We start from the raw sequence: 57,040 nt of genomic DNA on the forward strand, positions 1-57,040 counted from the left end.
GCCATTATTGGAGAGCTGTCCGAGTGGTCGAAGGAGCACGATTGGAAATCGTGTAGGCGGTCAACTCCGTCTCAAGGGTTCGAATCCCTTGCTCTCCGCCACTGATACTTATACATAATTACAATTGAAAGTCTGGGCCCGTTGGTCAAGCGGTTAAGACACCGCCCTTTCACGGCGGTAACACGGGTTCGAATCCCGTACGGGTCATTATATGATGGAGGATTAGCTCAGCTGGGAGAGCATCTGCCTTACAAGCAGAGGGTCGGCGGTTCGAGCCCGTCATCCTCCACCATTATATCATCGCGGGGTGGAGCAGTTCGGTAGCTCGTCGGGCTCATAACCCGAAGGTCGCAGGTTCAAATCCTGCCCCCGCAACCAAATTTCAAAATGGTCCGGTAGTTCAGTTGGTTAGAATGCCTGCCTGTCACGCAGGAGGTCGCGGGTTCGAGTCCCGTCCGGACCGCCATTTAAATACTTAGGCTCGGTAGCTCAGTTGGTAGAGCAACGGACTGAAAATCCGTGTGTCGGCGGTTCGATTCCGTCCCGAGCCACCACCTATGCCGGTGTAGCTCAATTGGTAGAGCAACTGACTTGTAATCAGTAGGTTGGGGGTTCAAGTCCTCTTGCCGGCACTGTTTTTTCAAAATTTAATGTGGAGGGGTAGCGAAGTGGCTAAACGCGGCGGACTGTAAATCCGCTCCCTCAGGGTTCGGCAGTTCGAATCTGCCCCCCTCCACCATTTATAGGGGCATAGTTTAACGGTAGAACAGAGGTCTCCAAAACCTCCGGTGTGGGTTCGATTCCTACTGCCCCTGCCAAATTTATGACATCTTGAGATTATGGCGGTTGTGGCGAAGTGGTTAACGCACCAGATTGTGGCTCTGGCACTCGTGGGTTCGATTCCCATCAATCGCCCCATATTATCATTGGGCTATAGCCAAGCGGTAAGGCAACGGACTTTGACTCCGTCATGCGTTGGTTCGAATCCAGCTAGCCCAGTCTCACTTTTTATATCAACTGCATATAATGTATTAAGTCCAGTAAAAATGCGGAAGTAGTTCAGTGGTAGAACACCACCTTGCCAAGGTGGGGGTCGCGGGTTCGAATCCCGTCTTCCGCTCCAATTACGGCGGCATAGCCAAGTGGTAAGGCAGAGGTCTGCAAAACCTTTATCCCCGGTTCGAATCCGGGTGTCGCCTTCTTATTGCCGGGGTGGTGGAATTGGCAGACACACAGGACTTAAAATCCTGCGGTAGGTGACTACCGTGCCGGTTCAAGTCCGGCCCTCGGCACCAATTTCACTTACATGGTAAGTTGAATTGGTGTTTGTGTTTTATTATTATAACTAATCATATTAATGATCTACATAAGTAGATCATTTTTTTAATGCTTTGATTTATCATAACAAGTTAAGTTCCGAGGCCTATTATAAAGCGGCTGTATAGCTAGTCTTTCAACACTTTTATTTTATATTTCCATAAAAACTTTTTTGAAATACGTTGACACTTTATGAGATCCATGATATATTTATATTCGTCGGTTAGATACGACGTAAAACTTGCCGGTGTGGCGGAATTGGCAGACGCGCACGACTCAAAATCGTGTTCCTTCTGGAGTGTCGGTTCGACCCCGACCACCGGTATACTGAAAAACCCGTTTCTTAACAGGAACGGGTTTTTATTTTTTATACTTACTCAGCGTATTGGTCTAGGATCTCTTCTAGCACCTCTTCTAGCTCTTCGGTATCTTCAAGCTCTGATTGGCTGAAACGGACGCGTACAAGCTGTTCTCCGTCATTATACATCTCTTCCAGCCACCCTCGGAGTCCTCTTGCTCTGCGGTCGACTTCGAAAATGATTTCCAAACCGTCTTCGTCTAAAAGGAAAATGAGCTCTAATTCATCAAGCATCTGACGATAATATCCGGAAGTCGGAACGAATTCGAATTCTTGAACGAACGGAAGACGACGCTGGAAGTAGGGCGCTTGTTCGCAGTCTGCTTCGTTAAGACGGAAGCCCAGGTTTTCGATTGCTTCAAGCACATTTTCAATCCAAGGGTGCGCTTCAACAAAAATGCGGTCATGATCGGATTTATCGATACCGCCTTGAATGTCAAGGTCTGTCACCACGGCAACCTCTACTTTCCCTACAGTGATCGGCGTATCTAGAGGCAGAGTGAATGTGAACGGAAATTGATGCTCTTCACCAGGCTGTATGGTAAATGAACCAGTGACCCGGAAAGAATGAATTGTAGCGTATTTCCGGTGCTCTTCATCGTCTTTTACAATGACATACCGTGTGCTAAGCTGTAAATCGATATAACGGATGTCCTGAGCGATTTTTCCGCCTTTGACATGTACCGTTCCCTGTACTTCTTCTCCTGGAAAATATGCGTCTTTTTCTAAAATTGTATCTACTTTTGCAGCTCCAATTCCGGCACTTGCCGCAAGCTTCTTAAAAAATGACATGTTAGATCTTCCCCTTTTTCTTTTTTCTCAACAGATATACGTAAGAAGGAGGAAAAAAGATTCGTTTGATTCATACTTTTTTCCTATTATTCGTCTCGGCCTAGGGACAGACTAAGAATAATATTGAAAATAAAGGAGTGGATGGAAGTGAATAAAGAAAGTTTGGTTGCAGATGAATTACACAGAATGTTTTTGGCCGGTGAGCTGCAAATCACAGTAGAGGAGGATATAAACAATATTTCCGAAAGGCTGAGAAACGGCGATCTCAGTTTAGACCGATTAAGCGGTGAAGACGCGTTTATAAAAGAAACGGTAAATGAGGCTTTAAGAAGAGTGGAGCAATAAAAAAGAGACGGCATCTCATCTTTGAGATCCCGTCTCTTTTTGTGGTCTTTACTGCAAGATAAAAGCGTAATTGCTCACCCGAGCCACCCCTTTTCTAACAGAAGATCTGACAGTTCATCATGGAGATAAACAGTTGTATCTAATTGATCATGCAATGCTCTTCTGATGTGGGGATTTTCGGCTTCTGTTATTGCGACAGTGTATTTGTTAATGCTGGTTTTTATTGTTGTTAACAAATCAAGAATATCTTTGGGACAAAGACTTTGTTCAATGGGAAACCACCTCCTTTGTTTTTTTAGCAGCTCCTGATAAGAAAGTATTTGGCTTTGTTTCTTGCTTCTATACAAAATGCTATAATAAGCAACAAATTTTGTTGGGGGGTGTGATGATGAAGCAGATTATTGCGATGGGGGGCGGGGGTTTTTCGATGGATCCGGATAATTTGTCCCTCGATCAATATATCCTCAATCAATCAAAACGAGAGCAGCCTCGTATTTGTTTTTTGCCGACGGCGAGCGGAGATTCCCAAAACTATATTCAGCGGTTTTATCATGCATTTAAAACACTGGATTGCGTGCCGTCTCACTTATCTTTGTTTAAGCCGCCATCAACAGATTTAGATTCTTTTGTTATGGAAATGGACGTGATTTATGTTGGCGGTGGAAATACGCGGAATTTACTTGTGTTATGGAAAGAGTGGGGGCTGGATCATATTCTCAGGGAAGCATGGAAGAACGGTGTGGTTGTAGCTGGATTAAGTGCCGGTGCGATCTGCTGGTTTGAAGAAGGGGTGACAGATTCAGCCGGACCGCTGACAAGTTTGAAAAGTTTAGGTTTTTTGCAAGGGAGCTTTTGTCCCCATTATGACGGGGAAAAGGATCGGAGACCGGCATACCACCGGCTGATATCTAACAAGTTCTTATGCAGTGGCTATGCAGCGGATGATGGGGCTGCTCTCCATTTCATAAATGATCAGCTGTTTCAGACTGTGAGTTCAAGGTCGGGTGCAAAGGCATATCGGGTGATGATGGCTGAACATGAAATAGCTGAAATCCCGTTGCCGGTCAAATATTTAGGGTGAAATTGGCTGAATATTATCTATATTCCTCTTTTTTTCAGATTGATTTTATGATAAGATGAGTGCGAAATCAATAGTTACTGGGGGTGCCCGCTTTCGGGCTGAGAGAGAAGGTAAGCTTCTTAACCCTTTGGACCTGATCTGGTTCGTACCAGCGTGGGGAAGTAGAGGAATTGTTTTTGTTATTGTCGTGCTGGGCAATAATATGTTTCTTTCTGACTGTAACCGGGTTCATTTATATGAATCCGGTTTTTTGTGCTGGTTATGGGCTTGATTTTGTCCTTTCAAACGTAGAAAGGGGAAGGAAAAGTAATGCAAAACAATTCAGTGCAGCAAGCCAACATTTCCATTATGTCAAGTTTTTCAGGCAGCAAGAAGGTATACGTGGAGGGTTCTTCTTCGGACATCCAAGTGCCGATGAGGGAGATTCTATTGAGTCCGACGACGGGATCGTTCGGCGAAGAGGAAAACGCGCCTGTGCGTGTCTATGATACAAGCGGACCGTATACGGACCCTGAAGTAACCATTAATATTCAAGAAGGATTAAAGCCGCTCCGCCAAAAATGGATCACAGAGCGCGGTGACGTGGAAGAGTATGAAGGTCGGGCTATAAAACCAGAAGATAACGGTTATAAAAAAGCAAAACCAAACGTAAGCTATCCAGGATTAAAGCGGAAACCGCTGAGGGCGAAGGCAGGTCAAAATGTCACACAAATGCACTATGCAAAAAAGGGGATCATTACACCTGAGATGGAATTTATCGCCATTCGTGAGCATGTGTCTCCTGAATTCGTCAGAGACGAGGTAGCCAGCGGCCGGGCGATTATTCCTTCAAACATTAATCACCCTGAAAGTGAGCCAATGATTATCGGCCGGAATTTTCATGTGAAGATTAATGCAAATATCGGGAATTCAGCGGTTACGTCATCCATTGAAGAAGAAGTGGAAAAAATGACGTGGGCCATCCGCTGGGGAGCGGATACGATGATGGATCTCTCTACCGGAAAAGATATTCATACGACGCGTGAATGGATTATCCGCAATTGCCCCGTGCCTGTGGGAACTGTTCCGATTTATCAGGCGCTTGAAAAAGTAAACGGCGTAGCTGAGGATTTAACGTGGGAGATTTATCGTGATACGCTAATCGAGCAGGCAGAGCAGGGAGTGGATTATTTTACGATTCACGCGGGTGTTTTGCTTAGGTATGTACCGCTGACTGCCAAACGGACAACTGGTATCGTGTCACGCGGGGGAGCGATTATGGCGCAGTGGTGTCTGGCTCATCATCAAGAAAGCTTTTTATACACACATTTTGAAGAAATATGTGAGATTATGAAAATGTATGATATTGCTTTCTCTCTTGGGGATGGTTTGCGTCCCGGATCAATTGCTGATGCCAATGACGAAGCGCAGTTTGCTGAATTAGAGACGCTTGGAGAGCTGACGCAAATTGCCTGGAAGCATGATGTTCAGGTGATGATTGAGGGTCCTGGCCATGTTCCGATGCATAAAATCAAAGAGAATGTCGATAAACAAATGGACATTTGTAAAGAAGCGCCTTTTTACACATTGGGGCCGTTGACAACGGATATTGCTCCGGGATATGACCATATTACTTCAGCGATCGGAGCGGCGATGATCGGTTGGTACGGGACAGCAATGCTTTGTTATGTAACGCCGAAGGAGCATTTGGGGCTGCCAAATCGTGATGATGTTCGTGAAGGAGTCATTACATATAAGATCGCTGCGCACGCTGCGGATCTTGCAAAAGGGCATCCCGGAGCACAAACCCGGGATGATGCGTTATCGAAAGCCCGTTTTGAATTCCGCTGGCGGGATCAGTTTAATTTATCTCTTGATCCGGAGAGAGCCCTTGAATACCATGATGAAACTCTGCCTGCTGAAGGAGCAAAAACCGCTCACTTTTGTTCCATGTGCGGTCCGAAATTTTGCAGCATGAGAATTTCACAGGATATTCGGGATTATGCGAAGAAAAACGATCTCAGTGAAGCAGAAGCCATAAATAAAGGATTAAAAGAAAAAGCAAAAGAGTTTGTCGATACGGGAAGCAATTTATATCAATAAAAAAGATGAAGATGGAGAATGCTCCATCTTCATCTTTTTAGAAAAACAGAGAACGTCGAAGCGGCGGAATGCTCTGTTCAAAACGGAATACATTTTCGGGATCATATTTCGTTTTGACACGGCGGAGTCGTTCAACGTTTTCGCCGTAATATGTTCTTGGCCAGTTTCTGATTTCAATATCTGGCCAATTTACGTAGTCTCCCATCGTTTCTCTCGAAAGGGACGTTCTCAGCCCCTCAATCCAGCGGACGTTTTGTCTTTTTTCTCCAGGGGATGTCCAGTTTGTTAAGTATTCCTGGGCAATGATTGCGTCACGATAATAAAATGCCGTTTGGTCGGGAGGGATCCGTCCGGCTGCCCCGCCGAGTGCTTGCTGCCAGACACTGGCGTTTTGATTCGGAGCGTGCTCTAAAAAGTGTTTAATCGTTGAGATCGCACGTTCTGATAATGGCTTTTCAATGAAAGAGCCGGAGCGTTTCATTTTTTGAGGCTGATTGCCTCCCGGGCTGTTAAAAAAGGTTACCGCTTCAATGAATGGCGTTGTTTTTACCATTCCGCTTATTGGGCTTCCTGCTTTCAATAAAGGCTTTAACAGTTTTTTTAACTCTGTTTTTGGACCGACAAATTGGCCGAGGGCTTCTATGCGGTTTACTTCTTTAGGCCAAAACTCTATTGATGATGTAAGCCGGTCATCTGTATACGGGGCCCAGTGCTGCCACGTGTTAAATACTTCCTCAAAATCATCCCATCCCCATGTAATAGAAAAAATCGACACTTGAGAGATGGGCACTGCTTTAAATGTCATGGAGGTGACTATGCCGAAATTGCCTCCTCCGCCTCCCTGAGACGCCCAAAATAAGTCTGGATGATTTGAACAGCTGACTGTAATCAGATCAGCGCCCTCTTTTTCGTCTGCTACGATCATCTCAAGCTGCACGAGGCTGTCGCAAGTAAGGCCGGCAGCCCTTGTTAAAAGTCCAATTCCCCCTCCGAGAGTTAAACCTGTGAGCCCTACATTGGCAATGGTGCCTGCGGGAAGCGTCAGGCCGTATTGCCAGAGTGTCCGATAGACTTCTCCCAATTCAGCCCCCGCTTCAATATAGGCCAGCTTTTTATCCTGATTCACAGTTATTTTTTTCATTTCGCTTAAATCAATAACAAGACCGTTATTTAAAAGGGAAAAGTTCTCATAGCTGTGTCTGCCGCCTCTAATACGGAAAGGCACACGGTTTTCACGCGCCCATTTCAGCGCATTGAGTGCATCCTGTTTGTTTTGGCAAAACACAATGATGTCAGGATACCTTTCTAAGCTTAGGTTAATATTGGTTCTTGCTTCGTTATAGTCCGGATCATCCCGTGTCACGATACGTCCGGTCAATTTTGTCTTTTCCACACTCCCACATCTCTTTCTCTCGTATTCTAGTTTCTCTAGCTTATGCGTCAAGGGAAAAGAGTGTATAAGGAAAAAGCGGGGATGCAATCTGATACAGTGTCAACTCCCTTAAAAAATAGTTGACAGGTCGGTATTGTATGAATTAACATGGTCAGTACAAATTTTTCAAATTTATCGCGCTGATCGGAACACCGAAGGCTCTTATCGTTTAGATAAGGGCCTTTTTTGTATGAAAAAGGGGGGATTATTGATGGGAGTCAAAAAAGAAAAGGGGAGAAAACGATTCAGGAAGCGAAAAACCTACGGGAATCAGATTTTGCCGCTTGAGCTGCTGATTGAAAAAAACAAACGAGAGATTATAAACAGCGCGGAACTCATGGAAGAAATTTATATGAAGATTGATGAGAAGCATACGCAATGTGTAACTAAATATAAAAAAACCCGCTGACTACAACGGGTTTTTGCATTTCTCCATTAAGAATCTTTTTTAATCGGCAATCCAAGGCCTTCTGCCACGCGTTTTCCGTATTCAGGATCCGCTTTGTAGAAGTGCTCGATTTGGCGCAGCTTGATTTCTTCTTTTTCTACCGGCTTCATGGCATTAACGATATTTTCAACAAGGCGGGTACGTTCATCTTCACTCATTAAACGATACAGATCGCCGGCTTGAGTGTAGTGATCGTAGTGATCGTAGCTTACGCTGTCAGCGATACCTTGTACCGGATATGCTGCTTGCTTATCCTCAGGTGACTCTTTTGGACCGCCGAAGCTGTTAGGCTCGTAATACACAGATCCGCCGCCGTTATCATCAAAACGCATTTGCCCATCACGCTGATAATTGTTTACTTTGTTGCGTGCGCGGTTGATTGGCAGCGCTTGATGGTTTGCACCGACACGGTAGCGGTGTGCATCATGATAAGCAAAAAGTCGACCTTGAAGCATTTTATCCGGTGAAACATCAATACCAGGCACGAGGGTTCCAGGTGAAAATGTCGCTTGTTCTACCTCTGCAAAGTAGTTTTCCGGATTTCTGTCTAGAACCATGCGTCCGACCTCGATTAACGGGTAGTCTTTTTGAGACCAAACTTTTGTGACATCAAACGGATCGAAACGGTACGTATTTGCATCTTCTAAAGGCATGATTTGCACATATAGTTTCCATGCAGGATAATCACCGTTTTCGATTGCGTTGAAAAGGTCTTCTGTATGGTAATCAGGGTTTTCACCGGCAATTTTTGCTGCCGTATTGACATCAAGGTTTTTCACGCCTTGTTCTGTTTTAAAGTGATATTTAATCCATACGCCTTCGCCTTCGGCATTTGTCCATTTGAATGTATGGCTTCCGAAGCCGTGCATGTGGCGAAGTGTCGCAGGAATTCCGCGGTCAGACATCAGGATTGTCACTTGGTGCAGTGACTCTGGTGAAAGTGACCAGAAATCCCATACAGCCGTAGGGTTTTTCAGGTGTGTTTTTGGATCTCTTTTTTGTGTATGGATGAAATCAGGGAACTTAATCGCATCGCGGATAAAGAATACAGGCGTATTGTTGCCGACGATGTCGTAGTTTCCTTCTTCAGTATAAAATTTAACAGCAAATCCGCGCGGGTCGCGAACTGTGTCAGCAGAGCCAAGTTCACCGGCAACTGTTGAGAAACGGATGAACAACGGTGTGCGTTTGCCGACTTCAGAAAGGAAAGCGGCTTTCGTGTATTTTGTTACGTCGTTTGTCACTTCAAAATATCCGTGTGCGCCTGCTCCTTTGGCGTGAACAACACGTTCAGGAACACGTTCTCGGTTGAAATGGGCCAATTTTTCGAGTAAATGTACATCTTGAATTAAAGTTGGTCCGCGAGAACCGGCAGTCATTGAGTTTTGATTATCTCCAACCGGAGCGCCCCAGCTAGTTGTCAGTTTATTTGAACTCATGTTATCACCTCTTGGAATTTATAAGAACATAATATCATCTCTAAGTAAAAAGTCAATATTATTTTATAATTATTATAAAATAGTTATCTCTATTAATCGATATATAGTATCGAAATTGTTGAAAAACCTTGTTGTAACAGCTTTTTATGACACTTAATAATTTTTGGAGAAATAATTTTTCCTTCTCTATTTGCGAAACAAGCAGAGTAAGTGATAAACAAGGATATCAAAAATCGTATTTAAAAAAGAGTTGACATATCGGAATAATTTGAATTAACATGTTATTCAAACAAAAAAACAATTGGGCAGCTGATCGGACCGCCGAAGGCTCTCATCTCTACAAGAACAGAGATGGGGGCCTTTTTGTTTTTTTTGAAGGCGGGGTTGGCAGAAAGAGAGGGATAAAAGTGGCTGTGACCATCAGCATCAAAGAAAAGGCATTTGTTCAAGAAGGCCGCAAAAACACGGTCTTAGAAAACATAGAATTATCAATCGCACCAGGCGAATTTCTAACGCTTATCGGACCGAGCGGGTGCGGAAAAAGCACCCTGTTAAAGATTATTGCAGGGCTTGATTCTGAATATGACGGGAGTGTGGAAATTAACGGCCGTAGCGTAACAGCTCCGGGTATTCAGCAAGGATTTATTTTTCAGGAACACCGCCTCTTTCCTTGGCTGACTGTTGAGCAGAATATTGCAGCCGACTTGAATTTGAAGGACCCAAAAGTCAAACAAAAGGTGGATGAACTGATCGAGATTGTCAGATTGAAAGGATCGGAAAAAGCATATCCGCGCGAGCTGTCAGGCGGCATGTCACAAAGAGTAGCCATCGCCCGGGCCCTGCTGCGGGAGCCTGAGGTGCTGCTTTTAGATGAACCGTTTGGTGCACTCGACGCTTTTACAAGAAAACACCTGCAGGACGTGCTGCTGGATATATGGAGGAAGAAAAAAACAACGATGATTCTCGTGACTCATGATATAGATGAATCTGTTTATTTAGGAAATGAGCTTGCGATCCTTAAGGCCAAACCGGGGAAAATCCATAAGCTGATGCCCATTCACCTGGCGTATCCGCGAAACCGGACGACTCCGGATTTCCAAGCGATCAGACAGAGAGTGCTGTCGGAATTCGAGAAAACAGAAGATTTGGAGTACGCAGAAGGATCAGGGATATAGAAAGGGCGGAAGCGGAAATGAAAAAAGGACTCATTGTATTGGTTGCCGTTATTTTTCTGCTCGCAGGCTGTGGAGCAAATGGAGCCAGCGGTGACCACAAACAATTGAAGGAAATTCGTATTGGTATTCAGCAAAGCTTAAGCCCCCTTTTGATTGCAAAAGAAAAAGGCTGGTTCGAAGATGCATTTGAAAAAGAAGGCATCAAAGTGAAATGGGTGGAGTTTCAAAGCGGTCCGCCCCAATTTGAAGGCCTTGCGGCAGACAAACTTGATTTTTCTCAAGTCGGTAATTCGCCTGTGATCGCTGGACAGGCGGCAGGCATTGACTTTAAAGAAATCGGTTTGTCTCAGGACGGCTTGAAAGCAAACGGCATCCTTGTCAATCAAAACAGCGGCATTCAAGACGTTAAGGGCTTAAAGGGGAAGAAAATTGCAGTCGCCAAAGGCAGCAGCGGGTTTGATTTTTTGTATAAAGCGCTTGATCAAGTGGGGTTGTCAGCTAACGATGTGACAATTATTCAGCTTCAGCCTGATGAAGCAGCTTCCGCATTTGAAAACGGATCTGTTGATGCCTGGTCCATTTGGGAGCCGTACTTGTCCTTAGAAACAATGAAACACGGAGCAAAAATCCTTGTGAACGGAGAAAGCACAGATTTATATTCACCGGGTTTTACTTTAGTAAGAACAAAGTTTTCAGAAGAGCATCCAGACGAAGTGGTCCGTTTTCTGAAGGTGTTTAATAAAGCCGTTGTATGGCAAAAGGAACATCTGGATGAAGCAGCGGACTTATATTCTGACATTAAAGATCTCGATAAAAAGGTCGTCGAAAATGTGCTGAAAAATACTGAGCCACTTAATGAGATCATCAGTGACGACATTGTGAAAGCACAGCAGGAAACAGCAGATTTTCAATTTCGAACAAAGGCGATAGATAAGAAGATTGATGTGAAGGATGTTGTCGATAACACTTTTATCAAAAAAGCATTAGAGGAGCATTCCTCAGGAGGTGATCAATGATGAAAGCAGAGGCTGCGGGCTCGCTGCCCAAAACGAATGCGGAAGCGGTGCGAAAAAAGCCCGGAAGGAAGAGATACGGCTGGATGAAGGGGCTTTTACTACCCGCTGTCATCATTGCCATCTGGCAGGTCATCGGCGGGCTGGGGGTTGTGTCCGCTACAGTGCTGCCTACACCTGTTACGATTGTTCTGACCTTTAAGGAGCTTATTTTGTCCGGCGAACTGTTCGGCCATCTGCAAATCAGCATTTATCGGGCGGCACTTGGTTTTTTGCTTGGCGCGGGGCTTGGATTGATGATCGGGATTTTGGCCGGATTTTCCAAACGGACGGAGCTGTATCTTGATCCGTCGTTGCAAATGCTTAGAACCGTACCTCATCTGGCCGTCACGCCGCTGTTTATTTTATGGTTCGGATTTGACGAAGTATCTAAAATTTTGCTGATTGCGCTCGGTGCCTTCTTTCCTGTCTATATCAATACGTTTAACGGCATCCGCGGGGTTGACGCGAAGCTGTTTGAAGTCGCCCGGGTGCTTGAATTTAAATGGCATCAGCAGATATCCAAAGTGATATTGCCGGCAGCCCTGCCCAATATATTGCTAGGCATTCGCTTATCGCTCGGCATTGCATGGCTCGGGCTCGTTGTGGCAGAGCTGATGGGCTCAAGCTCGGGAGTCGGCTATATGATCATGGATGCGAGACAGTTTTCACAAACGAATAAAGTCTTTGCAGGGATTATCATTTTTGCAGTGGTTGGAAAGCTGACGGATTCCTTCGTCAGGCTGCTTGAACGAAAGCTGTTAAAGTGGAGAAACAGCTACGAAGGATAAAAGATATAAAGGGGAGATGAATATGGAAATTCTTTGGTTTATACCGACTCATGGAGACGCGAGATATTTAGGATCTGAAAGTGATGGACGGACTGCGGATCATCTTTACTTTAAACAAGTCGCGCAGGCGGCAGACAGGCTGGGATATACAGGAGTTCTTCTGCCAACGGGAAGATCGTGCGAGGACCCGTGGCTTACAGCGTCGGCACTGGCAGGAGAAACAAAGGACTTAAAGTTTTTAGTCGCGGTAAGACCTGGTTTAATGCAGCCTTCTCTGGCAGCCAGAATGACATCCACCCTAGACCGCATTTCAGACGGCCGGCTGCTGATCAACGTTGTGGCAGGGGGCGATCCGTATGAGCTGGCAGGCGATGGCCTGTTTATCAGCCATGATGAGCGCTACGAGGCAACAGACGAATTTTTAACCGTTTGGCGGAGACTTTTGCAGGGAGAAACGGTTTCCTATGAAGGAAAGCATATAAAAGTGGAAAACAGCAATCTGCTTTTCCCGCCGCAGCAAGAGCCGCATCCGCCCATCTATTTCGGTGGTTCGTCACAGGCTGGAATTGAAGCTGCCGCAAAGCATACAGACGTGTACTTGACATGGGGTGAGCCGCCTGAACAAGTAAAAGAAAAGATAGAAAGAGTCAAAAAGCAAGCGGCAAAAGAAGGGAGATCCGTTCGATTTGGCATTAGGCTGCATGTCATTGCCCGTGAAACTGAACAAGAGGCATGGGAAGCGGCAGAGCGCTTGATCAGCCACTTGGATGATGACACCATTGCCAAAGCGCAGGCAGCTTTGAGCCGTTACGACTCTTCAGGCCAGCAGCGGATGGCCGTCCTTCATCAAGGCGATCGGACGAAGCTTGAAATCAGCCCGAATCTGTGGGCGGGGATCGGCCTGGTCAGAGGAGGGGCAGGAACAGCTCTTGTCGGTGATCCGCAGACGATTGCCGACCGGATAGCGGAGTACCAGGCACTCGGCATAGAATCGTTTATATTCTCCGGCTATCCGCATTTAGAAGAAGCGTATTATTTTGCAGAGCTTGTATTTCCGCTTTTGCCGTTTGAAAATGATCGGACGAGAAAGCTTCAGAACAAAAGGGGAGAAGCGGTAGGAAACACTTATTTTGTCAAAGAGAAAAATGCATGAGTTTAACTAAAATACAGCCCCCCGAACATGGTATGATATTCAAAAAAAGGGGGCTTTTTTTCTGAAAACATTGAGAAGCGCGGCAGTCATTTGCCTCATAGCTATGCTGTCAGCATGCGGACATTCAAAACAGATGGAAATCAAAGCGGCGGACATATCAGATCTTGAAAAAAACAGAATGGATGTCGCAGCTTCACAGGCATTCACTGCCGAAGCCGTCAATATCGGTGAAGGTATTTCTTCAGCTGACATGTACATCGAACATTATCAAAAGGGAAAGCTTGTTGAGAGGTTTGGACCGGTTCGTGCAGATTATTCAGAGGAAAAAACTGATACCATACAATTTGTTTATTTTGAGAATGAAGAGGGGGAAGGAAAGAATAAACATACCACCATTCATTTTGGCATTGTGGATAAACAGGGAACTATAGCGGCTGATTCATCGGTGAAACGCGACGATAGCACAACACAGGAAATGACTCAGAATATTTCATCGCCGGAACCGATTACTTTCGAGAAGCCTGCTTTGATCGGCAGCAGTATTAGAGGGACTGACGAGACAATGCACACCTCTGAACATAAAAAAGAGCTCATTAAGCATCAAGATGCGTTACTGTATTATGTGGAATTGCATCATTAGAATGGGCGGCTTCAGGCCGTCTGTTTTACAAAGCGGTATGCTTGCTTTTTTGAATGGTGAATGATACATTTTAAATCGTAACAATTTCGATTTAAAGGGAGGCTATGTGACTTGGCTAAAAAATCAAAAGTGGCAAAAGAGTTAAAACGCCAACAGCTTGTTGAGCAATACGCTGGTATTAGACGCGAGTTGAAGGAAAAAGGAGATTACGAGGCACTCAGCAAGCTGCCAAGAGATTCAGCACCGGGAAGGCTTCACAACCGCTGCATGGTAACGGGGCGCCCGAGAGCATATATGAGGAAGTTTAAAATGTCCAGAATCGCTTTCAGGGAGCTGGCCCATAAAGGCCAGATTCCCGGTGTGAAAAAAGCAAGCTGGTAAGAAAAAACTCCGGCCGATTACAGCGCGCCGGAGTTTTTTTCGTTTTTCTTGAAAGAGATGACGTAGGAAAGGTGCTGGATGATCATGATGATAAACACAATAATAATAGGGAAAAACGGAATGCGCGATTGAAATAGCGGATAAAAAATGAGAAGAACCGCTGCGGCAGGCAGCGAGAAGTAGACAGCGATATATGACGCGCGACATGCTTTTGCCGTCATCATCTGCTCTCTTTCATCCTGCTCTTCAAACTCATCAGGCAGAAGTAGCTGCTTTCTGGCAGGGCGGCTTTTTTTCTGTAAGTACAAATAAACCGCAGACGCCGCAACAAACAGAATAAAGGGAGTGAGGTTTAAATCAAATACCATCCCGCCGCTCTTTGTGCCGAAAAAAGATGCTATGCCTTCTGAGGCTTCAAAGTATGAAATCAGCGCCCAGCATGCAAGGCCAAATAAAACAAGGTGAAAAGCTGCTTTTGTTTTCATGCTCATCTTAGTTTTCCTCCTCTAACCAAAAGACATCCTCCATTTTCATGGAGAAGGCTTTGCAGATTTTCAGTGCTAACAGCAGTGAGGGAACATAATCGCCTTTTTCAATCGCTGCCACAGTCTGTCTTGTGACGCCGACCGTTTCTCCGAGTTTTTCCTGAGAATAGCCGAAGCGTGCCCTCAGCTCTTTTACTTTATTTTTCATCATGACGTCTGTCCCCTTCACAATCTCGATTGATTATATTGTATAGTATACTTAACATTATGTAAATGGAACTTAACAACTTTACAAAAAGATAACTTTTTTTCGACAAAATTTTTATATTCCCTTGACGAAAAATAAATAAACATGTAATATAAAAAAAGTCAGAGCGGTACTGTTGCTGACAATCACAAATGCGGGTGTAGTTTAGTGGTAAAACCTCAGCCTTCCAAGCTGATGTCGTGAGTTCGATTCTCATCACCCGCTCCATACATACGTTATTAACGCAGTGTTTCGTTTCTCAGATAAACGAAGTATTGCGTTTTTTTATGTGAAAAAGAACACGGTATTCGTGTTCTTTTACGTAAGCCAATGTACTGTATGGGTGCCGCCGTGAATTTGTTCAAACATTTTCGTTAATGATGATAAGAGGTTAACAGCGCTGCTTTTCTCAATCGATGGCGGGAAAAAAATGATTTGCAGCATATTCTTAGTCTCGTTTGAAACGGGATAGTGGTTGACGCTGTTTTTGAAATCGCCAAAAATGCCGTTTTCATCAGAGAAAAGCAGTATGTTTTCTTTTTCTCCCAATGAGATCCGGACCGGCTCATGAAGCTTTCCGGCATCATAAATCATAATAGGCAGAGAATATTTTAATGCGAAAAAATCGATTGTGTCATGGGCCGAGTCTTTACTTTCCATGAATTGTTCCTTGGATATCGGGACCAGCATGTCCTCCATTGGGGTTGTTTCTCCCTCAAATGAAGGGTTAAGCTGTTTAAAGAGTTTCTGCCATTCCTTGACGAAGGATTCATCGGATATACCGCCGTCCGCATAGTCGAAAAACAAGGATTCTTGAAACAGGCGGAGTCTGCCTTTCAGCATTTGCGGTGAGGAGCCGACTTCGATATTCTCATAAATGACAGCAGCTGCATGTAAGCCGGCCGCACGTTCAGTAATAACAGAATCAAGTTTGATATTCACTAGCATTCACTCCAGTTACGTGATATCAACCTATTATAAACGCTGTATCGTTTTATCACAAAGAAAGGAGGCTGTGCAAAACATGAACGTTTATCAGCTCAAAGAAGAATTAATTGAATACGCGAAAAGCATTGGCGTGGACAAGATTGGTTTTACGACCGCTGATACTTTTGACAGTTTAAAAGACCGTTTGATTCTTCAAGAATCACTCGGCTATCTCTCCGGCTTTGAAGAGCCGGATATCGAAAAAAGGGTGACGCCGAAGCTTCTTTTGCCGAAAGCGAAATCAATAGTGGCAATTGCTCTCGCATATCCTTCCAGAATGAAGGATGCGCCGAGAAGCACGAGAACTGAGCGCAGGGGCATTTTTTGCAGAGCCTCCTGGGGAAAAGACTATCATGATGTGCTGAGGGAAAAGCTTGATCTACTGGAGGATTTTCTAAAAAGCAAGCATGAGGATATCAGAACGAAGTCAATGGTTGATACAGGTGAATTGTCTGATCGCGCCGTTGCGGAACGTGCCGGAATTGGATTCAGTGCGAAAAACTGTATGATCACAACACCCGAGTATGGCTCTTATGTGTATTTGGCGGAAATGATCACAAATATCCCTTTTGAGCCTGATGTGCCGATTGAAGATATGTGCGGGTCCTGCACGAAATGCTTGGACGCCTGTCCGACGGGAGCACTGGTTAATCCCGGGCAGCTTAATGCGCAGCGCTGCATCTCTTTTCTGACCCAGACAAAAGGATTTTTACCTGATGAATTCCGGACAAAAATCGGAAACCGCCTGTACGGGTGCGATACGTGCCAAACGGTATGCCCTCTCAATAAAGGGAAGGATTTTCATCTTCATCCGGAAATGGAGCCTGATCCTGAGATTGCCAAACCGTTATTGAAGCCGCTTTTGACCATCAGCAATCGGGAATTTAAGGAGAAATTCGGGCATGTCTCAGGTTCTTGGCGCGGAAAAAAACCGATTCAGCGAAACGCCATTCTCGCGCTTGCGCATTTTAAGGATGCTTCCGCACTGCCTGAATTGACGGAACTGATGCACAAGGATCCGCGTCCTGTCATCAGGGGGACAGCCGCATGGGCAATCGGAAAAATCGGAGACCCCGCATACGCGGAAGAGCTTGAAAAAGCGCTGGAAAAAGAGAAGGATGAAGAGGCAAAGCTGGAAATTGAAAAAGGAATTGATTTGCTAAAAGCTTCAGGCATGACTAAACGAGGCTTGTCCTGACATACGTATAGAGCAGAAGGAAAAAACACTTGAGATCATCCAAGTGTTTTTTCTCTATAAAAAAGTATGGCGGGTGGGGTGAGCTTGAAGCACATTTTAGAACAATTAGCGGAGGAGCGGCTGGGCTTTCTGGTTAACGGGCATGCTATGAGACAGGAGTCTCAAGTCGGAGACCTTAAAGTCATGGAGCGTAAGAAAAAGCTTCTGGAAAAACGTAAAGTTGACATCATAAAAGCGAAAGCAAAGGCCGTGATTAATCATGTGCGGGTTGAGGATGACGGAACGACCTGCCTTTCGTATACCATTCATTACGAATACGTGTGTAAGGAACAAGATGACAGCTTGTATATAGAAGAGCACATAGAGGAGCGAATGGCTTTCCTGTATGATCACATTTTGATTAGTGATCAGGAAATTGCGAAAAAGCCGGCTGGATTTCATGAAGAGACCAGTATTATTGACTATTCTGAAGCTGAAGAGGAAAGAGAAGCGTTTGGCAGGGCTTTTCAATACGATCGTCTCGGCGCTGTCCAATATGCCGAGAAATTTTGGAACAAGCGCAATCCTGCTTATAAAAATTTCAGCGATAACTGTACAAATTTTATTTCTCAGTGTCTTCATGCAGGAGGCGCGCCGATGCGCGGTCATCCGAACAGGGGATCAGGCTGGTGGATGAAACAAAGCTCATGGAGCTACAGCTGGACGGTGGCGCACTCTATGAAAATGTATTTGTCGAATTCAAAGGCCGGACTGCGTGCGGTGCGGGTGAAATCAGCGGAAGAACTGATGCCGGGCGATGTGATTTGCTATGACTTCGAAGGAGACGGCCGGTTTAATCATACAACGATTGTCGTGGCAAAGGACAAAGGCAATATGCCGCTTGTCAACGCCCAGACTTATGACAGCAGGATGAGGTATTGGTCATATGAGGATTCTACGGCATACACGCCGTCAATACGATATGCCTTTTTTCATATCGTTGATGATACGACAAAAGAGTAATTAATGTTATAATGATGGGCGGATAAGAAAAACAGAGGTGAACATTGTGGCATTACATGTCGTTTTATATCAACCAGAAATTCCCGCTAACACAGGGAATATTGCACGTACTTGTGCAGCAACCAATACAACGCTACACCTGATTCGTCCGCTCGGCTTTTCAACTGATGATAAAATGCTGAAGCGTGCCGGACTAGATTATTGGGAGTTTGTTAACGTTGTGTATCATGATTCGTTAGAAGAATTGTTTGAGGCATATAAAAAAGGCAAGTTTTTCTTTATTACAAAATTTGGCCAGCAGCCTCATACATCATTTGATTACACTGATCTTGACGAGGATTATTTCTTCGTGTTCGGAAGAGAAACAAGCGGTTTGCCAAAGGATTTAATTCAAAATAATATGGACCGCTGCCTGCGTCTTCCGATGACAGAGCATGTCAGATCGTTAAATCTGTCCAATACTGCCGCGATTCTTGTTTATGAAGCGCTGCGCCAGCAAAATTACCGTGATTTAAAATAGTGAAAAACCCGCTCATCGATGATGGGCGGGTTTTTTTGCGGATGTTGAAATGCTTTGTTTCGTTTTTGGGCTTAACAACGTAACAGTGTTATGTTACAATGTACCCATCAAAGGAGCTGGACTTATGGAAGAACAATTAATCTCTAAAAAAGAATTACTTGAAAGAACATCGATTTCATACGGTCAGCTGTATCGATGGAAGCGGAAAAACTTAATACCTGAGGAATGGTTTATTCGTAAATCCACATTTACAGGGCAAGAGACGTTTTTTCCGAGAGAGGAGATTTTAAAACGTATATCAATGATTCAAAAGATGAAAGAAAATTTGTCTTTGGATGAAATGAGGGAAATGCTGTCGCCGAAAATGAAGGATGTCAGCATGACCGCTGATGAATTGCTTCATAAAGGTTTGGTTTCAAGGCCTGCTCTTGAAGCCTATTCAGAAGACGGAGGAAGTCCGGTTTTTTCATCCAGCGATTTGCTTTCGCTGTTTGTGCTTGAGGGCCTGCTGCAGTCTGGAAATGTCAGCCTTGCAGAAGCAAAAATGGCTGCAGAGGTATTAAAGAAGCATGATACTGAAGAGATTGAAAAACAGACGGAGCTGATTGTGCTCCGCAAGCTCGGTGTCACAACTTGTTTTATAGCGGCTGCGGCGGACAGCATTTTGTTTGAATCATCCGTAAAGGTTGTGGAACGGGTAGATTTATTAAAAGCTTCAGAGGAATTAAAAACAACATTTATGCAGGAGGGCCATCAATGGATGTAGTGGAAAAGCTGGTGATAAATGGATCAGGAAGTTCTAAGGGAGGAACATTTCAATCAGTTGAGATTAATGGCAGCGGGACAGTGGCCGGGGACGTGGAGTGTGACACTTTTTCTTTTAATGGAAACGGAAAAGCGGACGGCAGCGTCAAAGCGAAAGCGGTAACTATCAGCGGTTCAGGAAAGATACATGGAGACGTTGAAGCAGAATCTATCCGGATGAATGGCACTGGTTTTATTCAAGGAGAGGTATCTGCAAAACAATTGAAAATCGCTGGATCATCAACATTTGGCGGCACTGTCAAGGCTGATGGAATTGACATTAGCGGAAAAGCTGTCATGGAAGCAGATTGTGAAACAGAAACCTTTCAATCAGAAGGGAAATGCAAAATCAGCGGGCTTTTAAATGCAGACCAGGTGATCATTAAGCTTTCTGCAGGGGAAAGCTATGCGCGGGAGATCGGCTGCCGCCATCTTCAAGTGACCTGCAGAAAAGGAATGCTGAATTTGCTCAGATTGATGCCGCAGCCTGTTCTAACAGCAGAGCTGATCGAAGGTGACGTGATTGAATTGACAAATACAAAGGCGAAAACCGTGCGCGGTAATAAAGTGATCATCGGCCCGGATTGCCAGATTGAAACTGTCGAATACAGCGGGGACTATACCTGTGATCCAAGCGCGTCAGTTAAAACATCCACAAAGTTGTAAGGAGGATCGTAATGGAGACAACAAAACTGGGAAATTTAAAATTATATGGCGCTGGGCATGCCGCAGGAGGCGCGTATCACAATGTCAGCATCAAAGGAGAAGGTATAGTTGGAGAAGGGCTGTCTGCTGTAGGCTGCCGCATATACGGAACGGGCCTTTTTCTCGGAAAAGCAGAGACTGAGCGGCTGCGTGTGCTCGGAGAAAGTGAATGTAAAGGCGATCTGACAGCCGGCAAAATCAATATATATGGGATAATGAAAGTCAGCGGCTCACTTCAATTTGATCGATTCAATCTGAAAGGCCAGACTGAAATTGGCGGGAATATGACTGGAGAATCCTGCGATGTGAAAGGGAAGCTTAGCGTAAAAGGTGATTGTGAAACAGAAATGTTCCATGTCACAGGCTGTGTTGATGTATCGGGGTTATTAAATTCGGGTGAGATCAAGCTGGGATTGAGCCATGATATAAGCCATGTGCAGGAAATCGGCGGAACAACAATTACAGTGAAAAGACGCGCGAGTTTTTTTAACCGGAAGAAAGTGAAGCTGATCGCCGATGTCATAGAAGGCGATCGGGTTTATTTGGAGAATACCGAAGCGGCAGTCGTCAGGGGAAAAGAAGTGATCATCGGGCCGGGATGCAGTATCGGAACAATTGAGTACGAAAACAAATATGAATGCGATCCGCATTCACAGATTAAAGAAAAAACAAAACTGTAAAACATTGTTCTGTTATACAAAAAGGGTGCTCTTTCAGGAGCACCCTTTTTTATTCTTTTCCAGGCTTGCTTTCGTATCCTGCGGTAAAAATTGATACTAAAAAAGTGACAATGACACCCATCATGATGATTGTTTTCACCGTCTCTCCCCCTCTTCAATTTTTCCGTGCTGTCCGAGTCTGGATGATTCTGTATTTTTCTTTATTATGAACGGTCGCAGTCTGCCTTGTCAACGATGTATGAGTATCTTTATTTTTAAGAAACCAAAGCATGTATCACGAGATGGCGGCATAGATTGTATCAAAGTACCTTATTTGCATAGTGTATCAAACATGATAGAGGAGGTCCTTATGGATATATTAAAGAAAATTGAAAAGTACAGAGAGGAAGAGCAGCGGCTGAAATGGGAAGGAACTTTCGCCGATTATTTGGAGATTATTAAAGAAAATCCGATGGTCGCGCAATCTGCTCATTCTCGAGTTTTTAATATGATAAAAGACAGCGGGATAGAGGAGATTGACGGACGCAAGAAGTACAGTTTTTTTGACCGCGAGCTGTTCGGGCTTGAAGAATCTCTGGAGCGTCTTGTGGAAGAGTATTTTCATCCGGCTGCCAAACGTCTAGATGTCAGAAAGCGGATTCTATTGCTGATGGGGCCTGTGAGCGGCGGTAAATCCACGCTGGTCACAATGCTTAAAAAAGGTCTCGAAGCGTACACGCTGACAGATAATGGCGCTGTATATGCGATTAAAGGCTGCCCGATGCACGAGGACCCTCTACATTTAATCCCCCATCATTTACGCGATGACTTTTACAGAGAATACGGCATTAGAATAGAAGGAAGTCTTTCTCCTTTAAATGTCATGAGGCTGGAGGAAGAGTACGGAGGAAGAATTGAGGATGTGAAGGTGGAGCGCATCTTCTTTTCAGAAGATAAGCGTACGGGAATTGGAACATTCAGTCCCTCTGATCCGAAATCTCAGGATATTGCCGATTTGACGGGGAGTATTGATTTCTCAACAATCGCCGAGTACGGTTCAGAATCAGATCCGCGCGCTTATCGATTTGACGGAGAGCTGAATAAAGCGAACCGCGGGATGATGGAGTTTCAGGAGATGCTGAAATGTGATGAGAAATTTCTCTGGCATTTGCTTTCCTTGACACAGGAAGGGAATTTTAAAGCTGGGCGGTTTGCGTTAATTTCTGCTGATGAGCTGATCGTGGCTCACACGAATGAAACGGAGTATCGCTCATTTATTTCTAATAAGAAGAATGAAGCCCTGCACTCAAGAATCATCGTGATGCCGGTTCCTTATAATTTAAAAGTGTCTGAGGAAGAGAGAATTTATGAAAAAATGATTGCAGAAAGCGATGTGGCGGATGTTCATATTGCCCCGCATACGTTGAAGGTCGCCGCGATGTTCTCAATCCTTACCCGGTTAAAAGAGCCGAAGCGGTCGGATATTGATCTGGTCAAGAAAATGAGACTGTATGATGGGGAAAGTGTGGAAGGATATAACTCTGTCGACGTTGAGGATATGAAAAAAGAATATAATGATGAAGGCATGAGCGGAATTGATCCGCGGTACGTGATCAACCGGATTTCTTCAACGATTATCAGAAAAAATATGGAATCGATTAATTCTCTCGATGTCCTTCGCTCCTTAAAAGAAGGTCTTGATCAGCACCCATCAATTTCAAGCGAGGACAGGGAGCGGTATTTGAATTTTATTTCTGCCGCCCGCAAGGAATATGACGATATTGCGAAAAAGGAAGTTCAAAAAGCGTTTGTGTATTCATATGAAGAATCAGCAAAAACACTTATGGACAATTACCTCGATAACGTAGAGGCCTATTGCAATAAAAACAAGCTTCGTGATCCTTTGACAGGAGAGGAAATGAACCCTGACGAAAAGCTGATGAGATCCATCGAAGAGCAGATCGGCATTTCGGAAAACGCCAAAAAAGCGTTCCGCGAAGAAATTTTAATCCGCATCTCAGCCTATGCGAGAAAAGGCAAGCGGTTTGATTACAATTCCCATGAAAGACTGCGTGAAGCTATTCAGAAAAAGCTGTTTGCTGATCTGAAGGATGTCGTTAAAATTACGACCTCAACAAAAACGCCGGATGAGCAGCAGCTGAAAAAGGTAAATGAAGTCGTGGCCCGTTTAATTGATGAGCACGGCTACAACTCGACGAGCGCCAATGAGCTGCTGAAATATGTCGGCAGCCTGCTGAACCGATAAGCAACGTGACCCGTCCGAATAGGGCGGGTTATTTTGTCCCATTTTCTAAATAGTTTGTCAATTAAACATGCATATGTGCATATGATGAATATAAATCTTTTCGAAAGACTTGTTTCATAATCTGGCACAAGCCGGAATACGTATGTATCACGACCACAAATGGTTAAGGAGGGGAATTCATGTCCCAAAATGACAGCGGCCATTTTTTGATTTCTGAGGAAAACTGGTCCCTCCATCGCAAAGGCTTCGATGACCAGCAGCGCCACCAGAAAAAAGTGCAGGAAGCGATCAAAAACAATCTTCCGGACCTCGTAACTGAGGAAAGCATTATTATGTCTAATGGAAAAGATGTAGTGAAGATCCCAATCCGTTCACTTGATGAGTATAAAATCCGTTATAACTATGATAAAAATAAACATGTAGGGCAAGGAGACGGCGAGAGCCAGGTTGGAGATGTTGTGGCCCGGGATGGATCAGACAAAAAACAAGGGCCTGGAAAAGGGCAGGGTGCCGGTGATCAGGCAGGCGAGGATTATTATGAAGCGGAAGTTTCATTAATGGATTTAGAAGAAGCGCTTTTTAAAGAATTAGAGCTTCCAAATCTCCAGCAAAAAGAGCGGGACAATATCATTCATACAGATATCGAGTTTAATGATATCCGTAAAACAGGATTAACCGGTAATATTGATAAGAAAAGAACGATGATGTCAGCCTTTAAACGAAACGCAATGTCAGGAAAACCGTCGTTCTACCCAATTTATCCGGAGGACCTGAAATATAAGACGTGGAATGACATCACAAAGCCCGAATCAAAAGCCGTCGTTTTAGCCATGATGGATACAAGCGGCAGTATGGGGGTTTGGGAAAAATACATGGCCAGAAGCTTCTTTTTCTGGATGACCCGTTTTTTGCGGACAAAATACGAGACTGTGGAAATTGAATTTATTGCCCATCATACAGAAGCAAGAGTGGTCTCGGAGGAGGATTTTTTCTCAAAGGGAGAAAGCGGCGGAACCATTTGTTCTTCCGTATATCGGAAGTCGCTTGAGCTTATTGATGAAAAGTACAATCCCGCCCGCTATAACATTTACCCGTTTCATTTTTCTGACGGTGACAACCTGACATCTGATAACGCGCGCTGTGTGAAACTGGTCAATGATATTATGAAGAAGGCCAATCTATTCTGCTACGGCGAGGTCAATCAGTACAACAGGCATTCAACGTTAATGTCTGCATATAAAAATGTAAAAGATGAGAAATTTAAGTACTATATTTTAAAACAGAAATCTGATGTTTTTCAGGCTCTAAAGAACTTTTTCAGAAATGAAGAGTCTGGTGTAAGCCATCAATTTTCGTAATGAAAAGCCCATTTCAGGGCTTTTTTTTATTTAATAAAAGCAAGAAAACGCTTGCGAAAAAAATACGGGAGAAAAAGAAATTTTTCCTTTGACAAATCTTCTTTCATTTATTAATATTTTATCTTGTGAACTATTATTGAGGAATGAGGTGAAAAGGAGTTGACTGAATCAGAACGTGCTTTGCTCACTTTTGAACAGCTCTTCGATACGTCTCGGGCGATATATAAAAAACAGAAGAAGATATTGGAGATTGTGCTTGAGCCTTTTGATATTACAGTCCTTCAATATTTGCTGATGTTTAAAATTCATCAAAGCGGAAGCACCCCGCTAAGCAAGCTGGCAATGTCGCTTGATCTTAAGCCTGCTTCTGTGACGCGGATGACAGATATTCTGTATAAGCGCCAATTGATGAATCGATATGACAGTCCGGATGACCGCCGTATCGTCATGATTCAGTTAACCGAAGAGGGGGAAGAACTGATAGAAAAAGCCGCTGTGCAATATGCAAAAATGGGTGCTGGCTTGTACCAAAAGCTTGATACCTCCCAGCTGCAGTATTTGCGCAAACTAGCCGGAAGCTTAACGAAGCTTGCTGAAGGCTGTTCAGAAAAAAGCGGTAATTAAAAACTTCTCACATATTTTCACCAGCTTTCCGCAAAATGATAGAGGATGAAACGAAAGGAGAAAACAAAATGAACAGAGGACGTTTAATTCTGACCAACATTATCGGTTTGATTGTTGTTCTTGCAATTATAGCTGGAGGTGCTTACTACTATTATCAAAGCACAAACTACGTAAAAACAGATGAAGCAAAAGTAGCGGGCGATATGGCTGCTATTACTGCTCCAGCAGCAGGTAAAGTATCTGACTGGGATCTGGACGAAGGAAAAACAGTGAAAAAAGGCGACACAGTTGCAAAAATCAAAGGTGAACAAACTGTTGACGTAAAATCCATTATGGATGGCACAATTGTGAAAAACGAAGTGAAAAACGGACAAACCGTACAAGCTGGTACAACAATTGCACAAACGATTGACATGGACAACCTATACATCACAGCAAATATTAAAGAAACAGATATTGCGGATATTGAAGTAGGAAATAGTGTAGACGTAGTAGTTGACGGAGACCCTGATACAACATTTGACGGTACTGTAGAAGAAATTGGCTATGCGACTAACTCAACTTTTGATATGCTTCCATCTACAAATTCAAGCGGAAACTACACAAAAGTAACACAAAAAATTCCTGTGAAAATTTCAATCAAAAACCCATCTGATAAGGTGCTTCCTGGAATGAATGCATCTGTTAAAATTTCTGAGTAAAACAGATCAGTCATCAAACCATGAAAGGAGGTTGTCTTAGATGGCTACAGGCAAAGAAAAAAATGCAAAAAACCCTATGTCATTGCTGATTGTGCTAATGGCGGGTTTATTTTTGGCAATCCTAAACCAAACACTGCTTAATGTTGCAATGCCGCACTTAATGACTGAATTTGGCGTAAGTGCAACGACGATTCAGTGGCTGACAACAGGTTACATGCTTGTTAACGGTGTATTGATTCCGTTATCTGCTTTCCTGATTACACGATTTGGCCAGCGGAGTCTCTTTCTCGTCGCGATGTTTTGTTTTACGCTCGGTACGTTAGTCTGCGGTATCGCACCTAACTTCTCTACAATGCTGATCGGCCGTTTGATTCAGGCCGTGGGCGGAGGTATCTTGCAGCCGCTCGTTATGACAACCATTCTGTTAATTTTCCCGCCTGAAAGCAGGGGGAAAGGAATGGGGATTTTCGGGCTAGCGATGATGTTTGCTCCAGCGGTCGGCCCGACTCTTTCCGGGTGGATTATTGAGCATTATACATGGCGCATTATGTTTTACGGACTTGTGCCGATCGGCGCAATTGTTATCATTGTGGCTTTCTTCATCTTTAAAAATATGGTGGAGCCGCAAAAAATCAAACTCGATACTCTTGGCGCAATCCTCTCGATTGTCGGATTCGCTTCCTTATTATACGGAGTCAGTGAAGCCGGATCTGACGGCTGGACCGACCCGATTGTATTGTCTACAGTTATTATCGGAGCCATTGCAATTGTTGCTTTTGTGGTTCAGCAATTGCGTCATGATGATCCGATGCTTGATTTCAGAGTGTTTAAATATGACATTTTCTCACTCTCGAGTGTCATTAATATCATTATTACAGTGGCACTTTACACTGGTATGTTCCTTTTACCGATTTATCTGCAAAACCTGGTCGGCTTTACGGCGCTTCAATCCGGTCTGCTTCTGCTTCCGGGTGCGATCGTTATGCTGATTATGTCACCGATCTCAGGTATTTTGTTCGATAAATTCGGACCGAGACCGCTTGCGATTATCGGGCTTCTCGTGACAGTGGTAACAACGTATCAATACACGCAATTGACAATTGATACACCATATACACACATCATGCTGATCTATTCAATTCGTGCATTTGGTATGTCTCTCTTAATGATGCCAGTCATGACAGCCGGGATGAACCAGCTTCCTGCCCGTCTGAACAGCCACGGAACGGCGATGAGCAACACGCTTCGCCAAATCAGCGGATCAATCGGAACAAGTTTAATTACGACGATTTATACAAACCGGACGACATTCCATTATTCACAAATTGCAGATAAAACAAGCACGGCGGACCCGAACTTCCTCCATGCGTTCCAAAATGCAGTTTCGAATTTAATGGTGAATATGAATGTGTCTTATGATACGGCGAAAACATATGTGTACTCACATATTTATAAACACGCATCACTCGATTCCAATGTCATGGGGATAAATGATGCCTTTATGTGGGCAACCTTATTCTGTGTAGCAGGTTTGATTTTAAGTATCTTCCTGCGTGACGTCAGAAAAGATAAATTGCGTAAGAAGAAAAAAGAGGAGCTTTCATTACTTCCTGCTCCAAAAGAAGCTAAGGAATCTTAATCTGTAAAGGGAGGTTTCCTGAATGAAAATTTATGTAGTGTATGATAGTGAAGGCGAACATACTAAAGTGCTTGCAGAAGCGATTGCTGAAGGCGCGAGAGAAAACGACACGGCTGAAGTGTTCATCGACCATGTAGATCAGGCTGATATCCGCAAGCTTAAAGATATGGATGCGATTATTTGGGGATGCCCAGGGCATTTCGGAACAATCAGCTCCGGTCTTAAAACTTGGATCGACAGACTTGGCTACTTGTGGGCTGAAGGCGAGCTGATCAACAAAGTCGGTGCTGTCTTCTGCACAACGGCAACGACACACGGCGGCTTGGAAATGACAATGCACAATTTAATCACGCCGATGTTCCACCAAGGCATGATCGTTGTCGGACTGCCTGGCAACGTGCCTGAAAACGCACTTTATGGCTCTTATTACGGAGCAGGTGTCACTTGTCCGGTAGACAGTGATGAGTTAATGTCTGAGGAAGGTATTCAGCTTGGACGCGCGTTGGGAAGACGTGTCAGCCAAGTCACAGGAAACCTAACAGCAGGACAGTAAGGAGAGGTTGAAATGGCCATTATTATAGCAATAATTGCTGCTGTCATTGTCATTGCGGCCCTTATTACATTTAACGTCCGCAACGCCTCACCTGGACCTGAGAAGCAAGAAGCAACCGATAGAATCGCACCTCCAGAAGAGGAAAAAAACGAAGCGCATTACCCTGCTGAAGCAAGGGCTGCCGAGCATACGCCATCCGTTGTCAAAAACGATTCTCCAAAAGAGAAGCGTGACACAATGGGTGATGATATTTACAGGCAGGCGCTGCAAAAGTTTAAGCATTCTGATGAAGTTCATGCAGAAGAAGAGGTCACTGAGGAAAGTGACAAAATGCAGGACCGCAGCTATCGTGATGCGCTGCTCTCTATGAAAAATAAGAAAAAGTAATGAAAAAGGCAAATCCGTTTACTCATGCGGGTTTGCCTTTTTTGCTGTTTCCATCAATTATGTTTTTATCAAATAAATCCATGGAATATGTTGTATTCCACCTTGATCTAGTGTACTATGTTACTCATACACCGAGGATTTTTTCCGGGAGGTAAAGACATGAATTCTTTTTTAGGTTTATTAAAGAAAGATATCAAGCTTTCAAGAATGTGGCTGCTAGTATGGATATGCGGAATCATTTTCTTATTGGGAACAGGCCATATTATAGCTTCTCGCACGAAAGAACCTCTAGTCATTTTTGGTTTTTTTGTTGCAGTTGCTTTTTTTCTGCTTTTCTTATCTCCTGTTTTTGTGTTTTATCACCTTCGCAAGGAAGGGAAATCACAGCTTTGGCTGTACAATCCAAATGGCGGCTTATGGCTGTTTTCTTCTAAATTGGCAGCATCTTTGCTCTATCAATTTGTGATTCAGTTGGCATTAACAGCCTATGGCATATGGATGTATCATATGCTCTCTGTAAAAAATCTGCTGGAGCATCAAGTTGATATAACGAGTACAGTGGCTTTGCTGAATATGTATGGGCTTATTTCTTCGTTAGATATGTCAGTAACAGTCATTGTGTTTTGGACTGTTTTTCACTCTCTCAGAAATTGGCGCGGAATGCGGTGGGCTGCGATGGTTCTGTTGGTTGCAGTGTGGTTATTCTTCGATGAATACATCATAAGCCCTTTGGTTGAATCTCAAAAGCATTTCTGGCCTGTAACAGTCTATTGCAATTTTGATTTCCACTTCCACAATGTTTGGAGATTGGAACTAAAACCTATCCATCTGTCTGTGCTAGGGTTGCCTATTACTTTAGTCATCACATTCTTGCTGCTTATCATGGCTTCAAAACTGCTTGATCGTAAAGTAGAGGTGTAAATATGGACAATCAATTCCAATCCTCGAAACCGATTTATCTGCAGATCGCTGATCAGATCTTTTATAGGCTGGTCAGGAAGGAGCTGCTCCCAGGAGACAAGCTTCCTTCAGTAAGAGAAATGGCGATTCAAACTAAGGTAAATCCCAATACAATTCAAAGAACTTACAGTGAGATGGAAAGGCTGGGTATTGTGGAGACAAGAAGAGGTCAAGGGACGTTTATTGCGGAAAAAGCAGAAATCGTAGACGAGCTGAAAGACAAGCTGACACGAGAGGTGCTGGAAGGATTTGTCAAGCAAATGAAAGAGCTGGGGCTAACGAAAGAGGAAATGTTAGAAGGGATTAAAACATTCACAGAGGGAGGCTAAAATGGAAATCAAGCTAGAACATGTATCAAAAAAATACGGCCGCCATACGGCCGTCAATGATGTGTCAATCACCCTATCATCCGGACGGATTTATGGCCTGATCGGACCGAACGGCAGCGGCAAGTCAACGACCCTGAAAATGATGGCTGGCCTTCTGTTTCCGACTTCAGGATTTGTAAAAGTTGATGAAGAGCAGGTTACGAGAGAAATGGTGCGTCAAACGGCTTATCTTACTGAGCTTGATATGTTTTATCCGCATTTCACTGTTAAAGATATGGTGAATTTTTATCAGTCGCAGTTTCCTGATTTTCATACAGAACAGGTTTATAAGCTATTGAATGAGATGCAGCTGAATCCGGAAAAAAAGATCAAAAAGCTATCAAAAGGAAATCGGGGCAGGCTGAAAATCGTTCTTGCTTTAGCGAGACGGGCAGACGTCATCTTGCTTGATGAACCTTTTTCCGGGCTTGATCCGATGGTCAGGGATTCCATCGTAAACAGCCTTGTGTCGTACATTGATTTTGAGCAGCAGATTGTCGTGATCGCGACACATGAAATTGATGAAATTGAGACTTTGTTAGATGAAGTAATCATCCTCGCCAATGGAGAAAAAGTTGCGCAGCGTGAAGTAGAAGATATTCGTGAACAGGAAGGCATGTCTGTTTTGCAATGGTTTAAATCAAAAATGGAAGTTTGCTAGAAAGAGGAGGAATATGATGAAAACAGTGTTGGAATTGAAAAACGTGACTAAAAACATCAGAGGCCGAACGATCATTGATGATCTCAGTTTTACGATTCGTGAAGGCGAGGTATTCGGTTTTTTAGGACCAAACGGAGCGGGGAAAACGACAACCATCCGGATGATGGTGGGGTTAATGAAGCTGTCGAAAGGTGATGTCCTCATTTGCGGCCAATCAATTACGAAAGAATATGCCAAGGCGATTAAGCATATCGGAGCGATCGTTGAGAATCCCGAGCTGTATAAATTTTTGAGCGGATATAAAAATCTCCAGCAATACGCAAGGATGGTCAAGGGTGTCACGAAGGAAAAAATTGATGAAGTTGTTGAACTGGTCGGTTTAACAGACAGAATCCACGACAAGGTGAAAACATATTCTCTGGGGATGAGACAGCGTCTTGGCTTGGCACAATGCCTTTTGCATGATCCGAAAGTGCTAATTCTGGATGAACCGACAAACGGCCTTGATCCGGCGGGGATCAGAGAAATCAGAGATCATTTAAAGAAGCTGACCCGAGAAAGAGGAATGGCTGTCATCGTTTCAAGCCACCTGCTGTCAGAAATGGAACTGATGTGTGATCGAATTGCGATTCTGCAAAAAGGAAAGCTGATCGATATTCAAAATGTAAAAGATGAAAACATTGATGAGAATGATACATATTTCTTCCAGGTTGAGCAGCCGAGTGAAGCCGCTACTGTTTTAAATCAGTACGATTTGCTGAGTAAGACAAATGGTGTAGAAATCAAACTGGCTAAAGAGGAAGTCCCTGCGGTTATTGAATTGCTGGTGATGCAGCAAATCCGTATTTATGAGGTCAAGGTCATAACAAAATCATTAGAGGACCGTTTCTTAGAAATGACAGGTGAAACAAAAGAGGAGGTTCAGCATGCTTAATTTGATTTATAATGAGTGGCTCAAAATTTTCAGCCGTGCCGGAACATGGGTGATGATCGGAATTCTGGGGCTGACAATGGTTGGATTTGCATTTTTGGCGAATCATTTTTCTGCTAGTGAATCAAATTCCCATTGGAAACAAGAGCTTCAAGCACAAAACGCCGAATTAAAGAAAGAAATCAAAGAAGATCCTTCACTGAAAGATGGGTATAAAGAAACAATCACACTCAACGACTATCGCATCGAGCATAATATCCCTAGTGACACGGGCTATACGGCATGGTCTTATGTAACGGATTCGGCAAACTTTACCATCCTTACCGGTCTGTTTACTATTATCATCGCGGCCGGAATTGTCGCTAACGAATTTAATTGGGGAACGATTAAGCTATTAATGATTCGGCCGCTCAGCCGTTTTCAAATTTTGATGTCCAAATATATTACAGTTCTCCTGTTTGGGCTCCTGTTGCTGTTGATTTTATTTATCGGTTCTACTTTATTAGGGTTGATCTTCTTCGGGACGGGTGGTGAAACCGCCGCGAACATTCATTTAATCTATAAGGATGGCCATGTCATTGAGCAAAACATGATGGGGCATTTGGCCACAACGTATCTTTCTGAATCCGTCTCGGCTTTAATGGTGGCGACGATGGCGTTTATGCTGTCTGCGGTATTCAGAAACAGCTCTCTTGCGGTTGGTTTTTCCATCTTCTTGTTGGTTGCCGGTACGACTGCAACTGCATTTATTGCAGCGAAATTTGACTGGGCAAAATATATATTATTTGCTAATGTCGACTTGACTCAGTATGTGGATGGCACACCGTTAATAAAAGGGATGACTATGACGTTTTCTCTCGTCATGCTAGCGATCTACTTTATCATCTTCCTGTTGCTTGCTTTCGGAATCTTCATGAAGCGGGATATTGCAAACTAATAAAGAAAGCTGTTTTGCTTATGCAAAACAGCTTTTTTGTCAAAATAAAAACTGCAGGTTTGCACCTGCAGTTTTTCATATCAATTTATGCTTACGCTTCTTTAGTAACGTTAGCAGCTTGTGGTCCGCGGTTTCCTTCAACGATTTCAAAAGAAACAGCTTGGCCTTCTTCTAAAGTTTTGAAGCCTTCGCCTTGAATAGCAGAGAAATGAACGAATACATCGTCTTGACCTTCTACTTCGATGAATCCGAAACCTTTTTCAGAGTTGAACCATTTTACTTTACCTTCTAACATGAAATTTCCTCCTAAAGCGATCATAACGCTTAAATTCACTATTCTTGCTCTTAACAAACTTTCAAGACGAAAACTCTTACAAAACTTTCTTCTTAAAGATAGTTCGAACAAAAATAATTACCTTTACTCTACCAGTAATCTTCAGAAAAAACAACTGCTTATTGAAATTTTTTTCGGAAAATACCATATTTATTTTTCAATTTGATATTTATTTACGGAAATTCATCTGTTTTCTCGATATGTGATCATACGTTTGCCTTAGTATTCCTTCATTTTGGGAAGATAAGTAATAGGAATTGACAACCTTATTGGATATGAGTAAGGTAAAAGTTAATCAATATTACAAATGACAACGTTTATCAACTAAGAGAGCGTATGTTTTTTATGTCTGATATTGCTTGCATGCTCTAATACATAGATAGGAGTATGGTCACAATGAAAAAGTGGCTTATATGCAGTTTCGTCCTTGTTCTTCTCGTTTCATTTACTGCATGTTCACCGTCTGCAGAACATGAATCGATAAAAATCGGGATTGCTGAGTCTGACGGGGCAATATGGAACTATATTGCTCAAAAGGCTGAAGAGGCAGGGCTGGATATTCAGCTGATCCCTTTTTCTGATTATGCGGAGTCTGATATCGCACTTGCTAACAAAGAAATTGATGCCAACGCCTTTCAAACCATTTCATATTTTCAGTCGTTCACTGAAAAATACAAACTTAATTTGGCACCGCTCGGGACGACATACATAACGCCCATGGGCATTTATTCAAAACGATATGAACGAATCCGAGATATATCGCGGGGAGCTGTCGTTTCTGTTCCGGATAAAGCGTTCGATTTTGGCAGGGCGCTTACGGTGCTCCAGGAAGCGGGTTTGCTAACGCTGAAAAACGGATTTAACGGAACAGGTTCAGTTGATATGATTAAAGATAATCCGAGACACCTGAAATTAAAAGCTGTCCGGCAACAGGATGCAGTGAGCGGTGCCGACGTGTTTGTCATGAAACCATCAGAAGCAAAAAAAGCGGGCCTGAACCCGAAAAAGCATACGCTAAAGAGCGGCGGACCCATGTCTGAGGAAGAGATGAATTTGATTGTTGTCAGAGCGGAGGATCAAGATCGGGAAGCGCTGCAAACCATTCTTGAGCTTTATCAAGCTGATGATACAGCGGCATTTATAGAAAAAGAATACCAGGGAGATCTTGTCCCGGCTTTCCTGCCTTTGAAACGTCTTTCAGATTGGAAGAATGAATTCGAACATTGAATTCATTCTTTTTTTTCTGAAAAACACACTCTGTTCCGTCCCGTTTCTTTCGCTTTGTAAAGCATTTGATCGGCAAGAATGGGCAAGGATCCTGGCTGTTCCGTATTATTGGGGTAATGAGCGGCCCCTAGTGATATCGTAACTGAAAGCTCTTCGCCGTTTGTTAATACAATCGGTGCATCACTTACAGTTCTCCTGATCCGTTCAGCGATCCGGGCTGCTTTATCAAGAGAACAGTTCGGCAGGAGCACGGCAAATTCTTCACCGCCGATCCGAGCGGCAGGATCAGTATTTCGGATGCTCTGCTTCAGACGTAACCCCAGCTCTTTGAGCACCTGATCTCCTTCATGATGGCCATATTGGTCATTGATGGTCTTAAAATGATCGATATCCATATAAATCAGTGCAAATTGAAAATGCGGGGTATCGGCCGCCTGCTGATACAGAGCTTTCGTGGTTTCTTCAAACTTTCTTCGGTTATACACGCCTGTTAAAAAGTCAAAGTGCGCCTGAAACTTATATTGTTTAAAAAGAAGATGTGCATTTGTTTCATGATCAATAATATATAAACTGAGCATGCCGCCCGCTATTGATATGATCCAAAAATACAAATGAAGTTCGTATGAATGTAAATCTATAAGAAAATAAAAGGAAAAGGAGATCAAGCTATTTGTGATTATTAAAAGATAGAAAGCATGTTTTAGTTGAACTTTTTTTCTTCTAGAAACAATGAGTGACGGAATGGCAGCGATACAAATGATAATAACCGAGTATAGTGCAGATGTGTTCATCGTAATCAGCAAGCGGCCTGCAGTGATCATGGCCAGGGCCGTTGCCGTTGAAACCCAGCCTCCATAAAGAGCGGCAATCATAATAGGGATATTTCGAAGATCAATAATTGAATGCTGATAGGTAAATCCAAAAACCATCAGAATAACCCCGAGCAAACCGCAGGCCAGTCCTTTAACAGCTTGAAAGGATATGCTGTCTTTTTTATGTACTATCCTTTCTTTAAACAGGTGGGTGAAGAGATAATTAAATGTGATTAAAATGGTCAAATTTACAAACAGTTCTTTCAGCAAATATTATCACCCTTATATAAGGTACTAAAGATGGAAGGGAAAGAAAAGAACAAAAAAGGCATTATATAAGGTTTTTTTACTTGAATTGATAAGTTAAAATAATTCGCACTTGACCCATAGGAATTAGTGTAATATAGTAAATGAGAAAATTTGAAGGGAGAGTTTACCTGCTTTGGAGACTTTACTGGTTGTATTACATGTATTTATTTTATTTTTACTTATCTTAGGGCTCTTTGTTATGCAGAAAAAACATGTTTCCTTCTCTAAACGTGTATTTACTGCGCTGGGGCTGGGGATTGTATTCGGATTTGCGCTTCAGCTGATTTACGGCCCGACTTCAAATATAGTCATTCAAACAGCCGACTGGTTTAATATTGCCGGGGGCGGATATGTCAAATTGCTTCAAATGGTTGTCATGCCGCTCGTCTTTATTTCGATTCTCGGTGCATTTACAAAGCTGAAGCTGACAAAAAATCTTGGAAAAATCAGCGGTTTGATTATCGGGATTTTAGTAGCAACAACAGCAGTTGCTGCAGCTGTCGGTATCGCGTCCGCGCTTTCATTTGATCTGCAGGCGATTCAGGTTGACCAAGGAAGTACAGAGCTTTCACGGGGGCAGGAGCTTCAGCAGAAATCAGAGGATATGACAGCGAAAACGCTGCCGCAACAGATTGTTGAACTGCTGCCTGGAAACCCGTTTTTAGATTTTACGGGAGCTAGACCGACTTCAACGATCGCTGTCGTTATTTTTGCCGCTTTTCTTGGAGTGGCATTCCTCGGCGTAAAAAACAAACAGCCGGAACAGGCAGAAACATTTAAAAAACTGGTTGATGCCGTTTATGCCATTGTCATGCGTGTTGTCACACTCATTTTGAGACTGACGCCTTATGGTGTGCTGGCCATCATGACAAAAACGATTGCCACGAGTGATCTTGACAGCATTCTAAAACTGGGCATGTTCGTGATTGCTTCATATGCCGCGTTAATCACTATGTTTATCATTCATTTGCTGCTGCTGACGTTCAGCGGCTTGAATCCGGTGATTTATTTGAAAAAAGCGGTGCCTGTACTTGTATTTGCATTTACGTCAAGGTCTAGCGCGGGTGCTTTACCGCTGAATATTAAAACACAGAGAAGTATGGGTGTACCGGAAGGAATCGCAAACTTTGCCGGTTCGTTCGGCCTTTCGATCGGCCAAAATGGATGTGCCGGCATTTATCCTGCAATGCTGGCGATGATGATTGCTCCGACTGTCGGCCAAAATCCATTTGACCCGGTGTTTATTATCACTGTTATCGCAGTTGTTGCTATCAGCTCCTTCGGTGTTGCCGGAGTCGGCGGCGGAGCGACATTCGCGGCGCTTCTTGTTTTATCATCATTAAACATGCCTGTCGCGCTCGCTGGTTTGTTAATCTCAATTGAACCGTTAATCGACATGGGGCGTACTGCTTTGAATGTCAGCGGAAGCATGACATCCGGTCTTATTACAAGTAAGGTCACAAAGGAAATTGATCAAGGGGCATTTCATGATCAATCCAGAGTGATTGAAGCTGAAGAAGCGTAACGTATGAAAACGTGTAATCCAACAGGATTACACGTTTTTTTAACGGCCGGGTTCTAAGTCCTCTAGCATTTCCATCATCGTGTTGTCGTCCATGACATTCATTGCGCTTTGTTCAAAATGAATGGGTTCAGCATAATGCGGCTGTCTTTTTTTCGCGGCTGACTCAGTTTGCCTAGTTTGAGACTGTGTATGCTGATGCTGTGGTTGCTGCTGTCCGGCGTGCTGGTGCTGACGGCCATTTTGCCGCTGGCTTTGATGTTGCGAACGGTCTTGGTTATCCCCGCTGCCTCCGCCAAATGCTTGTTTGACTATGTTTCCTACATTAGAAGCATCAAATGTGTTATTTTCTGAAATTCTTCTGTTCATTTGTCCTGTGATAAACCCGCTGATTCTTTGGCGGATCTGAGGTGATAATGCAGCAATAAGCATAGTTGATCCTATGATCAATGCTGCGGGGCTGATTCCTCTTCGCTGGTTGAACAACATGATCCCTCCTTTGCAGTGTATTCATATTTTCCCCCTCGTTAGACAAATTAACCGTTATATTTCCCGGGAAAGCATTTCCTCCAGATTTGCATGCATAATTAAACCCAGTTAGAAAAACCTATAAGTAAAGTGATAAAGGAGGAATTCACATGTTTGGAAAAAAACAAGTCCTTGCGTCTGTGCTTCTTATCCCTTTGCTTATGACTGGCTGCGGTGTGGCCGACCAAGGTGAGGGCAGACGTGATAATAATGATGTAAGAAACGTAAATTATCGAAATCCGGCCAATGACGATATGCGGAATGTAAACAATCGGGATAACGTTGACAATAATGTTAATGATAATGTCAATAACAATCGTGTAAATGACGATAATAACAACGACCGAAAACTTGAGGTTGCTGATGAAGCAGCTGATAAAGTAACAGACCTAAAAGAAGTAAAGCATGCCGATATCATTGTGGCTGGAAATCAAGCCTACGTTGCAGTCGTTTTAACCAATGGAAATAAAGGTGCAGTAGAAAACAATCTGAAGAAAAAAATAGCCAAAAAGGTAAGATCTACTGACAAAAACATTGATAATGTTTACGTTTCAGCTAACCCTGATTTTGTAGAGCGTATGCAAGGATATGGAAAACGTATTCAAAATGGTGACCCAATCGCCGGATTATTTGATGAATTTACACAAACTGTACAGCGCGTATTCCCTAACGCTGAATAAATAAAAAAAGCCGCACAATTTGTGCGGCTTTTTCTTTGCGTTAATGACACACTGCGAACTCAGGCTGCATAGAGTAAAAATAAAAAGGTACAAGACGGACCGGCTCAGGGAGGGAGACGTTTGCGGGATGGCATAGGAAAGCGTGCGGCATCCGCTCTATTCCTGTGCGGAGTCCTTGTGATGCTGGCTGTAAGCTCAGCCATCGTATCAAGCGCGATGTATATCCTGTCTTTTCCAGGTCAGGCATCTGGAATAACAAAAGAACAAGTGACGAAGCACATGAAGAAAGAGTCATTCAAACAGGCCGATATTTATTACACTTCTAAGGAAAAGTCCTTACTGCCATTGACGAAAGAAACGCTTGAATATGCGGTCAGTATTAATCAGATTATGATTGGATATTCGAATCAAAAGCCTATTGACATTATTTTTTTTCCTAATGAAAAACAGATGGAGGCTTACTCCGGTTTATTGGATGTAGTTGGTTTTTATTCTGAACGGGAGCAGCTGATCGGATTGTTGCCTGAAGAGAAAAAGAAACTGTTAGAAGGGGACGAGGTAGCGGTTTATTTGTACCAGAGATTGTTGATTCATGAATACTCGCACCATGCGTTTCACCAGAAATTGAAGGAGCTTGAGACGGATCCCGATGAGTTTCCGTTATGGTTTCATGAAGGGTTAAGCGAGTGGATTGCGAACTATGAATTGCTCATAGATCCGATCACGTTTTCTGTCGTGCCCTTTGACCGTTTGCAGACTGATCGAGACTGGCAGGAAGCCAGAGCCGAATATGATACTGATGTCTATTTGCAAAGCTTTTATATGATCGATGAGCTGACGGACAAATATGGGAAAGACATTATTTCAGAAATGATTAAGGAAACAGCAAAAAAAGGGGACTTTGAAAAAGGGTTTAAATCAGCAACAAAGGAAAGTCTTGATCAATTTGAAAAAGATTTTAAGAAAAAATTCGAAAAAAACAGTGCGGCATTGGATAGTTTCTATCCAATGCCTTTGTTATTAGTGAAGTCCTTGCTGACCCATTCCGCCTTGTGTCGGAGGCATTTGTCCTTGGGCAGGGGCGAATGAATTTCTCAGCTGTTCCATATCCTGCGCATCAAGCTGAGGAACCTGGTAATAGCCGTGTTTGTTTTGGTATAGGAAAATTTCAAATGCCATTTCAACATACTCCTGAATTTGCGCAGACAGTACGCGTCTTACGGCCGGATTTGTCATTTCCAGAGAAGCCATCGTCAGCATAGAAGCTTGTGCTTTAATCGCGCAAAGCATTTGTCGGCTGATGATGCTGTCATCAATATCATTCATGGATTGAACAGGTTTTTTAGGCTGTGACGGCTGCATGCCGTAAACAGCCTGGTTGTCCTCCTTCATCATATAAGTTGCTGTTTTTTGTGAAGGTTCGCTGCCTGTTTTGAAGCATTCTGCAGTTATATTGTATTGAGATGTAATGAATTGATGTTGACGATCAAGGATGTTTAATAATTCTTGATCCTTACAGAATTGTCTCAGCATCATAAACTGATCTAGCACAGTAAGTGTTCCGGAAAGCACCTCATGCATATCAAACATTTCATGTCCGCCGTGGTTTTTATGCGGTTTGCCAGGAATACCTTTGTTCATTTGGGATTGCTGCTGCTGATTGAACTGATCCAAACCGAATTCCTCCTTTTTTTTCAGATCAGCTGTATTTTGTGTCAGTCTGCCGTGTATTATGCAGAAGCCTGAAAGGAATTATATGCTGTCTGTCGAAATGATAAGCAGACAAAATCGTTGTCATTATGTGTATATTAAGGGAGGAAATATGATGAGGCGTATTCTGCATATTGTGTTGATCACGGCATTGATGTTCTTAAATGTAATGTACACGTGCGAAGCTGTAAAGGCAGCTGCAGCTGAACCGCAACAGCCTATATCGATTGAGAAGGCAATACAGCAAAAAGAAGGACAGGCGCTTGTCGAAGGATATGCAGTCGGCCAGGCTGTTTCCCCGCAGCATTATAAGCTGACAAGCCCTTTTTCAAATGATTATAATGTTGCGCTGGCAGACCGTAAAAACGAGACATCGCCCGAACACATCCTTCCTGTGCAAATCCCCTCCGCCTTCAGAAGCCAATTTGGGCTGCAAACTAATCCGCTTCTTCTTGGGAAAAAGATAACGGTTCAAGGAAAGCTTGAAAATTACTTTAACACGACAGGACTTAAAAACGTTCAGTCGATGAACGTAACCGATGACACGAAAACTCCGCCGGCTGAACAGCCAGTGACCATAAATGAAGCACGGGGAAGGCTGAATGAAGAAGTAACGATAAAAGGGATCATTACAGCTGATCAAAACGCAATCGGAGGCGGGAAACTGTCGACCTTTTTGCAAGATGAAACAGGAGGCATTAACATTTATTCGCCATCCCCTGAACAATTTCCCGAATTAAAAGAGGGTATGGATGTCACGGTGACAGGGAAAATCACGTCTTACCAGGGGCTGAAAGAAATCGTTCCAAGCTCATCAGGCATCAAAATCAACCAGTCAAATCAATCCCTCCCAGCCCCCAAACACTTAACAATCAATGAACTTATTAACGGCAGCCTAGGTGATAAGTATGAAGGACGCCTTGTGAAACTAACCGCTTTTGTTTCCTCAATTCCAAGTTCTCCTGCCGGCGGCGGTTACAATGTAACAATGATTGATGACGACCATCATGCAATGACGCTCCGGGTTATGAATGAAACAGGGGTGATAGACGAGCTTGATGAGGGCCAATGGTATGAATTTACCGGTGTGTTAAGCAGATACCAAACCTTTCAGCTGCTTCCGCGAAAATCGGCTGACCTGAAGCTGCTTGAAGAGCAGCCTGCACCTCCGTCTGCGGAGGGAGAATATGAAGGGATTGTTGACCGGGTAGTTGACGGCGATACCATTCATCTCAAATCTCCGGTGCTTGGAACGACAAAAATCCGGTTTGTAAATGTAGATACACCCGAAACATATCACACACCAAAAAATGACGCAGATGAAAATCAATTAAGATTTGGCAAAAAAGCATCTGACTATCTAAAAACGGTTCTGTCCCCGGGTGATAAAATTACTGTCAAGGTCGGGAGTGAAGCCAAGGACAGCTATGGCAGATTGCTTGGACAAGTCATAACCGAATCAGGTTCCAACGTAAACTTAGAGCTTGTAAAAAATGGCTATGCTCCGACGTATTTTATTTGGCCGGTTGACAATGAAGAGGATTATCAGCAGTTTCAGGCCGCAGTAGCCGCTGCAAAAAAAGACCAAAAAGGAATTTGGAATGAAAACGATCCGCTCATGGAAATGCCGTTTGAATTCAGAGCCAGAGAGCAAGGGAAAGGCTTAACAAGATATGTGGGGGACTCGTCGAATAAAACATATGTGCAGCCAGCTGACTGGAAGAAGGTAGCTGTGGAAAACAGAATTTTCTTCGCTTCAGCAAGTGAAGCGGAGAGCGCGGGATATAAAAAAAGGCAAACGGCACCTCAAGAACATGTGCCGCTTAGAATTCTCAGCATGAATGATTTGCATGGCAAAATCGATCAGCAATATGAGCTTGATCTTGATGAAAATGGAATTGCAGACGGCACGTTTGGACGCATGGATTATGCCGCCGCATATTTAAAAGAAAAAAAGGCTGAAAAGAAAAACTCGCTGATTGTGCACGCGGGAGATATGATCGGCGGAAGCTCTCCAGTTTCCTCTCTTCTTCAAGATGAACCGACTGTAGAATTAATGGAGGACATCGGATTTGATATCGGAACCGTGGGAAACCATGAATTTGATGAAGGCACGGATGAACTGCTGAGGATCTTAAATGGCGGTGATCATCCGAAAGGCACAAGCGGATATGATGGACAGAACTTTCCCCTTGTATGTGCCAATTGTAAAATGAAATCAACTGGAGAGCCCTTTTTGCCGGCTTATGACATCATAAATGTGGAGGGCGTACCCGTTGCTTTTATCGGGGTTGTCACACAGTCGGCAGCTGGCATGGTTATGCCTGAAGGAATAAAAAATATCGAGTTTACAGATGAAGTGACAGCGGTGAATAAGGCGGCCGAAGAGCTCAAGAAAAAAGGCGTGAAGGCCATCGCGGTTCTCGCACATATGTCAGCTGGACAAAACGGCAACGCCATTACCGGTGAGTCTGCTGATCTTGCAAACAAAACAGATTCTGAAATTGACATGATTTTTGCCGCGCATAATCATCAGGTTGTTAACGGTGAAGTGAATGGAAAACTGATTGTTCAAGCGTTTGAATATGGAAAAGCGATAGGTGTCGTTGATGTAGAGATCGATAAAACGACAAAAGACATTGTCAAAAAGTCCGCGGAAATCGTATATGTTGATCAAAGTAAAATCGAACCGGATGTCAGCGCGTCAGCCATTTTAAAGAAATACGAAACAATTGCGGAACCGATTATCAGTGAGGTAGTCGGCGAAGCCGCTGTTGATATGGAAGGGGGGTATTCAAATGACGGCGATACACCTCTTGGAAACCTGATTGCGGATGGTATGAGAGCTGCCATGAAAACGGATTTTGCTCTTATGAATGGAGGCGGCATACGTGAAGCGTTGAAGAAGGGCCCGATTACGTGGGGAGATCTTTACAACATTCAGCCGTTTGGAAATGTGTTAACGAAGCTTGAGATTAAAGGAAAAGATTTAAGAGAGATTATCAATGCTCAAATCTCGCCGGTTTTTGGGCCTGACTACAGCATCAGCGGGTTTACGTATACGTGGGATAAAGAAACCGGAAAAGCAGTTGATATGAAAATGGCAGATGGCACCGAGATCCAGCCCGATGCCACATATACATTGACCGTCAACAACTTTATGGCGACTGCGACAGGAACCAAATATCAGCCAATCGGACTGCTGGGAAAAAATCCGGTGACTGGGCCAGAGGATTTGGAAGCGGCAGTTGAGTACGTGAAGAGTTTTGATGAGCCAATTGCGTATACAAAAGAGGGAAGAATTAAGCTCGCTGCAGCCAGTGATATTGAAGACCCTGTAACAGAAGACCCGATTACGGAAGAGCCTGGAGATGATCCGGGGACGGAGGATCCGATTAAAGAGGATCCAAGGCCAGATGAAGATTTGCATGATATAAAAGAAACTCCGGGAACAGCACCGGTTCATCAGCTTCCGCCTTCAGCCATTTCGAGATTCAATGAAATACCAATCAACAACACAAAAACCGCTGATACTGCTAATAGCATCAGCACATTGCCGTTACAAACCGAGACTGCGGAAAGCGGGTCTGATCATCAGCTTCCGGATACGTCAGCGGGCTACTATAACTTTATGGTGATCGGTGCGGCGGTGACATTGTCCGGAACTTATCTATATGTCAGAAGAAAAAGGAGCGCCTCCAGAACGTGAAAAAAGTTATTCCACTATTTATCATTGCTGCCGGCCTAGTGATCACAGGCTATGGAGGCTTTAAATTGATCGATACGAATATGAAAACGGAACAGACATTAAAAGAAGCAAAACTGGCGGCTAAAAAGCCGCAGGAACCTTTGGGGACAAAAAATAGCGCAGATCAAGCAAAGAACAAAGCATCATTTAAGCCTGAGACCGGCCAAGCGAGCGGCATTTTAGAAATACCGAAAATCAATGCAGAGCTTCCGATCGTGGAGGGCACCGATGCTAATGATTTAGAAAAAGGTGTCGGGCATTACAAGGACAGCTATTATCCTGATGAAAACGGACAAATTGTGCTGTCGGGGCATCGGGATACCGTGTTTCGCCGGACGGGAGAGCTGGAAAAGGGGGATCAGCTCCGCATTCTCCTGTCATATGGAGAATTCAGATATGAAATTGTAAAAACAAAAATTGTCGATAAGGATGACACATCTATTATCACCCTCCAGCATGAAAAGGAAGAGCTGATTCTGACGACCTGCTATCCGTTTTCATACGTCGGAAATGCCCCGAAACGCTATATTATATATGGAAAACGAGTGACTTAAAAAGCCGAGGCAGTGCCTGCGGCTTTTCTTCATGAAAAATATGTGCGGCAAAGGTTTTTCATATCAGCCGGGAAAGGGGCTTCAGCAACTATGAGCTCGTCTGTTATCGGGTGAACCGCTTGTACTTTATTGGCGTGCAGTGCCTGCCTGTTTACCAGCTTGCTCCCGCCTCCGTAAAGCGAGTCTCCTGTCAACGGATGTCCGATGCTCGCCATATGAACACGGATTTGGTGTGTTCTGCCTGTTTCCAGCTCTAATTCAACGAGCGACAGCCGTTCTTTCACATTGCTGGCCATTACCTTGAAATGAGTGACGGCTGTTTGCCCGCCTGGTGAAACCCGGCGTCTTGTCGGGTGTGACCGGTCTCTGCCGATTGGTGAATTAATTGTCCCTTTTTTCGTTCGTAGCTTACCTTCAGCGATGGCGGTATACGTACGCTTCAGCGTCTTTTTCTCTAACTGCTGGTCTAAGATGGCGTGTGCCAAACGATGCTTGGCAAAAACGATAGCGCCAGATGTATCCTGATCAAGACGATGGACGTGGCGCACCTTACATGTTTCGCCATTTATCTGATAATGATAAGCGATCAAATTAGCCAGTGTGCCGGTTTGCCCATCCTCATTCGGATGCGTCGCAATGCCAGCGGGTTTATTGACGATGAGCATATGATTGTCCTCATATAAAATATCAAGCTCGCCATACTCCGGAATGACCGAAGATGCTTCACTTTCCTGAAGATCAATGAAGACGCGGTCTCCCTTTTTTACAATCATATTGTTTAAGACCGATTCGTGATTGACCTTTATCTGTTGATGGGACATCCAGTCTTGTATCACTGGTTTAGAAGCTTTGAGCGCTGTTTTGAGTACGGAAAACAGCCATTGGCCGTCCTGTTTTTCATTGATGAGGATCTCAAGCCCTCTGCCTTTTTGGTTCATGTTAAATGGCTCCTTTTCGAAGCGGAAGGCTGCTGTTTCTCATAGGAAACACTTACCTTAGCTTTCGCGTTTTTTTCTGTGCTATTCTTGAGTAAGACTTAGGATATTCGATGGCAAGAAAGGTGATTGACGTGAGAATTGTGAACGCAGCAACTGCAGAACAGGAGAGCTTTATCAAGGAGCTGTCTATGGAGCTGATCCATGATGTATTTCCTCTTTATTTCTCCGAACTGGACATTCAGCGCTTTAAAAAGAAAGGCGTTCTGTCTTTAAATAACCATTATTACCAAGGAACATTAAAAGAAGCATTTCAAATTATGGCTTGTCTGCAAATGATACATATTATCCTGACCAAGCCTTCGCCGCACTCTGATTTGAGTGATCAGGCGATTTTTGAAAAAAACAGCAAGATGCTGAATGATTTTGGGATTTATTTTCCGTTTGCTTTTTCTGACTTTCAAAAGAAGACTAACAAAGCCTTTTTCGGTCAAAGAAGGCTGATATAATCATGCGGCAAGGGCTTTTCTATTTTTAGAAAAGCTCTTTTTGTATCAGAGAAATCATATCATAAAACCTTTCCTCTAACTCCCTTTTTAAACGGCTCGTGTCTGAACATACTAATGATTGAAAGGGGTGCTGACAATGAGTTCAGTTAAAGATACAATGACAACGCAGGTGGCAACCGTTTCTCCGAATCAAACGATTCAGGAAGCGGCTTCTCTAATGAAACAGCATAACGTCGGGGCGATCCCCGTTGTAGACCAAGGTGTTTTAAAAGGAATGCTGACTGACCGTGACATTGCATTAAGAACTACAGCTCAGGGCCGTGATGGCCAGACACCCGTTTCAGAAGTGATGTCAACAGAACTCGTATCAGGAAACCCTAATATGAGTCTGGAAGACGCGTCGCAGCTGATGGCCCAGCACCAAATCCGCCGCCTTCCTATTGTAGATCAAAACAATCTAGTCGGGATCGTTGCGCTTGGAGACCTGGCAGTCAATCAGATGTCGAACGAGTCTGCGGGATTAGCGCTGACAAACATTTCTCACCAAAACATTCATTAATAAGAAAGAGCTTGCAGTGTGCAGGCTCTTTCTTCACATAAAACCTTACTTTTTGAAAGCAGACTTGTTTCGGGGTATAGTTGAGTGTATACATATGTCTCAATTTGTACTAAAGGAGTTGTATCCAGTGATTAAAGCGTTAATTTTTGATTTTGACGGGCTTATTCTAGATACAGAAACACACGAATATGAGGTTCTTCAGGAAATATTTGAAGAGCACGGCTCAGTGCTGCCGCTATCTGTCTGGGGAAAGGTCATCGGAACTGCTGCGGGTTTCCGGCCTTTTGACTATTTAGAAGAGCAGATCGGGAAAAAGCTGAACCATGAAGAGCTCACACAATTGAGAAGAGAGCGGTTTGCTAAACGCATGGAATCAGAAAAAGCGAGACCTGGTGTCGAAGCGTATTTGAATGCGGCAAAGGATTTAGGCTTAAAAATAGGCCTTGCTTCCAGCTCTGATTATAAATGGGTGTCCGGCCATTTGAAGCAAATCGGCCTGTTTGATGATTTTGAAGTTATTCAAACGGCTGATGATGTGGAAGAGGTGAAGCCGAATCCTGAGCTCTATTTATTGGCGGCAAAGAACCTGGGGGTATCGCCAGCGGAATGTCTCGCGTTTGAGGATTCTGTCAATGGTTCGATTGCTGCGAAACGCGCAGGAATGAAGTGTGTCATTGTCCCGAATAAAGTAACGGGCACCTTGATGTTTGAAGACTATGATCACAGGCTTGAATCAATGGCGGAAATGGAGCTCGCCCTATTGCTTGATCATCTGAACTCACAAAACTAGAAAGGAGCGAGTAGGTTGTCTGAGAAATTAGATTTGACCCGTTTTGAAAAGAAAATGGTTATCCGCAATATCGAAGAGAAAGACATCGACAAGATTATCGATCTTCAAAAGGACTGCTTTCCAGGAATGGAGCCTTGGAAGCGGGAGCATTTAATCAGCCATTTGGAGCATTTTCCAGAAGGACAGTTTTGTGCAGAATTCGAGGGTGAAATTATCGGTTCGTGCTCAAGTCTCCTGATTAACTTTGATGAATATGATGACCGCCATACGTGGCAGGACATTACAGATGACGGTTATATCACCAACCATAATCCTGACGGCTTGAATATGTACGGAATTGAAGTCATGGTGCACCCGAAATACAGACGAATGAAGATCGGCCACCGTTTGTACGAGGCGAGAAAGGACTTAGCCAGACGCTTAAACCTGAAAAGCATCATCATAGGCGGACGGATTCCAAACTATCACAAATATGCAGAGGAAATGACAGCGAGAGAGTATGTTGAACAGGTGACACGCCACCAAATTTACGATCCGGTTCTTTCTTTTCAGCTGATGAACGGCTTTACCCTTATGCGAATTAACCCGAACTATCTCCCGGATGATACAGCTTCGATCAAGTATGCGACGCTGATGGAATGGAATAATGTGGATTATCTACCGCAGCAGACAAAACGCTATTATAAATCGGCGTTCCCTGTTAGAATTTGTGTGATTCAATACGAAATGAAGAAAATTTATTCCTTTGAGGAATTTGCGAATCAAGTAGAATACTATGTCGATGTTGCTTCCGACGCAAGATCTGATTTTGCGGTGTTCCCGGAAATTTTCACAACCCAGCTGATGTCCTTCCTTGAGGAACGGTCACCGAGCTTGGCGGTGCAGAGAATTACCGAGTATACAGAAGATTACATCAGCCTGTTTACTGACTTGGCTGTGAAGTATAACGTCAACATTATCGGCGGATCTCATTTCGTCGAAGAGGAAGGCAAGATCTATAATATCGCTTACCTGTTCAGACGGGACGGAACAATCGAAAAGCAATACAAACTCCATATTACGCCGAATGAACGCAAATGGTGGGGGATCAGCGCAGGTGACCAGGTTCGCGTGTTTGATACGGACTGCGGAAAAATCGCGATCCAGATCTGTTATGACATTGAATTTCCTGAGCTTGCCCGGATTGCGGCTGATAAAGGAGCCAAAATCATCTTTACGCCATTTTGTACAGAAGACCGTCAAGGCTATCTGCGTGTCAGATACTGTTCGCAGGCAAGAGCGGTTGAAAATCAAATTTATACGGTTATCTCGGGAACGGTTGGAAACCTTCCGCAAACGGAAAACATGGATATCCAATACGCCCAGTCAGGCATCTTTGCCCCGTCTGATTTTGAATTCGCCCGAGACGGCATTGTTGGCGAAACAAACCCGAATATTGAAATGGTCGTCATCGGCGATGTTGACCTGGAAATTCTCAGAAGACAGCGCCAAAACGGTACAGTGCGCCAGCTAAAAGACAGACGGCGTGATATTTATCATATTCAATATAAAAAATAATTCCCAAAAAACCCGCCTGAATTGGCGGGTTTTTTAAAACAAAAGCGGAATTGTTTAGGTGCTTTCTTTAAAAAAAGTAAATTGTATAGTGGAGGAGCCTTATGGAGTTTCTGTATTTTCGCCATTTCCTATATCATACAGAAATCGGCTAGGCTTCCATTGCTATTGCAATGGCTGTCCAAGTTGTTTCGAGTGCGACCTTTATCAGTACGATGCTGAGCATTGTCACTTTGCCTGTTTTGCTTTGGAAGCTGCATCCTCTTTCTTCTTGAGAAAGGGGATGTTTTATTATTTACGCGGTTTATTGACTCTGACCTGGTCTGGCTTTATATTGAAGGCAGGGGAATCATCACCAAGACATCACATAAAGAGAAGGTCTGTTTCAATTGAATTGGCATTATAGGGAACGCTAATGAAATGGAGATGATGGGGATGGAAAACATTCAGCAAAATCAGGGATTAAAGCAAAAAGATGAGCAATTCGTGTGGCATGCCATGAAGGGAGCGCATCAGGCGGACAGCCTGATAGCCCAGAAGGCCGAGGGGGCCTGGGTAACCGACATAGACGGACGCCGCTATTTGGATGCGATGTCCGGTTTGTGGTGCGTCAACATTGGTTACGGCAGAAAGGAGCTTGCGGAGGCTGCCTATGAGCAACTAAAGGAGCTGCCTTACTACCCGTTAACGCAAAGTCACGCACCCGCAATTCAACTGGCGGAAAAGCTGAATGAATGGCTTGGCGGCGATTATGTTATCTTTTTTTCCAACAGCGGATCGGAAGCAAACGAAACTGCTTTTAAAATTGCCCGCCAGTACCATCTGCAAAACGGCGACCACAGCCGTTATAAATTCATCTCAAGATATCGGGCATACCACGGCAATACATTGGGAGCGCTCTCAGCTACCGGACAGGCGCAGCGGAAATATAAATACGAGCCTTTGAGCCAAGGGTTCCTGCATGCAGCTCCGCCAGATATATACCGGAATCCTGATGATGCAGACACGCTTGAAAGCGCAAATGAAATCGACCGCATCATGACATGGGAATTAAGCGAAACGATTGCCGGGGTCATTATGGAGCCCATCATTACAGGCGGAGGCATATTAATGCCGCCGGACGGATATATGAAAAAGGTGGAGGACATTTGCCGGCGCCACGGAGCCCTTTTGATTTGCGATGAAGTGATCTGCGGGTTTGGACGGACAGGTGAGCCGTTCGGGTTTATGCACTACGGTGTGAAGCCTGATATCATTACGATGGCAAAGGGAATCACAAGCGCGTATCTGCCATTGTCAGCGACTGCTGTGAAACGGGACATTTTCGAAGCGTATCAGGGGGAAGCTCCTTATGACCGTTTCCGCCACGTGAACACGTTCGGCGGAAGCCCGGCTGCCTGTGCCTTGGCGTTGAAAAACCTGCAAATTATGGAGGACGAACAGCTGATTCAGCGATCCCGCGATCTTGGAGCAAAGCTTTTAGGTGAGCTTCAACCTCTGAGAGAACATCAGGCAGTCGGAGATGTTAGAGGAAAAGGGCTGCTGATTGGAATCGAACTCGTCAAAGATAAATTGACTAAAGAGCCGGCTGATGCCGCCAAAGTAAACCAAGTGGTTGCGGCGTGCAAAGAAAAAGGGCTGATCATCGGCAAAAACGGCGATACAGTCGCCGGCTACAACAATGTCATCCAGCTTGCGCCGCCATTTTGCCTGACAGAAGAGGACCTTTCCTTTATCGTGAAAACGGTGAAAGAAAGCTTTCAAACGATATAATATAAAAGTGATTTATTAAAGGAGCACATGATGAGTTTTCACAACCAGCCGATCTTACCGGCTATTCGCAATATGAAGCAATTTGATGAGTTTTTGAACAGTTCGTTCTCTTACGGTGTTATTCTTGATATTCATCTCGGCCAGCTGAAGGGCGTGATCAAAGAAGCGCAAAAGCACGGAAAGAACATGATGGTGCACGTCGATCTCATTCAAGGGATTAAGCATGACGAATACGGTGCGGAATTTATATGTCAGGATATCAAGCCCGCTGGGATTATTTCCACAAGATCGAACGTGATTGCCAAAGCGAAGCAGAAGAAAATTTATGCCATTCAGCGCCTGTTTTTGCTTGATACAAGCGCGATGGAGAAGAGCATGGAGTTTATCGGCAAGCATAAGCCTGACTTCATCGAAGTGCTTCCCGGCATCGTTCCGACACTCATTCAGGAAATAAAAGAGAAAACAGGGATTCCCATCTTTGCCGGGGGTTTCATCCGTACGGAAGAGGATGTAGAGCAGGCATTGAAAGCGGGGGCTGTAGCTGTCACAACATCTAATACCAAATTGTGGAAAAAATATGAAAACTTTTTGACGGAAAATGATTGACACCGCTTTCATGCACTGATACAATTGCACTAGGTTAATACATTGTGATGGAGAACTCGGAGACCACAGCAGCTCTTTACGGCAAATGTTCATGCACCCGTAAAGCGGTTTGTTGTGGTTTTTTTATACTCTTCTTCTCTATCATGCTTTTTAATCGTGACTTTAGGAGGAATGTGCTATGACAGCATTTTGGGGAGAAGTCATCGGTACGATGCTGCTTATCATTTTTGGTGCAGGTGTTTGTGCAGGTGTCAATTTAAAGAAATCGCTTTCATTCCAGTCTGGCTGGATTGTTGTTGTATTTGGATGGGGATTGGGTGTTGCCATGGCGGCATACGCGGTTGGCGGCATCAGCGGTGCCCATTTGAATCCGGCGCTAACGATAGCGCTTGCATTTGTAGGAGATTTTCCTTGGAAAGAGGTTCCGGTTTATATTGCGGCGCAAATGATCGGAGCGATCATCGGTGCGGTGATTATCTATCTGCATTACCTCCCGCACTGGAAGTCAACGGATGATCCCGCTGCCAAGCTGGGTGTTTTCTCAACAGGGCCCAGCATTCCGCATACATTTGCAAACGTTTTAAGCGAAGTGATTGGGACATTTGTCCTTGTACTTGGAATCTTGGCCATTGGGGCAAATCAATTTACAGAAGGACTTAATCCTTTAATCGTCGGTTTCCTCATTGTAGCAATCGGTATTTCTCTGGGAGGCACCACCGGCTATGCTATCAATCCTGCACGTGACTTAGGTCCGCGGATAGCCCACGCTTTTCTTCCGATTCCGGGGAAGGGCTCATCAAACTGGAAATACGCATGGGTTCCGGTAGTCGGCCCGATTTTAGGCGGATCATTCGGCGGCGTATTTTACAACGCTGCATTTAAAGGGCACATCACAAGCAGCTTCTGGATTGTAAGCGTTATATTGGTTGTGGTATTGTTAGGACTCTATGTTTATACGAAAGCACATTCTGCTAAAACATTATCAAATTCTAAATATATTTAATCAAAGGGGAGACATCTTATGGAAACGTACATTTTATCCTTAGATCAGGGGACGACAAGTTCAAGAGCGATTCTGTTTAATAAAGAAGGCAAAATTGTCCACTCTGCTCAAAAGGAATTTACACAATACTTCCCGCATCCTGGCTGGGTTGAGCATAATGCCAATGAAATTTGGGGCTCTGTCCTCGCGGTTATCGCCTCAGTCATCTCTGAATCAGGAATCAGCGCTTCTCAAATTGCCGGCATCGGCATCACGAACCAGCGCGAGACGACGGTTGTGTGGGATAAAGATACAGGAAGTCCTGTCTATAATGCAATCGTTTGGCAGTCCAGACAGACGTCCGGCATTTGTGAGGAACTTCGTGAAAAAGGATATAATGATAAATTCAGAGAAAAAACTGGGCTTTTAATCGATCCATACTTCTCCGGCACGAAGGTGAAGTGGATTTTAGACAATGTGGAAGGCGCGAGAGAAAAAGCGGAAAAAGGCGAGCTGCTGTTTGGAACGATTGATACGTGGCTCATTTGGAAAATGTCAGGCGGAAAAGCGCATGTGACCGATTACTCCAATGCCTCAAGAACACTGATGTTTAATATTTACGATTTAAAATGGGACGATGAACTGCTCGACATTCTAGGCGTACCGAAATCCATGCTCCCTGAAGTGAAGCCGTCCTCTCATGTGTATGCGGAGACTGTTGATTATCACTTCTTCGGAAAAAATATCCCGATTGCTGGAGCGGCAGGCGACCAGCAGTCCGCATTGTTCGGCCAGGCATGCTTTGAAGAAGGCATGGGGAAAAACACTTACGGCACAGGATGTTTCATGTTGATGAATACCGGGGAAAAAGCAATTAAGTCCGAACATGGGCTTTTGACAACAATCGCTTGGGGCATTGACGGAAAAGTGAACTATGCGTTAGAAGGAAGCATTTTTGTCGCAGGCTCTGCCATCCAGTGGCTTAGAGACGGTTTGAGAATGTTCCAGGATTCATCGCTAAGCGAATCTTATGCAGAAAAAGTGGATTCAACTGACGGCGTGTATGTTGTTCCAGCATTTGTCGGACTGGGAACGCCTTACTGGGACAGCGATGTGCGCGGTTCGGTTTTCGGCCTGACAAGAGGGACAACAAAAGAGCACTTTATCCGTGCGACACTGGAGTCATTGGCTTATCAGACAAAAGATGTGCTTGACGCAATGGAAGCAGATTCAAACATTTCATTAAAGACGCTTCGTGTAGACGGAGGAGCTGTGAAAAACAATTTCCTAATGCAGTTCCAAGGAGACCTGCTGAATGTTCCTGTGGAGCGCCCGGAAATTAATGAAACGACTGCACTTGGCGCGGCTTATTTGGCGGGTATCGCTGTGGGATTCTGGAAGGACCGTTCTGAAATCGCGAACCAGTGGAATCTGGATAAACGGTTTGAGCCTGAATTAGAAGAAGAAAAACGAAATGAGCTGTATAAAGGCTGGCAAAAAGCCGTGAAAGCAGCTATGGCTTTCAAATAAAGTAATACTATGGTATAATGGTTACAAGTTAATAAGAACGGTCCTGAGATGAGGAGAGACCACAGCACCAAAGTGTAAGCATGCACTTTGGCTGTTGTGGTCTCTTTTTCTATTTACCGTGACAACAAGGAGGAAACGTAATGATGAAACATCAATTTTCAAGTCTTGAAAGAGATCGCATGCTGACAGACATGACGAAAAAAACATATGACCTATTTATTATCGGAGGAGGAATTACAGGAGCCGGAACAGCTCTTGACGCGGCATCAAGGGGAATGAAGGTCGCACTAAGCGAAATGCAGGACTTTGCGGCAGGAACATCAAGCCGATCAACGAAGCTGGTACATGGCGGCTTGCGCTATTTAAAACAATTTGAAGTGAAAATGGTCGCTGAGGTAGGAAAAGAGCGGGCGATTGTGTATGAAAACGGCCCGCATGTCACTACACCGGAATGGATGCTGCTTCCATTTCATAAAGGCGGCACATTTGGTTCATTTACAACATCTATCGGGTTAAGGGTTTATGACTTCCTTGCAGGTGTGAAAAAGTCAGAACGAAGAAGCATGCTTTCAGCAAAAGAAACGCTGCAAAAAGAGCCTTTGGTAAAAAAAGACGGCTTAAAAGGCGGCGGGTACTATGTGGAATACCGCACTGACGATGCGAGACTGACCATCGAAGTCATGAAGGAAGCGGTGAAATTCGGGGCAGAGCCTGTGAATTACTCCAAAGTGAAGGAGCTTCTTTACGAAAAAGGCAAAGCCGTCGGCGTATTAATTGAAGATGTGCTGACAAAGAAAGAATATAAAGTGTATGCGAAAAAAATTGTCAATGCTACAGGCCCTTGGGTCGATCAGCTCAGAGAAAAAGACCATTCGAAAAACGGAAAGCATTTGCAGCATACAAAAGGCATTCACCTTGTATTTGACCAGTCTGTCTTTCCGCTGAAACAGGCTGTATATTTCGATACACCTGATGGCCGGATGGTATTTGCGATTCCTCGTGAAGGCAAAACATACGTGGGAACAACAGACACTGTTTACAAAGAGGCGCTGGAGCATCCGCGGATGACAACGGAGGATCGTGATTATGTCATCAAATCAATCAATTACATGTTCCCGGAACTGAATATCACTGCGAATGACATCGAATCCAGCTGGGCGGGGCTGCGTCCGCTGATTCATGAAGAAGGCAAAGATCCTTCTGAAATTTCACGGAAAGACGAGATTTGGACATCTGACTCAGGCCTGATCACCATTGCTGGCGGAAAACTGACTGGATACAGAAAAATGGCGGAGCACATCGTTGATCTTGTCCGTGATCGCTTAAAAGAAGAGGGCGAAAAGGATTTTGGACCATGTAAAACGAAAAACATGCCAATCTCTGGCGGGCACGTCGGCGGTTCGAAAAATCTTATGTCCTTCGTTACCGTGAAAACAAAAGAAGGAATTGCAGCCGGTTTATCAGAAAAAGACGCAAAACAGCTTGCGATCAGATACGGCTCTAACGTAGATCGCGTCTTTGACCGGGTAGAAGCGCTGAAAGATGAGGCCGCGAAACGCAACATTCCGGTTCATATTCTTGCTGAGGCAGAATACAGTATAGAAGAAGAGATGACTGCAACCCCTGCTGACTTCTTTGTCCGCAGAACGGGACGTTTATTTTTTGATATCAATTGGGTAAGAACATATAAAGATGCCGTTATTGATTTTATGAGCGAGCGATTCCAATGGGATGAGCAGGCGAAAAACAAACATACAGAAAACCTCAACAAGCTTTTACACGATGCGGTCGTACCGCTTGAGCAATAAATCATAACGGGCTGTCTGCAGCCCGTTATTTCTTTTTACGTGCCGAAAGGGCAAGATCTCAGGTTATCAAGTGACAGAGGCACCCGCTTCATATAAAATAATGGCATAAGCTGATACATAGGAGGACGAATATGACTTGGAGAAAGAGCTATGAACGCTGGAAACAGACAGACCATTTAGATCCGGAATTAAAAGAGCGCCTTATTGAATTAGAGGGAGATGAACAGGCCCTTGAGGACTGTTTCTATAAAGACCTTGAATTCGGTACCGGCGGAATGCGCGGGGAAATCGGCGCCGGGACAAATCGGATGAATATTTACACTGTGCGCAAAGCATCGGCCGGGTTTGCGGCATACATCTCGAAGCAAGGTGAGGAAGCGAAAAAACGGGGCGTTGTCATTGCTTATGATTCCCGCCATAAATCTCCGGAGTTCGCGATGGAAGCGGCAAAAACACTTGCAACACAAGGCATCCAAACATACGTGTTTGATGAGCTTCGCCCGACGCCAGAGCTGTCATTCGCTGTCAGACAGCTGAACGCTTATGGTGGAATTGTGGTAACGGCAAGCCATAACCCGCCTGAATATAACGGCTACAAAGTATACGGGGATGATGGCGGCCAGCTGCCTCCAAAGGAAGCGGACATCGTCATTGAGCAGGTAAACGCGATTGAAAATGAGCTGACGATCACAGTGGACGAAGAAAATAAGTTAAAAGAAAAAGGCTTAATCAAAATCATCGGTGAAGATATTGATAAAGTTTATACAGAAAAACTGACGTCCATTTCTGTACATCCTGAATTATCGGAAGAAGTAGATGTAAAGGTTGTTTTCACACCGCTGCATGGAACTGCAAATAAACCGGTCAGACGCGGTCTTGAAGCACTCGGCTACAAAAATGTAACGGTTGTCAAAGAACAGGAACTGCCGGATTCAAACTTCTCCACTGTTACATCGCCGAACCCGGAAGAGCATGCGGCATTCGAATATGCCATTAAGCTTGGGGAGGAGCAGAATGCAGATATTCTCATCGCGACAGATCCTGATGCTGACCGCCTCGGCATCGCGGTGAAAAACGATCAAGGCAAATATACAGTGCTGACAGGAAACCAAACCGGAGCGCTGCTGCTTCATTACCTGCTTTCTGAAAAGAAAAAACAAGGCATCCTGCCTGATAATGGTGTTGTTCTCAAAACGATCGTCACAAGCGAAATCGGCCGTGCTGTAGCTTCTTCATTCGGCCTTGATACGATTGATACGCTGACAGGCTTTAAGTTTATCGGTGAAAAGATCAAGGAATACGAGGCATCAGGCCAGTATACCTTCCAATTCGGTTATGAAGAGAGCTACGGTTATTTAATCGGGGATTTTGCCCGCGATAAGGACGCCATTCAGGCTGCGCTTTTGGCAGTTGAAGTTTGCGCGTTCTATAAAAAACAGGGAATGTCATTGTATGAGGCGCTCATCAATCTCTTTAACGAGTATGGTTTTTATCGTGAAGGGCTGAAATCACTGACGCTGAAAGGAAAACAAGGAGCAGAGCAAATTGAAGCGATTCTTGCTTCCTTCAGACAAAATCCGCCGCAGAAAATGGCAGGCAAACAGGTTGTCACAGCAGAAGATTACGCTGTAAGCAAACTGACGCTTCTGACTGAAAACAAAGAAGAAGCTATCGACTTGCCAAAATCAAATGTACTGAAATACTTCCTGGAAGACGGGTCTTGGTTCTGTCTTCGTCCTTCTGGAACTGAGCCGAAGGTTAAATTTTATTTCGCCGTAAAAGGGTCATCTTTGGAAGACAGTGAAAAGCGACTTGCCGTCCTTTCTGAAGATGTAATGAAGACGGTGGATGAAATTGTTGAGTCGACGGCAAAATAATTCAAGTATTAGCTGGGTCATTGTAAATGATCCGGCTTTTTCTTTTTCTCATTCAAAAGTCTGAAAGAAAATCATCCCATCAGTGAAGTAATGAAATACAAAAAACTGGTATAATCTTAAATACAAGATCAATGCCGGAGTGAGAAACGTGAGCAAAACGAGGATGGAAAAATTAAAAACGCTTAAAACGATTGCGGAAACCTTAAATCAAGGGC

58 protein-coding genes, 17 tRNA genes and 1 riboswitch (2 of these 76 running past the window's edge) are annotated in these 57,040 nt (G+C 44.0%); of the genes, 63 read left to right on the forward strand and 12 right to left on the reverse strand.

Annotated elements, in window-relative coordinates; genetic code table 11:
• The 16 genes from NSQ16_RS04600 to NSQ16_RS04675 form a co-directional block, all read left to right on the forward strand.
• A tRNA-Asn gene (locus NSQ16_RS04600) sits at window positions 1–4 on the forward strand; it begins 71 nt to the left of the window's first position.
• A gap of 5 nt (window positions 5–9) precedes the next feature.
• Window positions 10–101: transfer RNA gene (locus NSQ16_RS04605), tRNA-Ser, on the forward strand.
• A 34-nt stretch (window positions 102–135) separates the two neighbouring features.
• Window positions 136–207, forward strand: a tRNA-Glu gene (locus tag NSQ16_RS04610).
• A gap of 9 nt (window positions 208–216) precedes the next feature.
• A tRNA-Val gene (locus tag NSQ16_RS04615) sits at window positions 217–292 on the forward strand.
• A 9-nt stretch (window positions 293–301) separates the two neighbouring features.
• Window positions 302–378, forward strand: a tRNA-Met gene (locus NSQ16_RS04620).
• A gap of 11 nt (window positions 379–389) precedes the next feature.
• A tRNA-Asp gene (locus NSQ16_RS04625) sits at window positions 390–466 on the forward strand.
• A 12-nt stretch (window positions 467–478) separates the two neighbouring features.
• A tRNA-Phe gene (locus NSQ16_RS04630) sits at window positions 479–554 on the forward strand.
• Window positions 555–559: 5 nt separating this feature from the next.
• Window positions 560–632, forward strand: a tRNA-Thr gene (locus NSQ16_RS04635).
• 22 nt (window positions 633–654) lie between these two features.
• Window positions 655–739, forward strand: a tRNA-Tyr gene (locus NSQ16_RS04640).
• 5 nt (window positions 740–744) lie between these two features.
• Window positions 745–818, forward strand: a tRNA-Trp gene (locus tag NSQ16_RS04645).
• A 24-nt stretch (window positions 819–842) separates the two neighbouring features.
• Window positions 843–918, forward strand: a tRNA-His gene (locus NSQ16_RS04650).
• Window positions 919–927: 9 nt separating this feature from the next.
• Window positions 928–999 (forward strand) — tRNA-Gln (locus tag NSQ16_RS04655).
• Window positions 1,000–1,048: 49 nt separating this feature from the next.
• A tRNA-Gly gene (locus tag NSQ16_RS04660) sits at window positions 1,049–1,123 on the forward strand.
• A 5-nt stretch (window positions 1,124–1,128) separates the two neighbouring features.
• Window positions 1,129–1,199 (forward strand) — tRNA-Cys (locus NSQ16_RS04665).
• Between the two features lie 7 nt (window positions 1,200–1,206).
• Window positions 1,207–1,295: transfer RNA gene (locus tag NSQ16_RS04670), tRNA-Leu, on the forward strand.
• A gap of 265 nt (window positions 1,296–1,560) precedes the next feature.
• Window positions 1,561–1,642 (forward strand) — tRNA-Leu (locus NSQ16_RS04675).
• Between the two features lie 48 nt (window positions 1,643–1,690).
• Here the strand turns inward: NSQ16_RS04675 and spo0M are convergent.
• Window positions 1,691–2,467 carry a sporulation control protein Spo0M gene (spo0M, locus tag NSQ16_RS04680; protein WP_003233481.1) on the reverse strand — a complete coding sequence of 259 codons (777 nt, stop codon included), beginning with the start codon at window positions 2,465–2,467 and terminating at the stop codon, window positions 1,691–1,693.
• Window positions 2,468–2,608: 141 nt separating this feature from the next.
• Here spo0M and NSQ16_RS04685 point away from each other — a divergent pair, with 141 nt between their 5' ends.
• Window positions 2,609–2,812: a hypothetical protein gene (locus tag NSQ16_RS04685; protein ID WP_014479229.1), complete on the forward strand. Its 204-nt coding sequence runs from the start codon at window positions 2,609–2,611 to the stop codon at window positions 2,810–2,812.
• A gap of 74 nt (window positions 2,813–2,886) precedes the next feature.
• Here NSQ16_RS04685 and NSQ16_RS04690 read toward each other — a convergent pair whose 3' ends face one another.
• A complete protein-coding gene (locus NSQ16_RS04690; protein WP_072692951.1) occupies window positions 2,887–3,159 on the reverse strand; it encodes a spore coat protein in 273 nt (90 codons plus the stop codon).
• A gap of 41 nt (window positions 3,160–3,200) precedes the next feature.
• Between NSQ16_RS04690 and NSQ16_RS04695 the strand changes: the two genes are divergently transcribed.
• Window positions 3,201–3,893, forward strand: coding sequence for a Type 1 glutamine amidotransferase-like domain-containing protein (locus tag NSQ16_RS04695; protein WP_029726359.1), 693 nt, complete (start codon window positions 3,201–3,203; stop codon window positions 3,891–3,893).
• 69 nt (window positions 3,894–3,962) lie between these two features.
• Window positions 3,963–4,070, forward strand: a riboswitch (TPP riboswitch).
• 132 nt (window positions 4,071–4,202) lie between these two features.
• Window positions 4,203–5,975: a phosphomethylpyrimidine synthase ThiC gene (thiC, locus tag NSQ16_RS04700; RefSeq protein ID WP_128473739.1), complete on the forward strand. Its 1,773-nt coding sequence runs from the start codon at window positions 4,203–4,205 to the stop codon at window positions 5,973–5,975.
• Window positions 5,976–6,012: 37 nt separating this feature from the next.
• Here thiC and NSQ16_RS04705 read toward each other — a convergent pair whose 3' ends face one another.
• Window positions 6,013–7,368 (reverse strand): FAD-binding oxidoreductase, encoded by a 1,356-nt coding sequence (locus tag NSQ16_RS04705; protein ID WP_230488406.1) that lies wholly within the window; start codon window positions 7,366–7,368, stop codon window positions 6,013–6,015.
• A 250-nt stretch (window positions 7,369–7,618) separates the two neighbouring features.
• Here NSQ16_RS04705 and senS point away from each other — a divergent pair, with 250 nt between their 5' ends.
• Entirely contained in the window at window positions 7,619–7,816 is a 198-nt protein-coding gene (gene senS, locus NSQ16_RS04710) for a transcriptional regulator SenS (protein WP_003245192.1), read from the forward strand.
• A 26-nt stretch (window positions 7,817–7,842) separates the two neighbouring features.
• Here senS and katA read toward each other — a convergent pair whose 3' ends face one another.
• Window positions 7,843–9,294: a catalase KatA gene (katA, locus tag NSQ16_RS04715; RefSeq protein WP_003245322.1), complete on the reverse strand. Its 1,452-nt coding sequence runs from the start codon at window positions 9,292–9,294 to the stop codon at window positions 7,843–7,845.
• Between the two features lie 407 nt (window positions 9,295–9,701).
• Between katA and NSQ16_RS04720 the strand changes: the two genes are divergently transcribed.
• The 6 genes from NSQ16_RS04720 (at window position 9,702) to rpsN (ending at window position 14,486) form a co-directional block, all read left to right on the forward strand.
• A complete protein-coding gene (locus NSQ16_RS04720) occupies window positions 9,702–10,469 on the forward strand; it encodes an ABC transporter ATP-binding protein (protein WP_010886450.1) in 768 nt (255 codons plus the stop codon).
• A 17-nt stretch (window positions 10,470–10,486) separates the two neighbouring features.
• Window positions 10,487–11,485, forward strand: coding sequence for an aliphatic sulfonate ABC transporter substrate-binding protein (locus NSQ16_RS04725; RefSeq protein ID WP_003245431.1), 999 nt, complete (start codon window positions 10,487–10,489; stop codon window positions 11,483–11,485).
• On the forward strand, window positions 11,482–12,312 hold the full coding sequence (locus NSQ16_RS04730) for an ABC transporter permease (protein WP_010886451.1): 831 nt from the start codon (window positions 11,482–11,484) through the stop codon (window positions 12,310–12,312). The genes NSQ16_RS04725 and NSQ16_RS04730 overlap by 4 nt, the downstream gene beginning before the upstream one ends.
• A 22-nt stretch (window positions 12,313–12,334) precedes the next feature.
• On the forward strand, window positions 12,335–13,465 hold the full coding sequence (gene ssuD, locus NSQ16_RS04735) for an FMNH2-dependent alkanesulfonate monooxygenase (protein WP_003245787.1): 1,131 nt from the start codon (window positions 12,335–12,337) through the stop codon (window positions 13,463–13,465).
• Between the two features lie 103 nt (window positions 13,466–13,568).
• Entirely contained in the window at window positions 13,569–14,105 is a 537-nt protein-coding gene (locus NSQ16_RS04740) for a hypothetical protein (protein ID WP_003245073.1), read from the forward strand.
• 111 nt (window positions 14,106–14,216) lie between these two features.
• Window positions 14,217–14,486, forward strand: coding sequence for a 30S ribosomal protein S14 (gene rpsN / locus NSQ16_RS04745; RefSeq protein ID WP_003233455.1), 270 nt, complete (start codon window positions 14,217–14,219; stop codon window positions 14,484–14,486).
• A gap of 17 nt (window positions 14,487–14,503) precedes the next feature.
• On the opposite strand, the gene NSQ16_RS04750 is transcribed toward rpsN, so the two are convergent.
• Together NSQ16_RS04750 and NSQ16_RS04755 are read right to left on the reverse strand one after the other, a co-directional pair.
• Complete coding sequence (locus NSQ16_RS04750) at window positions 14,504–14,977, reverse strand: lipoprotein (RefSeq protein ID WP_003245008.1); 474 nt, start codon at window positions 14,975–14,977, stop codon at window positions 14,504–14,506.
• Between the two features lies 1 nt (window position 14,978).
• Window positions 14,979–15,179, reverse strand: coding sequence for a helix-turn-helix transcriptional regulator (locus NSQ16_RS04755; RefSeq protein ID WP_009966860.1), 201 nt, complete (start codon window positions 15,177–15,179; stop codon window positions 14,979–14,981).
• 193 nt (window positions 15,180–15,372) lie between these two features.
• Here NSQ16_RS04755 and NSQ16_RS04760 point away from each other — a divergent pair.
• Window positions 15,373–15,446: transfer RNA gene (locus NSQ16_RS04760), tRNA-Gly, on the forward strand.
• Window positions 15,447–15,536: 90 nt separating this feature from the next.
• Here the strand turns inward: NSQ16_RS04760 and NSQ16_RS04765 are convergent.
• Window positions 15,537–16,160 (reverse strand): B3/4 domain-containing protein, encoded by a 624-nt coding sequence (locus NSQ16_RS04765; RefSeq protein WP_003245517.1) that lies wholly within the window; start codon window positions 16,158–16,160, stop codon window positions 15,537–15,539.
• 82 nt (window positions 16,161–16,242) lie between these two features.
• On the opposite strand from NSQ16_RS04765, the gene queG reads away from it, so the two are divergent.
• The 19 genes from queG (at window position 16,243) to NSQ16_RS04860 (ending at window position 32,478) form a co-directional block, all read left to right on the forward strand.
• A complete protein-coding gene (gene queG, locus NSQ16_RS04770) occupies window positions 16,243–17,403 on the forward strand; it encodes a tRNA epoxyqueuosine(34) reductase QueG (RefSeq protein ID WP_014479245.1) in 1,161 nt (386 codons plus the stop codon).
• A gap of 66 nt (window positions 17,404–17,469) precedes the next feature.
• Window positions 17,470–18,405 carry an amidase domain-containing protein gene (locus NSQ16_RS04775; RefSeq protein WP_029726353.1) on the forward strand — a complete coding sequence of 312 codons (936 nt, stop codon included), beginning with the start codon at window positions 17,470–17,472 and terminating at the stop codon, window positions 18,403–18,405.
• A gap of 37 nt (window positions 18,406–18,442) precedes the next feature.
• Window positions 18,443–18,925 (forward strand): tRNA (uridine(34)/cytosine(34)/5-carboxymethylaminomethyluridine(34)-2'-O)-methyltransferase TrmL, encoded by a 483-nt coding sequence (gene trmL, locus NSQ16_RS04780; RefSeq protein ID WP_010886453.1) that lies wholly within the window; start codon window positions 18,443–18,445, stop codon window positions 18,923–18,925.
• Between the two features lie 124 nt (window positions 18,926–19,049).
• Window positions 19,050–19,691 carry a YhbD family protein gene (locus tag NSQ16_RS04785; protein ID WP_003245603.1) on the forward strand — a complete coding sequence of 214 codons (642 nt, stop codon included), beginning with the start codon at window positions 19,050–19,052 and terminating at the stop codon, window positions 19,689–19,691.
• A complete protein-coding gene (locus NSQ16_RS04790) occupies window positions 19,682–20,395 on the forward strand; it encodes a polymer-forming cytoskeletal protein (protein WP_019712205.1) in 714 nt (237 codons plus the stop codon). Before NSQ16_RS04785 ends, NSQ16_RS04790 begins: the two co-directional genes overlap by 10 nt.
• An 11-nt stretch (window positions 20,396–20,406) precedes the next feature.
• Window positions 20,407–21,114, forward strand: coding sequence for a hypothetical protein (locus tag NSQ16_RS04795; protein ID WP_019712204.1), 708 nt, complete (start codon window positions 20,407–20,409; stop codon window positions 21,112–21,114).
• Window positions 21,115–21,463: 349 nt separating this feature from the next.
• Window positions 21,464–23,359 carry a serine/threonine protein kinase PrkA gene (prkA, locus tag NSQ16_RS04800; protein ID WP_003233433.1) on the forward strand — a complete coding sequence of 632 codons (1,896 nt, stop codon included), beginning with the start codon at window positions 21,464–21,466 and terminating at the stop codon, window positions 23,357–23,359.
• 179 nt (window positions 23,360–23,538) lie between these two features.
• A complete protein-coding gene (gene yhbH, locus NSQ16_RS04805; RefSeq protein WP_003233432.1) occupies window positions 23,539–24,717 on the forward strand; it encodes a sporulation protein YhbH in 1,179 nt (392 codons plus the stop codon).
• 159 nt (window positions 24,718–24,876) lie between these two features.
• Complete coding sequence (locus tag NSQ16_RS04810; protein WP_003233431.1) at window positions 24,877–25,341, forward strand: MarR family transcriptional regulator; 465 nt, start codon at window positions 24,877–24,879, stop codon at window positions 25,339–25,341.
• A 35-nt stretch (window positions 25,342–25,376) separates the two neighbouring features.
• Window positions 25,377–26,042, forward strand: coding sequence for an HlyD family efflux transporter periplasmic adaptor subunit (locus NSQ16_RS04815; protein WP_014476241.1), 666 nt, complete (start codon window positions 25,377–25,379; stop codon window positions 26,040–26,042).
• Window positions 26,043–26,082: 40 nt separating this feature from the next.
• Window positions 26,083–27,681, forward strand: coding sequence for an MFS transporter (locus tag NSQ16_RS04820; RefSeq protein WP_003233429.1), 1,599 nt, complete (start codon window positions 26,083–26,085; stop codon window positions 27,679–27,681).
• Between the two features lie 22 nt (window positions 27,682–27,703).
• Window positions 27,704–28,234, forward strand: coding sequence for an NAD(P)H-dependent oxidoreductase (locus tag NSQ16_RS04825; RefSeq protein ID WP_015252498.1), 531 nt, complete (start codon window positions 27,704–27,706; stop codon window positions 28,232–28,234).
• Between the two features lie 12 nt (window positions 28,235–28,246).
• Window positions 28,247–28,621, forward strand: a complete 375-nt coding sequence (locus tag NSQ16_RS04830) for a hypothetical protein (RefSeq protein ID WP_003233427.1) — start codon at window positions 28,247–28,249, stop codon at window positions 28,619–28,621.
• Window positions 28,621–28,776, forward strand: a complete 156-nt coding sequence (locus NSQ16_RS04835; RefSeq protein WP_003233426.1) for a hypothetical protein — start codon at window positions 28,621–28,623, stop codon at window positions 28,774–28,776. The genes NSQ16_RS04830 and NSQ16_RS04835 overlap by 1 nt, the downstream gene beginning before the upstream one ends.
• Before the next feature lie 4 nt (window positions 28,777–28,780).
• On the forward strand, window positions 28,781–29,542 hold the full coding sequence (locus tag NSQ16_RS04840) for a hypothetical protein (RefSeq protein WP_029726352.1): 762 nt from the start codon (window positions 28,781–28,783) through the stop codon (window positions 29,540–29,542).
• Between the two features lie 2 nt (window positions 29,543–29,544).
• Window positions 29,545–29,910, forward strand: a complete 366-nt coding sequence (locus NSQ16_RS04845; RefSeq protein ID WP_003233424.1) for a GntR family transcriptional regulator — start codon at window positions 29,545–29,547, stop codon at window positions 29,908–29,910.
• 1 nt (window position 29,911) lies between these two features.
• Window positions 29,912–30,610, forward strand: coding sequence for an ABC transporter ATP-binding protein (locus tag NSQ16_RS04850; protein ID WP_003233423.1), 699 nt, complete (start codon window positions 29,912–29,914; stop codon window positions 30,608–30,610).
• A gap of 16 nt (window positions 30,611–30,626) precedes the next feature.
• Window positions 30,627–31,544 carry an ABC transporter ATP-binding protein gene (locus tag NSQ16_RS04855; RefSeq protein WP_029317524.1) on the forward strand — a complete coding sequence of 306 codons (918 nt, stop codon included), beginning with the start codon at window positions 30,627–30,629 and terminating at the stop codon, window positions 31,542–31,544.
• A complete protein-coding gene (locus NSQ16_RS04860) occupies window positions 31,537–32,478 on the forward strand; it encodes an ABC transporter permease (RefSeq protein ID WP_038427544.1) in 942 nt (313 codons plus the stop codon). The genes NSQ16_RS04855 and NSQ16_RS04860 overlap by 8 nt, the downstream gene beginning before the upstream one ends.
• Before the next feature lie 91 nt (window positions 32,479–32,569).
• Here the strand turns inward: NSQ16_RS04860 and cspB are convergent, their stop codons facing one another.
• Entirely contained in the window at window positions 32,570–32,773 is a 204-nt protein-coding gene (gene cspB / locus NSQ16_RS04865; RefSeq protein WP_003224086.1) for a cold shock-like protein CspB, read from the reverse strand.
• A 435-nt stretch (window positions 32,774–33,208) separates the two neighbouring features.
• On the opposite strand from cspB, the gene NSQ16_RS04870 reads away from it, so the two are divergent.
• Entirely contained in the window at window positions 33,209–34,039 is an 831-nt protein-coding gene (locus NSQ16_RS04870; RefSeq protein WP_046664061.1) for a MetQ/NlpA family ABC transporter substrate-binding protein, read from the forward strand.
• Between the two features lie 2 nt (window positions 34,040–34,041).
• Here the strand turns inward: NSQ16_RS04870 and dgcK are convergent, their stop codons facing one another.
• Window positions 34,042–35,121, reverse strand: a complete 1,080-nt coding sequence (gene dgcK, locus NSQ16_RS04875) for a diguanylate cyclase DgcK (protein ID WP_230488408.1) — start codon at window positions 35,119–35,121, stop codon at window positions 34,042–34,044.
• A gap of 172 nt (window positions 35,122–35,293) precedes the next feature.
• Between dgcK and tcyP the strand changes: the two genes are divergently transcribed.
• Window positions 35,294–36,685, forward strand: coding sequence for an L-cystine transporter TcyP (gene tcyP / locus NSQ16_RS04880; RefSeq protein WP_122895229.1), 1,392 nt, complete (start codon window positions 35,294–35,296; stop codon window positions 36,683–36,685).
• Window positions 36,686–36,724: 39 nt separating this feature from the next.
• Here the strand turns inward: tcyP and NSQ16_RS04885 are convergent, their stop codons facing one another.
• Window positions 36,725–37,171 carry a hypothetical protein gene (locus NSQ16_RS04885; protein ID WP_230488409.1) on the reverse strand — a complete coding sequence of 149 codons (447 nt, stop codon included), beginning with the start codon at window positions 37,169–37,171 and terminating at the stop codon, window positions 36,725–36,727.
• A gap of 149 nt (window positions 37,172–37,320) precedes the next feature.
• Here NSQ16_RS04885 and NSQ16_RS04890 point away from each other — a divergent pair, with 149 nt between their 5' ends.
• Together NSQ16_RS04890 and NSQ16_RS04895 are read left to right on the forward strand one after the other, a co-directional pair.
• Entirely contained in the window at window positions 37,321–37,890 is a 570-nt protein-coding gene (locus tag NSQ16_RS04890) for a YhcN/YlaJ family sporulation lipoprotein (RefSeq protein WP_003245125.1), read from the forward strand.
• A 120-nt stretch (window positions 37,891–38,010) separates the two neighbouring features.
• Window positions 38,011–38,979 (forward strand): hypothetical protein, encoded by a 969-nt coding sequence (locus NSQ16_RS04895; protein WP_029317528.1) that lies wholly within the window; start codon window positions 38,011–38,013, stop codon window positions 38,977–38,979.
• Here the strand turns inward: NSQ16_RS04895 and NSQ16_RS04900 are convergent.
• On the reverse strand, window positions 38,911–39,564 hold the full coding sequence (locus tag NSQ16_RS04900; RefSeq protein ID WP_015715563.1) for a spore coat protein: 654 nt from the start codon (window positions 39,562–39,564) through the stop codon (window positions 38,911–38,913). The two genes, NSQ16_RS04895 and NSQ16_RS04900, sit on opposite strands and share 69 nt — an antisense overlap.
• Before the next feature lie 82 nt (window positions 39,565–39,646).
• Here NSQ16_RS04900 and yhcR point away from each other — a divergent pair, with 82 nt between their 5' ends.
• Both yhcR and srtA read left to right on the forward strand, forming a co-directional pair.
• Window positions 39,647–43,309 carry an endonuclease YhcR gene (gene yhcR / locus NSQ16_RS04905; RefSeq protein WP_230488410.1) on the forward strand — a complete coding sequence of 1,221 codons (3,663 nt, stop codon included), beginning with the start codon at window positions 39,647–39,649 and terminating at the stop codon, window positions 43,307–43,309.
• The gene (gene srtA / locus NSQ16_RS04910) at window positions 43,306–43,902 is read left to right on the forward strand and encodes a sortase SrtA (protein WP_015715565.1); all 597 of its coding nucleotides are present in this window, start codon (window positions 43,306–43,308) and stop codon (window positions 43,900–43,902) included. Before yhcR ends, srtA begins: the two co-directional genes overlap by 4 nt.
• A 29-nt stretch (window positions 43,903–43,931) precedes the next feature.
• Here the strand turns inward: srtA and NSQ16_RS04915 are convergent, their stop codons facing one another.
• On the reverse strand, window positions 43,932–44,840 hold the full coding sequence (locus tag NSQ16_RS04915; protein WP_230488411.1) for an RluA family pseudouridine synthase: 909 nt from the start codon (window positions 44,838–44,840) through the stop codon (window positions 43,932–43,934).
• A gap of 110 nt (window positions 44,841–44,950) precedes the next feature.
• Between NSQ16_RS04915 and NSQ16_RS04920 the strand changes: the two genes are divergently transcribed.
• The 11 genes from NSQ16_RS04920 to yhcY all read left to right on the forward strand — a co-directional run.
• On the forward strand, window positions 44,951–45,346 hold the full coding sequence (locus NSQ16_RS04920; protein ID WP_003233401.1) for a YhcU family protein: 396 nt from the start codon (window positions 44,951–44,953) through the stop codon (window positions 45,344–45,346).
• A 136-nt stretch (window positions 45,347–45,482) separates the two neighbouring features.
• Complete coding sequence (locus NSQ16_RS04925) at window positions 45,483–45,905, forward strand: CBS domain-containing protein (RefSeq protein ID WP_230488412.1); 423 nt, start codon at window positions 45,483–45,485, stop codon at window positions 45,903–45,905.
• 127 nt (window positions 45,906–46,032) lie between these two features.
• Window positions 46,033–46,695, forward strand: coding sequence for an HAD family hydrolase (locus NSQ16_RS04930; protein ID WP_032730435.1), 663 nt, complete (start codon window positions 46,033–46,035; stop codon window positions 46,693–46,695).
• A 15-nt stretch (window positions 46,696–46,710) separates the two neighbouring features.
• Window positions 46,711–48,252, forward strand: coding sequence for a bifunctional GNAT family N-acetyltransferase/carbon-nitrogen hydrolase family protein (locus tag NSQ16_RS04935; protein ID WP_003245514.1), 1,542 nt, complete (start codon window positions 46,711–46,713; stop codon window positions 48,250–48,252).
• A gap of 417 nt (window positions 48,253–48,669) precedes the next feature.
• Window positions 48,670–50,022, forward strand: a complete 1,353-nt coding sequence (locus tag NSQ16_RS04940) for an aspartate aminotransferase family protein (protein ID WP_230488413.1) — start codon at window positions 48,670–48,672, stop codon at window positions 50,020–50,022.
• Window positions 50,023–50,049: 27 nt separating this feature from the next.
• The gene (glpP, locus tag NSQ16_RS04945; RefSeq protein WP_227098306.1) at window positions 50,050–50,628 is read left to right on the forward strand and encodes a glycerol uptake operon antiterminator GlpP; all 579 of its coding nucleotides are present in this window, start codon (window positions 50,050–50,052) and stop codon (window positions 50,626–50,628) included.
• A gap of 178 nt (window positions 50,629–50,806) precedes the next feature.
• Window positions 50,807–51,631 carry a glycerol uptake facilitator protein GlpF gene (glpF, locus tag NSQ16_RS04950; RefSeq protein ID WP_230488414.1) on the forward strand — a complete coding sequence of 275 codons (825 nt, stop codon included), beginning with the start codon at window positions 50,807–50,809 and terminating at the stop codon, window positions 51,629–51,631.
• An 18-nt stretch (window positions 51,632–51,649) separates the two neighbouring features.
• Window positions 51,650–53,140 (forward strand): glycerol kinase GlpK, encoded by a 1,491-nt coding sequence (glpK, locus tag NSQ16_RS04955; RefSeq protein ID WP_003233384.1) that lies wholly within the window; start codon window positions 51,650–51,652, stop codon window positions 53,138–53,140.
• Between the two features lie 140 nt (window positions 53,141–53,280).
• Window positions 53,281–54,948 (forward strand): glycerol-3-phosphate dehydrogenase, encoded by a 1,668-nt coding sequence (glpD, locus tag NSQ16_RS04960; protein WP_230488415.1) that lies wholly within the window; start codon window positions 53,281–53,283, stop codon window positions 54,946–54,948.
• A 131-nt stretch (window positions 54,949–55,079) separates the two neighbouring features.
• Entirely contained in the window at window positions 55,080–56,825 is a 1,746-nt protein-coding gene (pgcA, locus tag NSQ16_RS04965) for a phospho-sugar mutase (protein WP_230488416.1), read from the forward strand.
• A gap of 148 nt (window positions 56,826–56,973) precedes the next feature.
• Window positions 56,974–57,040, forward strand: partial view of a two-component system sensor histidine kinase YhcY gene (gene yhcY, locus NSQ16_RS04970; RefSeq protein WP_230488417.1) — the start only. It continues 1,073 nt past the right edge of the window; only the first 67 of its 1,140 coding nucleotides appear in the window; its start codon is at window positions 56,974–56,976; its stop codon lies off the right edge, out of view.

Source organism: Bacillus sp. PS108 (assembly GCF_037963335.1).
Lineage (GTDB): Bacteria > Bacillota > Bacilli > Bacillales > Bacillaceae > Bacillus > Bacillus subtilis.

Coding starts and splice junctions, on each gene's coding strand:
- spo0M (WP_003233481.1), bottom strand. CDS start 2,467: ATGTCATTTTTTAAGAAGCTTGCGGCAAGTGCCGGAATTGGAGCTGCA.
- NSQ16_RS04685 (WP_014479229.1), top strand. CDS start 2,609: ATGGAAGTGAATAAAGAAAGTTTGGTTGCAGATGAATTACACAGAATG.
- NSQ16_RS04695 (WP_029726359.1), top strand. CDS start 3,201: ATGAAGCAGATTATTGCGATGGGGGGCGGGGGTTTTTCGATGGATCCG.
- thiC (WP_128473739.1), top strand. CDS start 4,203: ATGCAAAACAATTCAGTGCAGCAAGCCAACATTTCCATTATGTCAAGT.
- senS (WP_003245192.1), top strand. CDS start 7,619: ATGGGAGTCAAAAAAGAAAAGGGGAGAAAACGATTCAGGAAGCGAAAA.
- katA (WP_003245322.1), bottom strand. CDS start 9,294: ATGAGTTCAAATAAACTGACAACTAGCTGGGGCGCTCCGGTTGGAGAT.
- NSQ16_RS04725 (WP_003245431.1), top strand. CDS start 10,487: ATGAAAAAAGGACTCATTGTATTGGTTGCCGTTATTTTTCTGCTCGCA.
- NSQ16_RS04730 (WP_010886451.1), top strand. CDS start 11,482: ATGATGAAAGCAGAGGCTGCGGGCTCGCTGCCCAAAACGAATGCGGAA.
- ssuD (WP_003245787.1), top strand. CDS start 12,335: ATGGAAATTCTTTGGTTTATACCGACTCATGGAGACGCGAGATATTTA.
- NSQ16_RS04740 (WP_003245073.1), top strand. CDS start 13,569: ATGCTGTCAGCATGCGGACATTCAAAACAGATGGAAATCAAAGCGGCG.
- NSQ16_RS04750 (WP_003245008.1), bottom strand. CDS start 14,977: ATGAGCATGAAAACAAAAGCAGCTTTTCACCTTGTTTTATTTGGCCTT.
- NSQ16_RS04755 (WP_009966860.1), bottom strand. CDS start 15,179: ATGAAAAATAAAGTAAAAGAGCTGAGGGCACGCTTCGGCTATTCTCAG.
- queG (WP_014479245.1), top strand. CDS start 16,243: ATGAACGTTTATCAGCTCAAAGAAGAATTAATTGAATACGCGAAAAGC.
- NSQ16_RS04775 (WP_029726353.1), top strand. CDS start 17,470: ATGGCGGGTGGGGTGAGCTTGAAGCACATTTTAGAACAATTAGCGGAG.
- NSQ16_RS04785 (WP_003245603.1), top strand. CDS start 19,050: ATGGAAGAACAATTAATCTCTAAAAAAGAATTACTTGAAAGAACATCG.
- NSQ16_RS04790 (WP_019712205.1), top strand. CDS start 19,682: ATGGATGTAGTGGAAAAGCTGGTGATAAATGGATCAGGAAGTTCTAAG.
- NSQ16_RS04795 (WP_019712204.1), top strand. CDS start 20,407: ATGGAGACAACAAAACTGGGAAATTTAAAATTATATGGCGCTGGGCAT.
- prkA (WP_003233433.1), top strand. CDS start 21,464: ATGGATATATTAAAGAAAATTGAAAAGTACAGAGAGGAAGAGCAGCGG.
- yhbH (WP_003233432.1), top strand. CDS start 23,539: ATGTCCCAAAATGACAGCGGCCATTTTTTGATTTCTGAGGAAAACTGG.
- NSQ16_RS04815 (WP_014476241.1), top strand. CDS start 25,377: ATGATAGAGGATGAAACGAAAGGAGAAAACAAAATGAACAGAGGACGT.
- NSQ16_RS04820 (WP_003233429.1), top strand. CDS start 26,083: ATGGCTACAGGCAAAGAAAAAAATGCAAAAAACCCTATGTCATTGCTG.
- NSQ16_RS04825 (WP_015252498.1), top strand. CDS start 27,704: ATGAAAATTTATGTAGTGTATGATAGTGAAGGCGAACATACTAAAGTG.
- NSQ16_RS04830 (WP_003233427.1), top strand. CDS start 28,247: ATGGCCATTATTATAGCAATAATTGCTGCTGTCATTGTCATTGCGGCC.
- NSQ16_RS04835 (WP_003233426.1), top strand. CDS start 28,621: ATGAAAAAGGCAAATCCGTTTACTCATGCGGGTTTGCCTTTTTTGCTG.
- NSQ16_RS04840 (WP_029726352.1), top strand. CDS start 28,781: ATGAATTCTTTTTTAGGTTTATTAAAGAAAGATATCAAGCTTTCAAGA.
- NSQ16_RS04845 (WP_003233424.1), top strand. CDS start 29,545: ATGGACAATCAATTCCAATCCTCGAAACCGATTTATCTGCAGATCGCT.
- NSQ16_RS04850 (WP_003233423.1), top strand. CDS start 29,912: ATGGAAATCAAGCTAGAACATGTATCAAAAAAATACGGCCGCCATACG.
- NSQ16_RS04855 (WP_029317524.1), top strand. CDS start 30,627: ATGAAAACAGTGTTGGAATTGAAAAACGTGACTAAAAACATCAGAGGC.
- NSQ16_RS04860 (WP_038427544.1), top strand. CDS start 31,537: ATGCTTAATTTGATTTATAATGAGTGGCTCAAAATTTTCAGCCGTGCC.
- cspB (WP_003224086.1), bottom strand. CDS start 32,773: ATGTTAGAAGGTAAAGTAAAATGGTTCAACTCTGAAAAAGGTTTCGGA.
- NSQ16_RS04870 (WP_046664061.1), top strand. CDS start 33,209: ATGAAAAAGTGGCTTATATGCAGTTTCGTCCTTGTTCTTCTCGTTTCA.
- NSQ16_RS04885 (WP_230488409.1), bottom strand. CDS start 37,171: ATGTTGTTCAACCAGCGAAGAGGAATCAGCCCCGCAGCATTGATCATA.
- NSQ16_RS04890 (WP_003245125.1), top strand. CDS start 37,321: ATGTTTGGAAAAAAACAAGTCCTTGCGTCTGTGCTTCTTATCCCTTTG.
- yhcR (WP_230488410.1), top strand. CDS start 39,647: ATGCTGTCTGTCGAAATGATAAGCAGACAAAATCGTTGTCATTATGTG.
- NSQ16_RS04915 (WP_230488411.1), bottom strand. CDS start 44,840: ATGAACCAAAAAGGCAGAGGGCTTGAGATCCTCATCAATGAAAAACAG.
- NSQ16_RS04920 (WP_003233401.1), top strand. CDS start 44,951: ATGGCAAGAAAGGTGATTGACGTGAGAATTGTGAACGCAGCAACTGCA.
- NSQ16_RS04925 (WP_230488412.1), top strand. CDS start 45,483: ATGAGTTCAGTTAAAGATACAATGACAACGCAGGTGGCAACCGTTTCT.
- NSQ16_RS04940 (WP_230488413.1), top strand. CDS start 48,670: ATGGAGATGATGGGGATGGAAAACATTCAGCAAAATCAGGGATTAAAG.
- glpP (WP_227098306.1), top strand. CDS start 50,050: ATGATGAGTTTTCACAACCAGCCGATCTTACCGGCTATTCGCAATATG.
- glpF (WP_230488414.1), top strand. CDS start 50,807: ATGACAGCATTTTGGGGAGAAGTCATCGGTACGATGCTGCTTATCATT.
- glpK (WP_003233384.1), top strand. CDS start 51,650: ATGGAAACGTACATTTTATCCTTAGATCAGGGGACGACAAGTTCAAGA.
- glpD (WP_230488415.1), top strand. CDS start 53,281: ATGATGAAACATCAATTTTCAAGTCTTGAAAGAGATCGCATGCTGACA.
- pgcA (WP_230488416.1), top strand. CDS start 55,080: ATGACTTGGAGAAAGAGCTATGAACGCTGGAAACAGACAGACCATTTA.